Origin of the sequence: Nocardiopsis sp. FR4, assembly GCF_009830945.1 — a bacterium.
Classification (GTDB): domain Bacteria; phylum Actinomycetota; class Actinomycetes; order Streptosporangiales; family Streptosporangiaceae; genus Nocardiopsis.
In genome coordinates, this window is sequence record NZ_VWVV01000027.1 from 1 (window position 1) to 56075 (window position 56075).

The following is a 56075-nucleotide window of genomic DNA, read 5'->3' on the forward strand; positions in this document are numbered from 1 at the left end:
TACTACGACGAAACCCACCTGGCCATCGCCGGCCTGGTCTCCGACCGCACAGCTATGCGGTAATCACCCACCAGCCGACTCGCTGGGCCAGCACGCCCCAACCTCAATCGCGCACCACGTCGTAACCGCGCCCCCACTCCCCGGGGGGCGCCGGCCGGCCGCGCTTCACCCCGCCCCGGCAGGAGCGGCCTCCCCACGGCCCCCGCCGACGTAGGACGCCAGGTGCTCCCCGGTCAGGGTGGAACGGGCCGCGACCAGATCCGCCGGAGTGCCCTCGAAGACGACCCGCCCACCGTCGTGCCCCGCACCCGGACCCAGGTCGATGACCCAGTCGGCGCGCGCGATGACCGCCTGGTGGTGCTCCACCACGATGACCGACTTCCCCGAGTCCACGAGCCGATCCAGCAGGCCGAGCAACTGCTCCACGTCGGCCGGGTGCAGGCCGCTGGTCGGCTCGTCCAACACGTAGACACCGCCCTTCTCACCCATGTGCGTGGCCAGCTTGAGACGCTGGCGCTCACCACCGGACAGCGTGGTGAGCGGCTGGCCCAGGCTCAGATAGCCCAGCCCGACCTCCTCCAGCCGACGCAGGATGGTGTGCGCGGCCGGAACACGCGCCTCCCCGTCCCCGAAGAACTCCCCCGCCTCGGCCACCGGCATCGCGAGAACCTCGCTGATGTCGCGCCCGCCCAGGCGGTACTCCAGCACCGACGCCTGGAACCGCCGCCCCCGGCACTCCTCACACGTGACGGCCACCCCGGCCACCATCCCCAGGTCGGTGTAGAGGACACCGGCACCGTTGCAGTTCGGGCAGGCCCCCCGGGAGTTGGCGCTGAACAGCGCCGGCTTGACCCCGTTCGCCTTGGCGAACGCCTTACGGACCGGGTCCAGCAACCCGGTGTAGGTCGCGGGGTTGCTCCTGCGCGAGCCGCGGATCGGCCCCTGGTCCACGGAGACCACCCCCGCACCCGCCGGAACCGACCCGTGCACGAGCGAACTCTTCCCCGAACCGGCGACCCCGGTGACGGCGGTGAGCACCCCCAGCGGGATGTCCACGTCCACGTTCCTCAGGTTGTGCGCGCAGGCACCGCGCACCCGCAGCGCCCCGGCGGGCGTGCGCACCGACTCCTTCACCGCGGCCCGGTCGTCGAGATGGCGGCCGGTGATGGTCCCGCTGGCCCGCAGGCCCTCCACCCCTCCCTCGAAACACACGGTGCCCCCGGCCGTACCGGCCCCGGGCCCCAGGTCCACGACGTGGTCGGCGATCGCAATCGTCTCCGGTTCGTGCTCCACCACCAGCACCGTGTTGCCCTTGTCCCGCAACCGCAGCAGCAGGCTGTTCATCCGCTGGATGTCATGGGGGTGCAGCCCCGTGGTGGGCTCGTCGAAGACGTAGGTGGCGTCGGTGAGCGAGGAGCCCAGGTGGCGCACCATCTTGACCCGCTGCGCCTCACCGCCCGAAAGCGTGCCCGCCGCCCGGTCCAGCGACAGGTAGCCCAACCCGATCTCCACGAAGGAGTCCACCGTGCGCTGGAGCGTGGCCAGCAGCGGAGCCACCGACGGCTCCCGCAGCTCGCGTATCCACACCGCCAGGTCGCTGATCTGCATCGCGCACACCTGGGCGATGTTGGCCCCGTTGATCCGCGAGGACCGGGCCGCCTCGTTGAGCCGGGTGCCCTCGCACCCGGGGCAGGTGGTGAAGGTGACCGCCCGCTCCACGAAGGCCCGCACGTGCGACTGCAGGGAGTCCACGTCCTTGGACAGCATCGACTTGCGGATCTTGGGGACCAGCCCCTCATAGGTCAGGTTGACCCCGTCCACCCTGATCTTGGTGGGCTCCTTGTACAGCAGGTCGTGCAGCTGCCTCTCGGTGAACTCGCGGATCGGCCTGTCGGCGTCGAAGAACCCGCAGCCGTTGAAGATCCGCCCGTACCAGCCGTCCATGCTGTAACCGGGAATGGTCAGCGCGCCCTCGTTCAGCGACTTGGTCTCGTCGTAGAGCTGGGACAGGTCGATGTCGTTGACCGATCCCCGCCCCTCACAGCGCGGGCACATGCCCCCTGTGACACTGAAGCTGCGCCGCTCCTTGACGGCGCCGCGCCCGGCGCGCTCCACGGTGACCGCGCCCGCGCCGCTGATCGAGGCGACGTTGAAGGAGAAGGCCTGGGGCGAACCGATGTGGGGCCGCCCCAGGCGGCTGAAGAGGATGCGCAGAACCGCGTGGGCGTCGGTGACGGTGCCCACCGTGGAGCGGGGGTCGGCGCCCAGACGCTGCTGGTCCACCACGATCGCGGTCGTCAGCCCCTCCAGCGCGTCGACCTCGGGCCGCGCCAGCGTCGGCATGAACCCCTGCACGAACGCGCTGTAGGTCTCGTTGATCAGCCGCTGGGACTCCGCGGCGATCGTGCCGAACACCAGCGAGCTCTTGCCCGACCCCGAGACGCCGGTGAACACCGTCAGCCGGCGTTTGGGGATCTGGACGCTGACGTCCTTGAGGTTGTTCTCGCGTGCGCCCTGCACCCGGATCAGGTCGTGGCTGTCGGCGGCGTGGCGGGCAGGCGGCTGCGGCTTCGGATCCATCCCTTGTCTTCCTCGCTGAAGGACGTGGCGTCGTGGGGACCACGTTAGGAGCCCGCCCCGAAGCAGCGCTTCTTCGATCCTGACCGCTGGGCCCGTGGGCGGGAGGCCGGCGCGGACGCTCCGGGAGCGCCCGGTTCCCCGGCCGGAAAACCAGGAGACCCTGTCGGGGCGCCGCTGTAGGTTACGCGGAGCACACACCCCACGGGGGCCGACCAATGTCGAGGAACCGAGAGGCAGGAGAGCCGGAGATGATTCGCAGACTTCAGGCCGTCGCGCTGGACTGTCCGGACCCGGTGCGGCTCGCGGAGTTCTACGCGCGGCTGCTCGGCGGGCGGGTCGTGGTCGACGCCGAGGACCCGGACTGGGTGGAGGTGCACGGGTTCGAGGGCACACCGCTGGCCTTCCAGCGGGTGCGGGACTACCGCCCGCCCCGGTGGCCCGGACAGGGCGCCCCCCAGCAGGCGCACCTGGACTTCGACGTGGACGACCTCGAGGCGGATGAGCAACGGGTGCTGGAGCTGGGCGCGACCGTCCTGGAGCGCACCGACCGACTGCGCCCGGGGGCCAACTGGCGGGTCTACGCGGACCCGGCGGGCCACCCCTTCTGCCTCTGCCTCCACTGAGACGGCCCCGGCCGCGAGTGCGGCGAGCGTCCGGAGGCGGTGTCCACCGGCGCCGCCTCCCACCCCCGTCGGCGGGCCTGCCCGAACAGGAGCCCCGGCGCATCGGCAGCAGGGCCGGAGCTCATGCGGCGGAGGACGCCCCGGCCGGCGCGGGCCGGTAGCACAGGCGGACCACGCCCGAGGGGAGGGTCGTGGTGGCGGTGAGCTCCAGCCGGACGGGGCCGATGCCTTCGAACAGGTAGGGGCTGACGGTGAACCAGAACTCGTCAACCAGATCGTGGGCGATGAGGTCGCGGGCCAGTTCACCGGCGCAGGGGACGACCAGGTTGCCGTCGTGTACGTCCTTGAGCGCCCGCACGGCCTCGGCGGTCTCCGTCGAGCAGGGTGGCGTTCCACTCCAGCGGTGCGCTCAGCGTCCGGGAGGCGACGTACTTGGGCATGCCGTTCATGCGGGCCGCGTACGCCTCGAATGACGGTCATGCCGGTGTTGATGATCAGTCGTCCCACGAGACGCTCCTGTCGGTGCTGTTGGGGTCGTGTGCCTGTGCGGCGAGAGCCGCCGCGAGCCTGTCGAGGCTCTGTTCGAAGCCGATCTCGATACCCGCGATGAAGTCCGCGCCCTCGACCGCGTTGTCGGTGATCCGGTACCGGGCGTCGAGATCCGTGCCGGTGCCGCCGGGCCGGAGGTCGAGGTCGACGTGGGCGGTGAAGGCGGGGCCGCCGCCGAGCACGGGGCGGAGCCGGTAGGCGAGGCGCTCGCCCGGGCGCACCTCGTCGACGACCCCCTCCGCGTGTCCGACGACCGGGTCGGAGCCGTCGGTGTCCTCGGCGTCGCGGTACTCGAGGACGATCCGCCCGCCCGGCCGCGCCTCGAAGAGGAGGTCGCAGACGCGCCGGTCCCGGGGTGCCCACCACCGGGTGAGCAGGAAGCCCTTGGTCAGGTGGTCCCATACCAGTTCGGGGCTGGCGGGCAGCGACCGCCGGAACCCGAAGGAGCGACCGTCGGCCCACCCCGGCTCCGTGGCGGCGAGCCGTTCCGTATGGAGGCTGAGCCCGTAGCGGGCGTAGGTCGCGTGCGAGCCCTCGGTCCGGTCCGCGGTGTCGGCGAGCCGGTTGAGTTCGGCGGCCAGGTCCCGCAAGGCGGCGGACCGGAGCGCGTAGACGCGGCGCTGTCCGGAGCGCTGGCAGGTGAGGAGGCCGGCGCGCTCGAGGGTTCGCAGGTGCTTGCTCGTCTGTGGTTGGCGCGCTCCGGTGAGCTGGGCGAGGACGCCGACCGGGCGGGGCCGCTCGGCCAGCAGGCGCACGAGACGCCAGCGGGCCGGAACGGCCAGTGCGGAGAGGAGTACGTCCATGGACACGAATATTCTCTATGAGGAATATTCGTGTCAAAGGATATTCTGCCCCGCCTCCTCGGGGCCGGAGGCGGCCGACCACACGGCGGTCCAGCCCCCGTCCCGCCGGGCAGCGCCTCGTCCGGCGGACCGGACGCCCAGCGCGGCCCCGCCCCGGAGGGTTACTGGGCCCCACCGGCACCAGGCCGGGCGGCCGCTTCCGACGCGGTCCCCTGCGGCGCCCGTCCGAGCAGACGAACGGCCGGGAGCCATCATGTCCACCACGACCACGACCCACCTGAACCTGCGCGGCGACGCCCGCGCGGCGCTCGACTTCTACCACTCCGTCTTCGGCGGGGACGTCGTCGCCGCCACAAGGACGCGGGTAACGTCACCCGCCCGGACGAGGCGGACTGGGTGATGTGGGGCCAGGTCGTCGCGGACAACGGGTTCCGCGTCATGGCCTACGACGTGCCCTCGCAGATGCCGTGGAACCACGGCGAGAACGCCGTCTTCGTCTCCGTGCGCGGTGACAGCGCCGACGAGATCACCGCCTTCCGGGAGAAGCTGGTCGTCGGTTCGACCGTCGTGCAGCCGCTGGAGCCCGCACAGCGGGCGCCGCTCTACAGGATGCTCAAGGACCGCTTCGGCGTGGTCTGGGTCTTGGAGGTGGCGGCCCCGTACAGCGGTTGACCTGACGCGGAGGGCGAGGGGGCACTACACGGCCCCGGGACCGTGTCGGCGACAGGCACTGCGGCCGGGAGGTCCTCAGAGTGCCGGTCCGGTGACTTCCTGGGTGCCGAGGACGGCGAGCAGGTCAAGGAGGTCGGCGCTGTCGGTGCCGACAGCGGGGGTGAACCAGAGCAGCCGCTGTCGGCCGTCCTCGCTGAACAGGTGGAGGCAGTTGACCTCGATCAGGCCGAGCGCGGGGTGGTTGAGGCGTTTGCGGTCGTCGCGCCGGAACGCCACGTCGTGTTCAGCCCACAGGGCGGCGAATTCGGGGGAGGCGTCGATCAGCGAGCTGATCATCGAGCGGGCTTCGGTGTCCTTGGCGTCTCGTCTGGCGGCGGCTGCCCGCAGGTCGGCGACGAAGGCCCGGGACTGGCCCTCGTGGTCGGCTTCGGGATACATCTGCCGGGCGCCGGGGTCGGTGAACCACCGGTGGACGAAGCTGGCCCGAGCACCACGGAGGCCGGAGTGGTCCCCCAGCAGCGCCACCGCCAGCGGGTTCTGTACGAGGGTGACGTGCAGGTCGGTGATGACCTGTGCGGGTGTCGACGTCAGACGGGTGAGCAGGTCGAGCATGCCGGGGTGGACGTGCGAGGCCGGTCCGCCGTGCGCGGGCACCGGGCGGTCGGCCAGGTGGTAGAGGTAGTCGCGCTCGTCAGCGGTCAGGCGCAGAGCCCTCGCCAGCGCGGCGATCATCTGCTCGGAGGGCTGGGATCCGGCGCCGCGTTCGAGTTCGTTGTAGTAGTCCACCGATGCGCCGGCGAGCTGGGCGACCTCGTCGCGGCGCAGCCCGGGCACCCGGCGGCGGAGCCCGTGGGGAAGCCCCACATCGGCTGGGCGGATGCGTTCACGCCGCGAGCGCAGGAAAGCTCCCAGCTCGGTGTATCTCACAGAACCCATGCCGTCCATTCTGCGTCCGGCCGGGCCGTCGACACAGGGGATGGGATCCCCTGGTTCCTCCGGTCGGCACCGTGCACCGTGGAGGACATGACTACGGACCACCCCACGAGCACCCTTTCGTCGGACATGCGCGTTGCCGTCGTTACCAGCGGATCACGCGGCATCGGCCGGGCGGTCTCCCTCTCCTTTGCCGACGCAACCGTTGACGCACGCATCGACCCAGCCGCGAGGGCGGCGAGGTGGGGCCGCTCATGTGCGACCGGATCCAGGCGCGGTCCCGCCAAAGGCTCGGCACCGACGAACTGCTGACCTCCGCTTCGGCATCCGCCAACGCCTGCACCAGCCGAGAACGGCACCGTGGCCACACATTCTCGGACGCATGCTTCCGCATCACGGGAGAACCCATCCAAGGAGGAACACCCATGCCTTTCGCCAACTTCAAGGTCCCCGCGGGCACCATCACCGCCGAGGACAAGAAGAAGCTCGTCGAGCGCACCACCGACCTGTACGCGGAGATCTACGGTGAGCGGGCCCGACCCACCACCGTCGTGCTGATCGACGAGGTCGCCGACGGCGGCTGGGGTGTCGCCGGCGGCGTCCTGACCGCCGCCATGCTCAACGGCGGCGCCTGACCCCCTTCCTGTGCGGGGTCCGGCGCCGGACCCCGCACAGGAAAGGACGACCACGGCAAGCGCGTCAACGCCCCGCCCCCAGTACGTGGCCTCCCGGACGCTGGCTGAGGCCGGGTGGAACGCCACGGTCACCGAGGGCGGCGCCGCGGAGGAGACCGCCAGCGGCGTCACGGCGATGGTCTTCAGCCCGAAACAGGCCCGCTCCCCAGGGCGTGGCAGCCCCCGGCGGCCGCCGGGGGCTGCTGACCGCAGAACTCTGGCGGGTTCGCTCTCCAGCACGGTTTAATAACGTTTCGTTTGTTACGTTATTAATAAACGTAAATCACTTCAGTTCACGTAACGCAAGCCCGAACAACCCCGCATCCTCACCTCCGATAAGTGAACCTTATCGGAGGTGAGGCCAGGGAGGGCGGTCCGCGCCGCCCGCAGCGCCGCAGGGGCGCCCGCAACGTTATTCAGGGCAGGTCAGCGCCCCCGAAAACGAGACGGATACAGCCTGCGCTGTATAACCGTCGGTGCCCGCATCGCCGCCGGACCCCTCCCACACCTGTCCCGTCCCACTCGATGGGCGCAGGTCCCACTCAAAGCACGCGGCCACGCCCCCTGCCCCCCACCCCGGACGGCGGGGGAGTCGGCGCCCCACTCACAACGGTCGCCGGGTGGCCTCCTCCCACTCCATCCGGGCGGTGGCCGCCGACTAGCCGGTTGAGCCGGCGGGCGACGACGGTGCCTCGAGGACGAAGAAGAGGAAACCGATCTGGGTCGACAGGCTCTGGAAGTCGTCGGGGAACAACTCACGGGCGGCCGGGTCGGGCTGCGGCTCGCTGATGACGGAAAGGCGGAAGCCGGCGCCGGTGAAGGCATCGGTCATCGCGTGCAACGGCCGGCGCCAGAACCTCAGCTGGACGGACTGCCCATTGAAAGTGAACTCGTCGGCATAGCTGGTGGTCGCGAAATAGTCGGGCCGAGGGTTCTGCATCGCGTAGTCCGTGAACGGGTGCTGCACCGACACGATCAGTCGGCCGCCGGGCCTGAGCACGCGCCGGATCTCGGCCAGCGTCGGCCCCCAGTCCTGCAGGTAGTGCAGCACCAGCGACGCGACCACGTCGTCGAACACACCGTCGGCGAAGGGGAGGGGGTCGCTCAGGTCGACCACGTGCAGGTCCGCGTCGTCCCCGAGCCGCCGCCTGGCCAGCGCCAGCATCCCGGCGCTGGCGTCGAGACCGGTGACGTTGGCACCGCGGTCGCGCAGAGCAGCGAACAGGGGGCCCGCGCCGCAGCCGGCGTCCAGGATCCGGCGACCGGTCACGTCTCCGGCGAGGGCCACCATCGCGGGCCGTTCATAGTAGGCGTTCTGGATGTTGTTCTCGTTGTCCGCCGCGTACGCCTCGGCGAACCTGTCATAGTCGTTCGCCCGGACCGGATCTGCAGGCTGGGGGAGACTCTCGGGCATATCGGTTACTCGGTCCATCGCCGTAGCCTAGTGTCCACACGATCCGCCGGGCAGGCCACGGTTTGAGTGGGACACGAAGAACCGCCGCGCCGATTTCTCGGACGCGACGGTCGCGTTCGCCGTTCATCTGGCGATCTCCCCGCACGGGGCCGTCCCCGCGGTCACCGAGAGCGGAAGGGTCAGACCCGGCCGCTGACCAGGCGCGTGAGGTGCGCGGTGCGCTCGCGGCGCGCCCAGGCGAGCAGGGCCATGGGCACGAGGTAGGCGAGCGGGACCAGCGCGGTGACGGGCTCGGCCACCAGCAGCTGAGTCAGAGCCGCCCCCACCAGCAGGGACGACAGGCCCAGTGCGGCCGGGCCGCTCAGCGCCGGGACGAGCAGGGCGAGCGCGCCCAGCAGCTCGATGAGGCCGATGGCGTACATCAGCCACAGGCCCAGACCGATCTGCTCGAATCCCGCGATCGCCTGGGGTGTGGCGGCGAGCTTGGTGCAGGCCGCCAGCAGGAAGGCCCCGGCCATCAGGACCTGCAGAACCCACAGGCCGGCGTTCGCCACGGAGGAGGGGGTGTTCGTCTTCGCAGTGGCGGTGGTCCTCATGTTCCTGCCCTTCGTTCGTGCCGTTCTCTCACCCTGAGGTCGAACGGGCCCGGCCGGGATCGACACATCCGGAAGGGGCTTTTCGAATTCCGGTTCCGCCCTTCCAACCCCCAGGCCATAGCACCCCGCGAGACAGCGCATCGACATACTGCCCGTCAGCGCCATCCCACCGCCCGGGGGCGCCGACGCCCCCGCCACCACCCCACCCGGACCAGGGCTGGCCTGTGGCAGGATCACCCCATGTCGGTACGCGAACTGGTCGTCCTGGGCACCTCCAGCGCGGTGCCCACCCGCCGCCGCAACCACAACGGCTACTTCCTGCGCTGGGACACCCACGGCATCCTCTTCGACCCCGGCGAGGGCACCCAACGGCAGATGAGCCTGGCCGACCTGGCCGCCACCGACATCACCCGCATCTGCCTCACCCACTTCCACGGCGACCACTGCCTGGGCCTACCCGGCACCATCCAACGCATCGCCCGCGACCAGGTCCCCCACCCCGTACGCGCCGCCTACCCCGCCGACGGCCAGCACTACTGGGACCGGCTCCGCCACGCCACCGCCTTCCGCGACACCGACGCCATCGTCCCCCAACCCGTGGGCGGCGCCGGCTCCTGCCTGCTGGGCGAACAGGACCTGCGCATCACCGCCCTACCCCTGCGCCACTCCACCACCGCCTACGGGTACCGCGTCGCCGAACCCGACGGATGGCGCATGCTCCCCGACCGACTCGCCGCCCACGGCGTCCACGGCCCCCTCATCAGCCGCCTGCAACGCGAGGGCACCGTCACCGCCCCCGACGGACACCGGGTGGACCTGGCCGACTGCGCCCGCCCCCGCCGCGGCCAGGTCATGGCCTTCGTCATGGACACCGCCGAGTGCCCCCAGGCCATCGAACTGGCCCAAGGAGCCGACATGCTCGTCATCGAGTCCACCTACCTCGACTCCGAGGAACACCTGGCCCGCGACTACGGACACCTCACCGCCCGACAGGCCGGGCGCGTCGCCGCCCGCGCCGGGGCGCACACCCTGGTCCTGACCCACATCTCCGAACGCTACGACGCCGACCAGGACCCCCGCTTCATCGAACAGGCCGCAACCGAGTTCGACGGCCACCTCCACCTGGCCCGGGACCTGCAACGCCTCCCCCTCCCGCCCCGCCGCCCCTGACCGGTATAGGGTGGCGGCCAGCGCACGCACCAGCCCAAGGAGGTGAGAACGATCCCCCACACCACCGCTCGGGCGTTCCCACCCCCACGGCACACGCACTAGCCACCGGCGCCCGACACCTGACCGTGAAAGGGCTCCCCGTGGCACCCTCCACCCTTCCCCTCCTCACCGCGCGCCTGCGCTCGGCCGGCTGCGTCTTCGCCGAGGAGGAGGCCGCGCTCATCCTGGCCACCGCGCGCACCGCCGCCGAACGCACCGCGATGACCGAACAGCGCAGCGCCGGCCTCCCCCTGGAACACGTCCTGGGCTGGGCCGAGTTCTGCGGCCTGCGCCTGCACCTGGCCCCGGGCGTGTTCGTCCCCCGCCCCCGCACCGCCCTCCTGGCCCGCCGCGCCGCCGCCCTGCTCACCCCCGCCTCCGTGGCCGTGGACCTGTGCTGCGGCTCCGGCGCCCTGGGCGCAGTCCTGGCCCGCACCCACCCCGGCCTGACCCTGCACGCCGCCGACATCGACCCCGCCAGCGTCGCCTGCGCCCGACGCAACCTGCCCGCACACCACGTCCACCGCGGCGACCTCTACGACGCCCTGCCCGCCACCCTGCGCGGCCGCGTCCACGTCCTGGTCGCCAACGTCCCCTACGTGCCCACCGACCAGATCCCCCTGCTGCCCGCCGAAGCCCGCCTCCACGAACACCCCCGCGCCCTGGACGGCGGCACCGACGGACTGGACCTGGTACGCCGCCTGGCCGCCCACGCCACCGACTGGCTCACCCCCGGCGGCCACCTGCTCACCGAGGTCAACCCCCGCCAACTCCCCGCCGCCGAAGACGCCCTCACCCGCGGCGGCCTGACCTGCACCACCCACACCAGCCCCGACCAGGACACCGCCGTGCTCACCGGCACCCGGCCCGCCAGCACACTGCGCTGACCACCGCACCCTCAGCCCCCTAGCGTGAAGCCATGACCTCCTCCCGCCCCCAGTCCTGGCCCGCCCTGCTCGCCGCCGGCCTGACCACCCTGCTGTGGGCCTCGGCCTTCGTCTCCATCCGCAGCGCGGGCGAGTCCTACTCCCCCGGCGCCCTGGCCTTGGGCCGACTCCTCACCGGATCCCTCCTCCTCCTGGGCCTGCTGGCCCTCACCCGCACCGGCTGGCCGCCCCGCGCGGCCTGGCCCGGCATCGCCTGCGCGGGCGTGCTGTCTGCGGCGCCGCGGTCGTGGGCGCCTCCACAGCCGAGGCCGGACGCGCCTCCCTCCTGGGCGTGGTGCTGTGCCTGGTGGCGGCCCTGACCTACGCGCTGGGGGTGGTCGCGCAAAAGCCCGCACTGCGCCACGCCAACGCACTCCAGGTCGCGGCGTTCGGATGCCTGGTGGGAGCCCTGGCCTGCCTGCCCTTCACCGCGACCCTGGTCAGGGAGATCGCCCAGGCCCCACCCGCCGCCACACTCAACCTGCTCTACCTGGGCGCCTTCCCCACCGCGATCGCCTTCACCACCTGGGGCTACGCCCTGGCCCGCATGCCCGCGGGCCGCCTGGGCGCCACCACCTACCTCGTGCCGGTGCTGGTGGCCCTGCTCTCCTGGGCCCTGCTGGGGGAGGTGCCGCACCCGCTCGCACTGGCGGGCGGAGCACTGTGCCTGGCCGGAGTGGCCATCTCCCGGCGCCACACCACCACCCCTCCCGCGCCCGCCCCAGCCCAACCCAGCACCCGCTGGCCCCGGGCCCGCCCAGTCCCCCAAGCGACCCCACAGGGCGCACCCGCTCCACCTCCCACCCCACCGACCCGCTCCAACGCGCACCGCCCCCGACCGCGCCTGAACCACCCCGAAAATCCCGGGCCCGACCCCGGGCGGCTGTGACATGATGCCCACCGCCCCACCACAGCCACCTTCGGGAACCACCATGGACACACCCACCGCCCTCGCCCACACCGTCCCCCGCCTCCTGGGCCAGGACCACCCCGCCACGGCCGTCCAACGCCTGCGCGGCGGCTCCAAGAAGGGCGTCTACCGCCTCACCCTGGCCGACACCACCGTCATCGCCTACCTGTGGCACCCCGACGAGGACTACTGGCCCGCCACCCCCCGCACCGCCCCCGAAACCGACCCCTTCTCCCACGCCTCAGGCCCCGACCTGTTCACCACCGCCCACCGCACCCTCACCGACCTGGGCGTACGCGTCCCCCGCCTCCTGGCCCTGGGCACCACCGCACCCCACCACCCCGGCCCCCTCGCCGTCCTGGAGGACGTGCCCGGCCCCACCCTCGAAGAACGACTCCACCACGACCCCCGCACCACCGCCCCCGTCCTGGACCACCTGGCCACCGCCCTGCGCGCCATGCACGACCACACCCGCCCCGCCTTCGGCAAGGTCGCCCACCTGGACCGGGGCCACACCCCCGCCGCCCCCACCTGCCACCACCTCGTCCTCCAACGCGCCCTGGCCGACCTGGACGAGACCGCCGACCGCGACCCCCGCGCCCGCCCCCACCACACCCGCCTGACCCACACCCTGCACACCCTGGCCCAGCGCATCACCCCCCGCACCGAACACAGCCTCATCCACGGCGAACTCGGCCCCGACCACGTCCTGGTCGACACCCACGGCCACCCCGTCCTCATCGACATCGAAGGACTCATGTTCTTCGACCACGAATGGGAACACGCCTTCCTGCGCCTGCGCTTCGGCCCCCGCCACCCCCGCCTGACCACCCGCCCCCTCGACGGCGCCCGCACCGACCTGTACTCCCTGGCCATGCACCTGTCCCTGGTCGCCGGTCCCCTACGCCTGCTCGACGGCCCCTTCCCCGACCGCGACACCATGCGCGCCATCGCCGAACACAACCTCCACGCCGCCCTGGCCACCACCCTCTGAGAGCATCAACACCATGGACACCATCCCTGGCCTGTGGGACACCGACACCGTCTGGCTCAACACCGCCCAGTACGGCATCCCACCCGCACCCGCCCACCAAGCCCTCACCCGGGCCCTGGACCACTGGCGCTCGGCCACCGGCGACCCCCGCGACTGGGGCCGGGAACTGGAACGTGCCCGCACCCACCTCGCCGCCCTGGTCAACGCACCCGTCGACGACCTCGCCCTGGGCTCGGGCACCGCCCAGATCGCGGGCACCATCGCCGCCAGCCTGCCCGAGGGCGCCCGTGTCCTGGTCCCCGAAGGCGACTTCGCCTCCATCGTCTTCCCCTGGCACGCCCAGGCCGACCGCGGCGTCACCGTGCACACCGCCCCCCTGCACCGCCTCGCCGAAGCCATCGACACACGCACGGACCTGGTGGCCTTCAGCCCCGTCCAATCCGCCGACGGAACACTCGCCCCCACCGACGACATCCTGGCCGCCGCCCGCGCCCACGACGCCCTGGTCGTGGCCGACGCCACCCAGGCCGTCGGATGGACACCCGTGCGCGCCACCGACTTCGACGCCCTGATCGCCTCCGCCTACAAGTGGCTGATGGCCCCGCGCGGCCTGGCCCTGGCCTACCTCTCACCCGCCCTGCGCCCGCGGCTGCGCCCCCACAACGCCGGCCCCTCCGCCGCCCAGGACCCGCCCTCGGCCATGTACGCCACCCGCATGGACCTGGCCACCACCGCACGGGCCTTCGACCTGTCCCCCAACTGGTTCGCCGGAGTGGCCGCGGCCGCCTCCACCCGGGTCCTGCTCGACACCGGCCTGGAACGGGTGCGCGCCCACAACGTGGCCCTGACCGACCACTTCCGCGCCCTCCTGGGCCAGGAACCCGCCGGATCGGCCATCACCTGCGTGGACCTGCCCCACGCCGCCGCCCGCCTGGCTGACGCCGGCATCACCACCACCCAGCGAGCGGGCCGCACCCGCCTGTCCTTCCACCTGTACAACACCCACGACGACGCCGAGCGCGCCGCCAAGACCCTGCTGCGCACCTGACGCCCGGGTGGGCCGGCGCGCGCCGGCCCACCCGGAGGAACCGACACCCTCCCCGCCCGGCCACCGTCGCACCGGCCCGGTGGCCCACACCCCCTACGGCCGCCCCGGCCCACCCCCGCCGAAGGGGGTCCCCACGTTGCCCATCACCCGGCTCACCGCGATCTCGACCACCACCCGGTCGGGGTTGGGGCGCGGGGCACGGTACCGCTCGGCATAGCGGCGCTCGGCCTCGGCCACCGCCTCCTCCTCACCGCGCACCGTCGCCGTCCCCTCCACGGTGCACCACCGGCGCCCCTCGACCTGGGACACCGACACCCGCACCCCCGGACGCGCCCCCAGGTTGCGGGCCTTGTAGCTGGAGGCCGAGCAGATCACCCGCACCAGGTGGCGCTCGACGTCATAGGTGGCCCCCACCGGCACCTGGTGGATACTGCCGTCCGGCCGGGGACTGGCCAGCGTGCACAGGCGCCGCTCACGCCAGAACTCCACGAAGGTGCCGGTGTCGGCCCCGTCCACACAACCCCTGGTGTTCGCATCCATCCCACCAGCATCCCAGAACACCCCGCGCCCACACGCGCACCACCACCCTTGCCACCCCGGGCAGCGGCGTGCCATGCTCGGAATTGGGCACACGCCCAAGGCAAGCGACCAAGGCACACGACCACAAGGCGGCACGGTGCACCACACGACACAACGCGGCGCACAGGTACGCCAACGGCTCCTGAACGCCGCGACCGACCTGATCGCCCAACGCGGCTGGAACGCCGTCACCACCCGCACCCTCGCCCACCACGCCGGCGTGGGCCCCGGCCTGGTCCACTACCACTTCGACTCCCTCCAGGCCCTGCTCACCGAAGCCGCCACCCAGACCCTGCGCACCCTCGCCGACGAGGTCACCCAACACCTCCAAGGCACCACACCCGCCCAGGGACTGGACCTGATCCTGCGCGACCTGGACCGCTACCCCGGCGACGACCCCGCCTCACGCCTGGTCGCCGAGACCTACCTGGCCGCCACCCGCGACCCCGCCCTGCGCCACGCCGTCACCGACGTCCTCCTCGACCTGCGCCACCACCTGACCGACTGGCTCCAGACCACCGACATCCCCGACCCCCGCACCACCGCCACCGCCCTGGCCGCCGCACTGGACGGCGTCATGCTGCACCGCGCACTGACCCCCGAACCGACCGGCACCCAGCTCGCCCCCGTCCTGCGCCGCCTACTCACCCACCACGAAGGAACCCCCGCGTGAAAGCGATCATCTGCGGAGCCGGCATCGCCGGCCTGGCCGCCGCCCACCAACTCCACGCCCACGGCTGGCAGGTCACCGTGTGCGAGAAGTCCCCCGCACCGCGCACCCAGGGCTACATGATCGACTTCTTCGGCCCCGGCTACCAGGCCGCCCACCGCATGGGACTCCTCCCCCAGCTGCACCAGGCCGGCTACGACATCTCCCAGGCCACCTTCGTCGACACCCACGGCACCCCCCGCGCCCGACTCACCCTGCCCCGCATCGCCAGCGGCGGCCTGGTCTCCCTCATGCGCCCCGACCTCGAACGGATCCTGCGCGAGAACCTGCACCCCGACGTGCGCCTGCGCTACGGCTCCGCCCTGACCGGCTTCCACGACCACGACCACGGCGTGGACGCCACCCTCGCCGACGGCCGCACCCTCACCGCCGACCTCCTCATCGGCGCCGACGGACTGCACTCCACCGTGCGCCGCCAGGTCTTCGGCCCCCACACCGACCACCTGCGCTACCTGGGCATGCACACCGCCGCCTTCACCTTCGACGATCCCCGCATCCACGCCCAGGTCCACGACGGCTTCTACCTCACCGACACCATCGGCGCCCAGATGGGCCTGTACGGGCTGCGCGACGGCCGCGTGGCCGCCTTCACCGTGCACCGCCACCCCACCCCCGGCACGCCCCCCGACCCCCGCGCCGCCCTGCGCCACGCCCTGGCCGACCTGGGATGGCTCGTCCCCCAAGCCCTGCACCACTGCCCCCCGGCCCCCGACCTGTACTACGACCAGGTCGCCCAGAGCACCGTCCCCCGCTGGAGCCGAGGACGCACCGTCCTGCTGGGCGACGCCGGCGGCGCGGTGTCCCTGCTGGCCGGACAGGGCGCCTCACTGGCGATGGGCGGAGCCTTCGCCCTGGCCCACCACCTGGGCACGGGCACCGACCTCCACCAGGGACTGCGACGCTTCGAGGAACACTGGCGGCCCCTGGTCCACCAGCGCCAGCGCGCCGCCCGACGCACCGCCCACTGGTTCCTGCCCACCCGCCCCGCCCACATCCTCATCCGACGCGCCGCCCTGCGCCTGACCGCCCTCCCCGGCGCCCACCGCCTCCTGGCGGGCGCGCTCACCGGCAAACCCGCACCCCTGACCGGGACGCACACCCCCTGACCGCACCGGACCCCCTCACAGGTCCACCCACCCCTCCAACCCCGACGGCGAACGGCACCACACCCGCCCCCGGACGCAACCGCCCATCACACCGGTACCACCGGGCCAACCCCCGCTCAGCCCCCGCGTCCCCACCGTCCGCGGCCACCAACAAGGTCGAGTCCTACAGCGCCTTCTCGGCCTGGTTGCGGTTCGGCAACGGCGGGGTGCTCGCCGACAACGACCCCGTCGAGCAGGAGAAGCTCATCAAGCTCATCCCGCGTACCGGGCGCCATCAGGAAGGTGCGGATCGAGACCGCGAACAACGCGCCCGGGACCGGATCTGCGCCCTTCAGGGGACCAGCCCGTGCAGGGGCAGCAGGCCAGCTCTGGGGGCGGAGGTGCTGTTGCCCTCCAGGTAGGAGACCACCGCGCCGGGCACCGCCAGGGCGTGGTGGGCGGAGGAGCCCGACCACGGCTCCTCGGACGGGTCAGGCCACCCCTCGCCCACACTGACCGGTGTCCACTCGCCCTCTTCCTGTCCTGCACCGGTCCAGGGCAGGACCGCCAGCGCACGCACCTCCCGGTCCAGGGCGTCGTCGTAGGCGATGTGGGGCACGACCAGGGAGGCCCCGGCACGGAGGACCGTTCCAAGTTCCACCACAGGTCCAGGTCCCGCTCCACCCGCGTGCTCCGCGCGGTCTCGCCCGCGGCGGCGGCCAGGACGTGGGCGGGTTCGTCGGCCTCCCACTCGCGCACCACCACCGCGCCAGCGGTGTCCAGGGCCAGGGCGCGGTCCCGGGCTTCTCCGGGCGTTGCGGGCAGTGCCCGCACGGGTTCGCCGTCGGCCAGGGCGAATACGTTATCGTCGGCCCCCACCACCGGCGCGCCCTCACCCGTCTCCCGGGGTGGGTACACGCCGGGCAGGCCGATGCGCAGGTCCTGGGGGTCCAGTCCCGGCACCACACCTGTTCTCCCGTGGCGGCGGCGAGGGCGATGACGCTCCACCGCGCCAGCGGGCACGTCCATGTGCAACAGGGCGTCTGTGAGGTCGTACTCCACCTGCGGGTCCTCCAGGCACAGGCGGTTCACCAGGACCCGGTCGCCGTAGCGCTGGTCCCACCGTCCTCGCCCCACAGGCACACCTGGCCTTGGGGGCCTCCTCCCACGCGAACTCCCAGAGCCGTTCGGCCGAGTCGGTGGCGTAGGCCAGCACACGGCTGGCGCCGTCCTCATCGGCGCGCACCACACGCACCTCGGGGGTCAGGTAGCGCACCGGGGCCGGGTCCTCCCCGTCCGTGACCGGCGGCGGGGGCAGGGGCGCGTCACGCACCACGTCCCCGGTGGTGGTGTCCAGCACGACCATCGTCTGCGTCGCGGAGCCGGGTTCGCTCACGTGCAGCAGCGCGGGCGGGATGCCCCACTCCCTGCCCTGTGGGTGTTTCCGCGCCCTCGGGGCGGGGTGTCCTCCCAGTTCAGGGCTGCGCGGGGCCCTCCTTTACGCTACAGTCTTCGTACGACAGTTCGAATGCGGTGTCTTCCTCCCCGGCCGCGCGGCCACAGGGAGGGGTGTTTGGTGTTCGCGCACCTGCGGGTCGCCTCCTCCTACTCGTTGCGGCACGGCACCGCCGCCCCGGCCGAGCTCGTGGCCCGCGCCGCGGCCGACGGCCAGCCGGTGGCGGCGCTGACCGACCGCGACGGTCTCTTCGGCGCCGTCGAGCACGCCCGCGCCTGCCGCGAGGCCGGGCTCCGGCCCGCGCTCGGCGTGGACCTGGCCCTGGCCACCCCCGGCGGCGGCCGGGTGGTGGTGCTCGCGCGCGGCACGGCCGGATGGGCCTCCCTGTGCCGCCTGGTCACGACCGCCCACCACCGCCCCGGTCCGACCGCCGCCACCCCCGAGGATGTGGCCGAGCACGCCGACGGACTCGTGGCGCTGCTGGGGCCGGATTCCGACGTGGGCCGGGCCCTGGCCGGACGCCAGGCCGCCCAGGCCCGCACGCTCCTGAACGCCTGGCGCTCCACCGGCGCCGAGATCGCCCTGGCCCCGCACGACCACGGCGCACCGGGCCAGCGCCGGGTGGCCCGGGCGCTGGTGCGCCTGGCCGACGAGGAACGCCTTCTGGCCGTGCTGACCAACGCGGTACGCTACCCGACCCCGGCCGACGCGCCCCTGGCGCGGGCCCTGGACCGCATCCGCCAGTGGGCGCCGGGCGGCTACACCCCCGAGGCGCCCACCGACCGGGCCCACCTGGCCGCCGGCGCCGACATGCTCGCCGTGGCCGAGGGGGTGTGCGCGGGTGACCGCTCCCGGGCCCGGCGGCTGCTCGCGCACACGAACGCGCTGGCCGCCTCCTGCGCCCTGGACCCGGACGCCGACCTGGGCATGGGCCGGTTGCACCTGCCCGAGCGGCCCGGCGCGTCCGCCGAGCTGCGCGCCCGGTGCGCCGCCGGTGCGGCCCGGCGGGGCCTGGACCGCGACCGGCGCGCGCTGGCCCGCCTGGAGACCGAGCTGGCCGTGGTGGACCGGATGGGGTTGTGGTCCTACTTCCTGACCGTGGCCGACGCCGCGGCCGCCATCGGCGGCAAGGGCATCCGGGTCTCGGTGCGCGGGTCGGCCGCCGGGAGCCTGATCGTGCACCTGCTGGGCATCAGCGCCATCAACCCGCTGGAGCACGGCCTGCTGATGGAGCGCTTCCTCACCCCCAGCCGGGCCGGGCAGCCCGACATCGACCTGGACGTGGAGTCCGCCCGCCGCCTGGAGGCCTACGACGCGGTGATCGCCCACCACCCCGGGGCCGCCGCGGCGGTGGCGATGGTCGACACCTACCGGGCCCGGTCCGCACTGCGCGACGCCGGGGCCGCCCTGTCCCTGCCCGCGGCGGACGTGGAGCGGATCGCTGCCGCCTTCCCCCGGGTGCGGGCCTCGCGCATCCGCGAGGCGGCCCGGGAACTGCCGGAGCTGAGCCGGGTGGGCGGCGCCCCCCTGACCGGCGACCACGTCGAGCGCCTGTTCACGCTGGCCGAGCGGTTGGACGCTCTGCCCCGGCACGTGGCCATGCACCCGTGCGGGCTCGTGCTCACCGACCACGCCCTGACCGAGCGGATCCCCACCCAGCCCTCCGGCGCCGGGTACGCGATGGTCCAAGCCGACAAGACGGGGGTGGAAGATCTCGGCCTGCTGAAGTTGGACATCCTGGGTGTGCGGATGCAGTCCGCGCTCGCCCACGCCCAAGCCGAGATCGAGCGCACCACCCACACCAGGCTGGACCTGGAAACCCTGCCCGACGGCGACGCGGCCACCGCCCACCTGATCGCCACCGGCCACACCCTGGGGTGCTTCCAGATCGAGTCCCCCGGCCAGCGGTCCCTGGTCACCCGGCTGCGCCCTCGCGATCTGGCCGACCTGGTCGCCGACATCAGCCTGTTCCGCCCCGGCCCCATGGGCGTGGACATGGTCTCCGCCTACCTCAACGGCCGCGACGGCACCCCCGCCCCGGCCCCGCACCCGGATCTGGACCCGATCCTGGCCGAGACCGGCGGCGCCCTGCTCTGGCACGAACAGCTCCTCCACGTCCTGGACGCCTTCACCGGGTGCGGCCTGGACCGCGCCGAGGCGATGCGCCGCGCCCTGGCCAGCGACCAGGGCCGCGCCCAGGTCGAGACACAGGTGCGCGCGCTGGCCGCCGAGCGCGGCCACCCCGCCCCGGTCACCGACCAGGTGTGGGCCATGGTGGCGGCGTTCGGCGCGTTCGGGTTCTGCAAGGCGCACGGGGTGGCCTTCGCCCTGCCCACCTACCAGTCGGCCTACCTCAAACGCCACCACCCGGCCGCCTTCTTCGCCGGGCTCATGGCCCACGATCCGGGCATGTACCCGCGCCGCCTCCTGCTCCAGGACGCCCGGCGTATGGGCGTGCCCGTCCTGGGCCTGGACGTCAACGCCTCCCACACCACCTGGCGGGTAGAACAGATCCGGGGCGCGGGCCCGCCCCGGTGGGGGGTGCGCCCCCCGCTGGCCGACGTCACCCGCCTGGCCGAACACCACCTCGACCAGATCCTCACCGGCCGCCCCTTCGCCGACCTGCCCGACCTGCTGGCCCGCACCGACCTGGACGGAGAGGCCCTGGACGATGTGATCCTGGCCGGAGGCCTGGACTCCCTCACCGGCGGCCGCGCCCGCCGGCGCGATGTCCTCCTGCACGCCCACGCCCTGCGACGCCACCGCACCGCCCCTGCTGGGCCCGACCAGCTCACCCTGACGCCCGACCCGAGCAGGCGGCGCCCCGCCTCACCGGTGGCCATGACGCGCACCGACGCCATCGCCGAGGAGATGCGGGTGCTGGGCTATGAGCTGTCCGGGCACCTGCTGGACGCCCACGCCCCCGATCTGGCCCGCCTGGCAGCCCATCATCGGCTCACCCTGGCCCAGAACCTGCACCGGTTGGAGGAGGGCGCCCCGGTGACCGTGGCGGGGCTGCGGGTGAGCGTGCAGACCCCGCCCACCCGCTCCGGGACCCGGGTGGTGTTCGCGACCCTGGAAGACCGCACCGGCCTGGTCGACCTGGCCCTGTCGGCCCGCGCACAGCGGCACTCGGCCGCCGCGGTGTTCAACGGCGGGGTGCTCCTGGCGCGCGGGCGCATCCGCCGGGCCGCCCCGGGAGCGCTGCCCACCGTGGACGCCACCCAGGTGCGCCCCCTGGCCTGAGAGTGGGGATTCAGGTCCGGATCGGGGCGCGGGAACCGCCAGGCGCCGCCAGCCCTCTCACCTACCGCACCCGCCCGTCCTCGGAAAGGATCCCTTGGTGTCTAGTCTGCTCACGCTGATCTTCCTGATGATGATCGTGGCGATCATCGGAGCCGTCGTGATCCTGATCAATCCGGAGGTGGCCTGGCACCTGCGGTCCTGGCAGTACCGCGATCCCGAGGCCAACTACCCCTCCGACGCCTGGTTCGCCATGCAACGGGTCGCCGCCGGCGTGATGCTCGTGGTCTGTCTCGTGGTCCTGTCCCAGCTATGGGAATCCCCTTCCCCGTCCTCCGAGGAGCGCACCGCGGCCTCCCCGGCCCAGGAAGCCTCACCCACGCCCACGTCCGAGCGCCGCACGCTCACCACCATGCTCACCCTGGACGGCCGTATCTACGGCTACACCCCCACCGACCACGGCATCCTGCTCTACGTCGACACCGGCCACTGCGCCAGCGACCCCCTGGTGGAGGCCACCGAGGAAGCCGACGCCATCCGCCTGCAGGTGCAGGTCGACGTCGGTGAGCTGTGGTGCAGCAGCGAGAACGACGTCCTGTCCCGACACCCCGTGGACCTGGAGGAGCCGCTGGGCGATCGCCGGGTGCGCGACAGTGAGGGCTCGGCCGTGCGCCTGTGCCGGGAAGGGTGCGACAGCACCGCAGGCGCGGAGGACACCCCTCCTCAGGAGTGAGAGCGCCGCCCCCCGGCTAGGCCGGTTCCAGGTTGGTGGAGATGTCGGTGGCTCCGAACGCGGCCAGGACCAGGAGCAGGAGCAGCGCCCCCACGATCCGGGCGAGCAGGCGGGCGCGGGGCCCCACCCACACCAGCACCAGGTGCAGCAGCGACACCGGCAGCGCGGCGTAGAGCAGGTACAGGGCGATGGACAGCAACGGGCCGCTCCAGGGGTGCGCGCCGTTGGCCGTGGCCATGTACGACCCCATGAGCAGGAAGAGGCCGCCGCCTCCCACCACGACCACCCCCACCAGCCACAGCGGGACCATCACCCAGCGGTGACGGTAGAGGAAGTCCTCGCAGATCCGCACGATGTTCGCCATACACCCAGGCTGGCGCACCCTGCGGCCGCGCACATGAGTACGCGTACTCGGCCACCCGGCACGGGCGTTCCCCTGCGCCCCAAAGCCGGGGGTGGCCGTGTTCGGCCAGTTGTCCCGAACCGCCCACACGCCTGGGCGCCGCGTGTTATCTGTGCGCACATGCTCACCGAGGATCGACGCCGGGCACGCGACGCCGCCACCGTCACCAACGCGAAGTCACGGCAACACCCCACCAGGGGCGGCTCCCGGCCCCCAGACCACGACCCCGCACAGCGCGCCTGGTCGGTGGCCGCATCCCCTCATAGTGGGTGAGGGCCCCGCGCACCGCACGCCCGATCCCCGCCACGCCCGCTCGCCCTCCAGGTCCACCACCTCGGCCAACCACAGCCGGGGGCATCCCCGCCTGACGCAGCAGACGAATCAGACGCGCCCGCTCCACCTGCTCCACCCGATAGGTGCGATACCCGTCCGCACCCACCCGGTCGGGCACCAACAACCCCGACCGCTCGTACAACCGCAGCGCCTTGGCCGACAACCCACTGCGCCGGACGGGGCTCAAGAGTACTCATGGCCCGAGTCTGGACCCTGCCCCAGGGGCACAGCCAACCCCCAGGGCCGCCCCCGCCCCGCCCTGGTCCCGCACGCGGGCCGGCCCCGGTGGGGCCCTCAGCGCTCCCGGAGCAGGCGCACCAACGTGTCGACCTCCTCCTCGGTGTTGTAGTAGTGCACCGAGGCCCGCACCGCCTCCCCCACGGCCCGCTCGCGCTCCCACACCTGGTTGTCCAGGCGCGACACACTCACGTGCACCCCCGCCTCACGCAACCCCCGCCGCACCCGCTCAGCCTCCACACCCTCCACCGTGAACGTCACGATCCCCGACCGCACCCGCCCCCGGTCCAACACCCGCACCCCCGCCAGCCGCCCCAACCGCTCCCGGGCGTAGGCGGCCAGGGAAACCACCCGCTCCTGGATCGCCGCCATCCCCACCCCGAGGGCGTAGGAGGCGGCGACCCCCAACCCGATCTGACCGGCCACACTGCGCTCGAAGCTCTCGAACCGGCGCGCGTCCCCCCGCACCCGGTACCCCTGCCCCTCCCACGACGCCGAGGACACGTCCACCGAAGGCGGCTCCCCCAGGTCCGCACCCGAGCGGGCGTAGACGAACCCCGTCCCACGCGGCCCCCGCAGGAACTTACGACCCGTGGCGGTCAACACGTCACACCCCCACCGGTCCACGTCCACCTCCCACTGGCCCACCGACTGGCACGCGTCCACCACGAACAACGCCCCGTAGCGGCGGCACAGCGCCCCGATCTCCTCGACCGGGTTGACCAGCCCGTTGTGGGTGGGCATGTGGTTGATCGCCACCGCCCGCACCCCACCGCGCCCCAACTCCTCCTCCAACGCCCCCAGGTCCATCACCCCCCAGGCGTCGTCACCCACCACCTGCACGCGCACCCCACGCTCACGGGAGGCCTTGACCAACCCCATCGCGTTGCTGGGGTACTCACTGGAGGTGGTCAGCACACGGTCCCCCGGAGCGAACGCCACCGACCCGAACGCCACCTCCCACGCGCGGGTCGCACTCTCCACGAACCCGATCTCCCCCGGGGAGGCCCCCACCAGCTCCGCGACCGCGGTGTAGAACCCCTCCACCGCCTCCGCCGCGTACTCGGCGGCCTCGTACCCGCCCACGCGCGCCTCCAGGCGCACATGGTCCACCACCGCCTCCACCACCGGCTCCGGGGCCAGCGAGGACCCCGCGTTGTTCAGGTGCACCACCTCGGCCACCGCCGGGGTCTGCGCCCGCACCGCCGCCACGTCGATTCCCACACCAACCTCCGCTCGCCCACGACAACGCCGACGAACCTACCCCGCCCCGCACCACCGCGCCCCGGCCGGCCGCCTCACCCGCGGCGGCCGACAGCGGAGGAACCCATGGAACGCGCCAGCGCCCCGAACCGGCCCTGTCGCCAAAACCCCGACCGCACCCGACGCGGCCGACCCGTGGCACCCCCACACCCCCACCATCAGCCACAATGGCCACACACCACATCCCCCGGGAAAGGTCACCACCACCGACATGCCCATCCCCAAGGCCGAACTGCACCTGCACATCGAAGGCACCCTCGAACCCGAACTCGCCTTCACCCTGGCCCGCCGCAACGGCCTCACCCTGCCCTACACCACCGTGGACGAGCTACGCGCCGCCTACTCCTTCACCGACCTGCAGTCCTTCCTGGACCTGTACTACGCCCTCATGGACGTCCTGCGCACCGAAGCCGACTTCACCGACCTGGCCAACGCCTACCTGACCCGCGCCGCCCACCAAGGCGTACGCCACGCCGAGATCTTCTTCGACCCCCAGGCCCACACCAACCGCGGCATCCCCCTGGACACCGTCATCAACGGCCTGGCCGCCGCCCTGGACACCAGCGAACGCACCCACAACATCAGCACCAGCCTGATCCTGTGCTTCCTGCGCGACCGCCCCGCCGCCGAAGCCCTCCACACCCTGCACCAGGCCCGCCCCCACCTGGACCGCATCAGCGCCGTGGGCCTGGACTCCGCCGAGGTCGGCAACCCCCCCGAGAAGTTCACCGAGGTCTTCGCCGCCGCCCGCGACCTGGGCCTGCGCCGCGTCGCCCACGCCGGCGAGGAGGGCCCCGCCTCCTACGTCTGGCAGGCCCTCAACCTCCTGGGCGTCGAACGCCTCGACCACGGCATCCGCAGCCTGCAGGACCCCGACCTGATCGCCCACCTGGCCGCCACCCAGATCCCGCTCACCGTGTGCCCGCTCTCCAACGTGCGCCTGCGCGCCGTCCCCACCCTGGCCGAACACCCCCTGCCCGCCCTCATGGACGCCGGCCTCCTGGTCACCGTCAACTCCGACGACCCCTCCTACTTCGGCGGCTACGTCCACGACAACTACCAGGCCCTGCACACCGACCTGGGACTGAACGCCGACCAGCTGCGCCAACTGGCCCGCAACTCCTTCACCGCCGCCTTCCTGCCCCCCGAGCGCAAGGCCCAGCTCATCGCCGAGGTCGACGCCTACCCCCACCCCTGGTGAACACACCGCGGGGGCGGACCCCAGGGCCCGCCCCCGCACCAGACTCACCCCACCCAGGTCAACCGCTGGCCGTGCCCACCCGAGAAACCCACCACACGCCCGTCCAGACCCACCACGAACCCCGACGCCGACTCCGGACGCGGCCCCACCAACTCCGGCACCACCCGCACCCCCTCGTTGGACACCCAGTGCACCGGCAGCTCACGCACCGCCTCAACGAACGCCTCCCGCCGCTCACCGGGCACATACGCCAGCACCGCACTATGAAAGACCACCACCCGCGCCCCGGCCGGAGCCCGCTCCACCACCTCACCCAACCGCTCCACCAGGTCACCGGCCACCACCTGCGGCGGATCGGCCGCGGCCACCGACGCCGCCGCGCGCAACCGCTCCCGCCGCGCCACCTCATGCGGCCCCGGCCAGACCAGCGCCTCCAACCACCGCAGGTCATCCTCTGAGCGCACGTCCAACGGGTTCAGGTCGATCCCCGTCCGCCAGACCACCTCGGGCACCCGGTCGGGCACCGGCACCGGCCCCGACGTCTCGCACTCCAACAGCACCGGACTCTCAGCCGGGCCGATCACCGGACCGCCGTCGAAGGAGTACCGGTACCGGTCCGGGTACAGGCACAACCCCGCCGACGTCCCCACCTCCACCAACGCCAGCGGCCCCTCCACACGGGCCAGGACCGGCAGCAGGGTCGCGCACCGGCGGACCTCGTTGGTCTGGGTGTGGCGCTCCATCACCACCGCCCGCACCCGCTCCCAGTGCTCCACCACCCAGGCGCGAAACTCCGGCCACGACCCCACCGGCCCGCCCAGGAACCGCACCGCGCCCAACAGCAGGTTGGGCTGGCGCTTGTTGCCCGGCGGCAGCGAGGCCACCAACGCCAGCACCCGCTCGTCCCCCGCCACACCCCGCGCGATCTCCGCATAAGCAGGGGAATCACCGAACGCGTAGTGCTCCACGAAGGACAGGTAATGCTTCACGATGCGTTCGGTGTCCGCACCGACCTCAGCCACGTGCTCCACGGGCCCACACTCCTCAACCACCGGGGGGAGACGACGTGCCCTGGTCCTACCCCGCCGCACCCCGAGCGGAGCGGTGACCCCCCTCACCCGCCCCGCCGCCCAACGACGCCGTCCGCACCCGGTACCGTGACCCCGGTGCCCGCGCGGCCCCCGCGAAGACCTCCAACGGCCCCAGGACGTCCGGACTCCGCACACCGTCGAAGACGACGATCACCACCTCGCGCCCCATGCCCCATCCCACCCGCCCCGTCCCCGGGCCGCAAGGCCGCACACCCCACCCTTCCCGCCACCCCGCGGGAACCCCCCGACCCCACCGGGCGTTCCACCCACCGAGACACCAGACCCGAGCAGATCACGAGAACTCTCACCCGCGCCGGACGATCCCAGGCAGGTGACGACCACACCACACGAACGGACACCCGTGAGGCTCTCCCACCGAGGCAAGCTCCGCCGCAGCTCCGCCACCGCCACCGCGCCCGCCCCACCCCTGGTGGAACTGCACGACGTGTCCCTGGTCCGGGCCCGCGCCCGCCTGCTCGACCACCTGGACCTGGCCGTCCACCCCGGCGAACACGTGGCCCTGGTCGGCCTGGACCCGGACGCCACCACCGCCCTGACCCATGTGCTCACCGGCCGCACCACCCCCACCTACGGCCGCCTGGCCGCCCACACCGGAACCCGCCTGCTCACCCCCCACCCCCGCCCCACCCTGGGCCACGCCCTCACCGGCCAGATGAGACCCGACCCCGCCGACCCGCACCTGACCCCCGCCCTGGCCGCCGCCGGCCTGGATCCCGCCCACCTGCGCACCCCCCTGGCCGACCTCGACCCCGACCTGCGCCCCCGGCTGGAACGCGCCCGCGACCTGTACGCCACACGCACCGACACCCGCCTGCTGCTGCTCACCGACCCCCCGCCCGAACAGCCCGCACCCGCCCCCACCCCCGGCACCGGCCTGCTCCTGACCACCCGCCACCCCGCCCGGGCCCGCACCGCCGACCGGGTCCTGCTGCTCTGCAAGGGCCGCGTCACCGAGACCGGAACCCACCACCAGCTCCTGGTGCGCGGCGGCGCCTACGCACGCCTGTACGCCCTCACCGGCACCCACCGCACCACGCGGGGCACCCTAGGATGAGGGTGTGGCACCCATCGTCAAGGAACTCACCGTCGGCCAGGTCGCCGAACGCGCCGGAGTCACCGTCTCGGCCCTGCACTTCTACGAACGCCAGGGCCTGATCCACAGCCGCCGCACGGCGGGCAACCAGCGCCGCTACCAGCGCGACACCCTGCGCCGGGTCTCCTTCATCCGCATCTCCCAACGCGTGGGCATGCCACTGGCCCGCATCCGCCAGGCCCTGGACACCCTCCCCGACGGGCGCACCCCCACCCGCGAGGACTGGGCGCGCCTGTCCGAGCAGTGGCGCGCCGAACTCAACACGCGCATCGACCAGCTCATCCGCCTGCGCGACGACCTGACCAGCTGCATCGGCTGCGGCTGCCTGTCCCTGGGCACCTGCACCCTGTCCAACCCCGACGACGAGCTCGCCGCCGCGGGCCCCGGCCCGCGCCGTCTCATGGTCGACGCCCTCAAACAGGACACCGCCCCCTAACCCGCTCGGCGGACCCGCCCCGGCCCGTCCGGGAGCGGCACGGCCGCCGCCATTCCCGCCACCGCGCCCGAACCCACCGCGACCGCCCGCCCGCCGCCCGCGGCAGGGCGCACACCACGAACAGCGCCACCGCCGCCGCCCCAGCCCCGCCGCTGACCCCCAACCGCCACCGCAGGGCGTAGACCACCTTCGAGACCGCGTACAGCGACGACCACCCCGCCGCCGCGACCGCCCACCACACACGCCGACGGGGGCGGTGCGAGGCTCCGGGAACCGTCACGGCCCCCATCCTGCCCGCACCGCCCCCACTCCGCCTCCCCCCACCGGGGGAGAACAGGGCAAGCGGCCCCTACACCAGACCCGCGGCCTCGTCACGCCCGCGCCGGGCCAGCTCATCGGCCCGCTCGTTGCCCTCGTCGCCGCTGTGCCCGCGCACCCACCGCCACTCGACCTCATAGCGCGAGGCCACCTCGTCCAGGCGCTGCCACAGGTCCACGTTCTTGACCGGCTTCTTGTCGGCCGTACGCCACCCGCGCCGCTTCCAGTTCGCCACCCAGGAGGTGATGCCGTTGCGCACGTAGGAGGAGTCGGTGTGCACCAGCACCGGCACGGGCTTGGTCAGGCTCTCCAGCGCCCGGATCGCCGCCATCAGTTCCATCCGGTTGTTGGTGGTCTGCGGCTCACCCCCGTACAGCTCCTTCTCGTGCCCGCCGTAGCGCAGCCACACCCCCCACCCTCCCGGGCCCGGGTTGCCGCTGCACGCCCCGTCGGTGTAGATGACCACTCGCCGCGTCGGCTCGCCGCCGACCTCGTCCCCGTTACGCATGCCGGGCAATCTACCGCCCCCGCCGGTCACGAAAAGGCCACAGCCACCCTCAAGAGGGCCACAAACAGGGCCAGATGCCTCCAATGGAGCTTTTCACCCTGCCAAGGCGGACGGCCGACCGGTCCAAAGGCACCCCCGCCCCCGCCCCCGCCGACCACCGCGCCCCGCCCTCACTCCCGCCCCCGGGGACGGGCCCGCAGGTGCGCCCGCTCCCCCTGACGGCCGAACAGGCTCAGGATCTCCACCGACTCCGCCCCCGCCGCACCGAACCAGTGCGGCACCCGGGTGTCGAACTCCGCCGCCTCACCCGGCACCAACACCAGATCGTGCTCCCCCAACACCAGCCGCAACCGCCCGCTGAGCACGTAGAGCCATTCATACCCCTCGTGCGTCTGAGGATCCGGTTCCCCCCGCGCACCGCTCTCCAGCACCAGCTTGTAGGCCTGGATACCCCCCGGACGACGGGTCAGCGGCAGCATCGTCATCCCGTGCCCGGCGACCGGCCGCAGATGGACCCGCGGATCCCCCGTGGGCGGAGCGTCCACCAACGCGTCCAACGTCACCCCGTGCGCCCGCGCCAACGGCAGCAACAGCTCCAGGGTGGGCCTGCGCGCCCCCGACTCCAGCCGCGACAGGGTACTCACCGAGATTCCCGTCGCCCGCGACAACTCCGCCAGGGTGCTCCGACGCCGCTGGCGCAACGCCCGCAAGCGCCCGCCCACCCCCTCCAACGCCCGGCCCAGTTCCTCGTCCATCCCCCCATTTTGCCATATCAGCAACAAGCTTTGCCAGAATGGGGGAGTGGCGCGCACAGTACACCCATGACCAACACACCGCACCCCACCACCTACGACGCCCTCGTCATCGGCGGCGGAGCCGCCGGACTCAGCGGCGCCCTCACCCTGGCCCGCTCACGGCGCTCCGTCGCCGTCATCGACGCCGGCACCCCCCGCAACGCCCCCGCCCAGGGTGTCCACGCCCTCCTGGGCCACGACGGCATCCCACCCGCCGAACTCCTCAGCCGCGGCCGCGACGAGGTCCGCCGCCACGGAGGCCGCGTCATCACCGGCCACGTCCGCACCGCCACCCGCCATGAGGACCACTTCACCCTCACCCTGGCCGACACCACCACCCTGCGCGCCCGCCGCCTGCTCGTGGCCACCGGTCTGAGCGACATCCTTCCCGACATCCCCGGACTGGCCCGCCGCTGGGGACGCGACGTCGTCCACTGCCCCTACTGCCACGGATGGGAGGTCCGCGACCAACCCATCGGCGTCCTGGCCACCGGCCCCCTGTCCGTCCACCAGACCCTGCTCTTCCGCCAGCTCAGCGCGGACACCACCCTGTTCACCCACACCCACGGCCCGCTCACCGACGAACAGGCCGAACAACTGGCCGCCCGCGGCGTCGACGTCGTCCACGGCACCGTCACCGCCCTGGAGACCGACCAGGACCGCATCACCGGCCTGCGCATGGACGACGGCCGCCTCATCCCACGCCGCGTCATCGCCGTGGCCACCCGCATGAGGGCCAACACCGACCCGCTCACACCCCTGGGCCTGCGCCCCGTCCCCCACCCCTCGGGAATGGGCGAACACCTGCCCGCCGACCCCACCGGCCGCACCGACGTGCCCGGGGTCTGGGTCGCGGGCAACGCCACCGACCTGTCCGCCCAGGTCGGCTCCGCCGCCGCCGCGGGCGCCCTCGCCGGAGCCCACATCAACGCCGACCTCGTCCAGGAGGACACCCGACGGGCCCTGGCCGCCCACCGCGCGCCCCTCTCCCCCGCCGCCGAGGCCGGCCTGCACGAGCGGACGGCCGACCCCGGCCGCCGCCACGGCCTGTAACCCCCGCACACACCGGTGGGGCCGCCCCCGCACGGGGACGGCCCCACCCTGGCCGCGGGCCGCGGGCCCGACCGGGCCCGCGGCCCTCAGGCCGACAACTCCTGCTCCAACCGCTCCGCCCGCTCCTTGCGGCGCGCGAAGACGTCGTTGGCCATCTCGTTCATCTTCTTCAGCACCCGCTTGCGCTCGCGCGCGCTCAACCGGTCCACGTAGACCCGCCCCAGGGTGTGGTCGGTCTCGTGCTGCAGGCACCGGGCGAAGTACCCGCTGCCGCTGACCACCACCGGCTGCCCGTCCCGGTCCAGACCCCGCACCGTGGCGTGCTCGGCCCGGCCCAGGTCCGCGTGCGGACCCGGCACCGACAAACACCCCTCCGGCTCCACCACCACCGGATCGTCCAGGTCACGCTCGTCCAACACCGGGTTGACCACGTGCCCCACGTGCCGCACACCCTCATCGTCGGGGCAGTCGTAGACGAACACCCGCAGGTCCACACCCACCTGGTTGGCGGCCAACCCCACACCCTCGGCGGCGTACATCGTCACGAACATGTCGTCGATCAGCCCGGCCAGCTCCGCACCGCCCAGCATGTGCTCGGGCACCTCGGCGTTACGCCGGTGCAGCACCTCCTCACCCGTCACGGTGACGCGCCGCACCCGCCCCCGGGCGGCCTCCGGCGCGAACTCGGGAAAGTCCGCGACCTCACGGCCCTGAACGACGGCACCCACGGGCCTGGACTGCTCCGACATGCTCCCACTCTCACCACACGACACCGGCGACCACCGGTGACGCGCCGCCACCGGCATCCCCGAAAAATAGCACGGCCCACCAGGCCCCCGACGACTCAGCGGAACCAGGAGTTGCCCTGGATCAGGCACCGCGCCAGATAGTCGCGCAACGACACCACCACCAGGCGCCGCCGATCGGTCTCATGGTCCCACACCACGATCCCCGGACCGTAGTCGGTGTGCACGTAGGCGAACTGCGGCCCCATGTCGGAGTCACCGAAGAAGATCATCTCGTCGAAGGGCGCGTACAACTCCAGGTAGTCCGGCTCCCGGCGCATCGCCAGGTTGTCCTCCACCAGGCGCCGCGCACTCCACACCACCGCGTCCCCGTACTCGTTGGTCACCCCGTCGGTCTCACGCAGCAGCGAGGCCAACTCGAAGGGCAGGGGCAGCATCAGGTGCTTCTCGACCTCGGCCAGGGTCACCTCGTCGGCCGGATCACTCAGATCGGCCTCGGGATACATCTCCAGGATCAGTTCACGCCACACACTCCTGATCATCACAGGTCGTGGCAAGACACGGGAAATCGTTGACGGCGAGTTGCGCCAAAAACCCAGCCGCCACGCCCCCGCACCACCGCAAACCCCCACCAGACCCCCAGCGCCCGAAAAACACCCGACACGCCACATCCGTCACCATGCGTGCACAACAAAGTACCCTTAGTCACAATATTCCCATGGCTACCACCACACAGCGCCTCCTGGCCGCCACCGCACTCACCACGGCCCTGGCCCTGCCCACACCGGTACACGCCACCACCTACCCCGGCCACACCACCAGCCGCTACGTCCCCCTCACCGACACCACCCCCACCCAAGCCCACGAACACGGCTGCGCCGAAGGCCGCACCGGCATCACCGGCCCCCGCATCCTCTTCTTCGGCACCCAGGAAGCCGACGACCGCCTCCGCGAACCCGGCCGCACCGCCAGCTCCACCACACCCCGCTCCCCCTACAGCAAAGCCGCCCAGTACGCCCACCACTGGGCCCAGGGCTTCACCGAGTGCCGCACCAACCAGGCCACCACCCACCTGGCCCTGGGCGTCAACAACAAGGAGGACAGCGGCCTCACCGGCACCCACGCCGGACAACGCTGGGCCCACCTCGTCACCCAGGTCCGCAAGGACTCCACCACCGACGCCGTCACCATCACCACCGCCCTGGACGCCGAACCCTCCTGGTCCACCCCCGCCTGGGCCCGCGACTGGCTCGCCGCCTACACCAAAGCCACCACCATCCCCCTCTACGCCGCCAACTCCGCCGACTCCTGCCCCACCACCACCTCCAGCGACTGCGCCAACGGCTGGAGCCTGGCCGACGTCCACCACATGGCAGGCGGAGGCAACCCCCGCATCCACGTCATCCCGCAGATCTACCGCACCGACGGCATCCAAGCCCGCCAATGGGCCAACATCAGCCGCTGGGGCCACACCAACACCCGCGACCCCCTCCGCTTCGCCGGAGCCATGTCCCAGCACACCGCCTGCCAACAGCGCAGCTGCACCAAGACCGACAACACCCCACAACAGGCCTGGACCCAACTCAAGGAAGCCCTCGACGCCCACGAGAGCACCCGCGTCAACACCCTGGGCCCGGCCACCGACATGCGCTGGCCCTGAACCCCCCACCACACCCCCGCGCACGGCGGGCCCCGCCACCCCGGGCCCGCCACACCCAGACGGCCGCCAACCCCTCCCCAGGCCACCCCGGCCACCAACCGCACCGGCACAACCCCCACCCCGCGCCCGCCCACAGGGGAGCCACCACCACCGCGCCCGACCCCCGAACACGACACAATGGACCCCACCACACCCGCAGGAACGGAAGAAGCTACCCACCATGGCCACCGCACCCCACCACCGCGCAGGCCGCCTCACCACCCTGGCCTACCTCTTCCTCCTGCTCTCCCAGAACATCGCAGCCCTCCTCCTGCTCCCCCTCGTCATCGCCTCCGCCGTCCTCACCCTCCTGTGGATCGGCCTGCCCTTCGTCATCCTCACCGGCACCCTCCTACGCACCCTCGCCCACAGCCAACGCCGCACCCTCACCCACCTCAACCCCAAACACCCCCTCCCCTTCGCCTACCGCCCCATCCCCCCAGCAGGCATCACCCGCCGCGGCGCCACCATCATCACCGACCCCGCCACCTGGAAAGACCTCCTCTGGCTCATCTCCGGCGCCGCCAACATCACCCTCATCGCCCTCCCCCTCACCCTCCTCGCCCACGGCACCCTCCTACTCCTCTTCGCCCTCGGCCTCACCGGCCCCACCCTCTACGACACCTACACACCCACCACCCCCCTCCAACACCTCCTCCTCCTGGCCCCCGCACTCCTCCTCCTCGCCCTGGGCTACCTCCTCCTCCCCCTCACCACCGACCTCTACCTCCGCTTCAACCGCCTCCTCCTCTCCCCCTCCGAAAAAGCCCGCCTCACCGCCCGCGTCGCCCACCTGGCCACCAGCCGCGCCAACACCATCGACACCCAGGCCGCCGAAATCCGCCGCATCGAACGCGACCTCCACGACGGCGCCCAAGCCCGCCTCGTCGCCCTCGGCATGAACCTCGGCATGGCCGAACAAATCGTCGAACACGACCCCCACACCGCCCGCGCCCTCCTCACCGAAGCCCGCGAAACCACCCGCCACGCCCTCACCGAACTCCGCGACCTCGTCCGCGGCATCCACCCACCCGTCCTCGTCGAACGCGGACTGCACGGCGCCGTCCACGCCCTGGCCCTGACCCACCACCTCCCCATCACCGTCACCATCGACCTCAACGGCCGCCCCGCCGACCCCGTCGAGTCCGCCGCCTACTTCGCCATCGCCGAACTCCTCACCAACACCGCCAAACACGCCCACGCCACCCATGCCTGGGTCCACATCAACCACGGCCGCAACCGCCTCGTCATCACCGTCGCCGACAACGGCACCGGCGGCGCCAACACCACCGGCAGCGGCCTGACAGGCATCCGCAGACGCCTGGACGCCTTTGATGGCACGATGAACCTCACCAGCCCCCCAGGCGGCCCCACCATCGTGACCCTGGAGATCCCGTGCGCGTTGTCATCGCCGAAGACCTTGCCCTCCTCCGAGACGGCCTGATCCGCCTCCTCCAGGCACACGACTGCACCGTCGTCGCCGCCGTCGACAACGGACCCGACCTCCACACCGCCCTGACCGACCACAAACCCGACGTCGCCGTCGTCGACGTCCGCCTGCCCCCCACCTTCACCGACGAAGGCCTCCAGGCCGCCATCGCCGCCCGCACCCACATCCCCGGCCTGCCCATCCTCGTGCTCTCCCAGCACGTCGAACAGCTCTACGCCCGCGAACTCCTCTCCGACGACACCGGCGGCGTCGGCTACCTCCTCAAGGACCGCGTCTTCGACATCGGCCAGTTCATCGAGGCCGTCCGCCGCGTCGCCGCCGGGGGCACCGCCATGGACCCCGCCGTCATCTCCCAACTCCTCGCCCGCCAGGACTCCACCGGGCCCCTGGCCCAACTCACCCCCCGCGAACGCGAAGTCCTCTCCGAAATGGCCGAAGGCCGCTCCAACTCCGCCATCGCCGCCCGCCTCTACATCACCGAAAAAGCCGTCAGCAAGCACATCAACAACATCTTCACCAAACTCGACCTCCCACCCTCCTCCGACGACAGCCGCCGCGTCCTGGCCGTCCTGGCCTACCTCAACGGCCAATAACCCCACCCCGCACACGACGAAGGCCGCGGCCCCGACCACACCGGCCAGGACCACGGCCCCCAACACCACCCAGGCGCTACCTACACACCCCCGCTACTGCTGCTCACGACGCACCCGGTACAACCCGTCGATCTCCTCCGAGAACGCCCGCAACACCGCCTCACGCCGCAACTCCCCCGACGGCTGCACCAACCCCGACTGCACCGTGAACTCATCAGCCAACACATGGAACGACCGCACCGCCAGATGCCGCGGCACACTCCGGTTGGCCTCATACACCAACCCCTGCACCTCGCGCAGCAGATCCCGATCCCCCGCGATCTCCTCCGGCGCCATCGACAACGGCCGACCGTTCACCAAACGCCAGTACTCCAACTGGTCACGCACCAACGTCACCAGCGCACTCGCGAACGGCCGCCCCTCCACGATCACCAACACCTGACTGATCAGCGGATGAGCACGCAACCGCGCCTCGAACTCCGCTACCAACTCCGCGTCCGTACGCTCCCGCGACTCACCCGCACCCGCCGCCGCACCACCCTCACCCTCGGGCTCGGCCACCGCCTCCAACGCCGCCACCGCCGGCTTCCGAGCCACGAAACGCCCCGGCAACGGCGCCGTCGCCGCCTGCGGCCGCACCCGCCCCACCACACTCACCCAACCGTCCGCGTCCACCTCCACCGCGAACCCCGTGGCCAACCACCCCTCACGGAACGAACCACGGTAGACCTCGCCATCGGTGTCCCCCGCATACCCCAGGAACACCGCACCGCCGCGCACATGCGCCTCACCCTCACGCGAGACCCACAACTCCCGCCCGCCCAGGACACGCCCCACCGTCCCCGGCACACGATCCCCCACCGCGCCGGCCGCGAAGACCCCCGCCGTCTCCGCCGTACCGAACACCTGCACCACCGGCACCCCCACACCCCCGAAGAAGGAGTCCAACCGGTCCGACAGGCCACCACCCCAACACACCGCCAGATGCACCCGGCCACCCAGCATCTCCCGCACCCGCGCGAACTGCCAGTCATACATCGACCGCGACAACCGCTGCCAGGCACCCTTCTTCGGCGACCGGTCGAACTGCACCGCCGTGTCCACCGCCGAGTTGAACGTCCCCAACGAGTCCCACCCCGTCGAACGCGCACTCCCCCGCTCGATCTCGAACACCGTCTCCAGATCCCGCGGCGAACACACCAGCACCGTCGGCTTGAACGCCTCCACCTGCCGCAACAACCCGGACGCACCGGCCAGCCCCACCCGCACCCGGGCCACCATGCACGCCACCAACGACGCCAACCCCGGAATCTGCGACAACGGCAGATCCAACAGCGTGCTCGCCCGTCCCGCGGGCAACTCCGACACCCGCGGCCACATCCGATCCACCAGATCCGCCGCCGAGGACAACAACGCCCCGTGCGAGAGCACCACACCCCGCGTCAACCGCGACACCGTCGTGAACGGGTACAGCACCACCGCCACGTCCTCGGCCATCGCCGAGTCCCGCCGAAACCGCACCGACGAGGCGTCCATGTACGCGCCCAGACGCACCACGTCGTCCAACCCCGTGTCCAACGGCCACACCCGGCCCAGGTCCGGCAGCTCCCGCTGCAGACCCTGCACCACGTTCAGCAGCCGCTCCCCCTGGACCACCGCCACCGCCGGACGGGTCTGCCGCACCACGTGCGCCACACGCTCCGCCGACGCCGACCTCGGCAACGGGACCAGCACCGCCCGCACCGACCACACCGCGAACGCCAGCCGCACCCACTCCTGGTGCGACCCCGACACCACCAGAACCCGGTCGCCCTCACCCACACCAGCCGCGACCAGCCCCTTGGCGAGCGACGTCACCTCCGTCGCGAACCCACCGGACGTCACCCGCTCCCAGCGGCCCCGCTCCCCGCGCACCGAGAACACCTCGGTGTGCGGATCCTCGGTCGCCACCTCATAGACCAGGTCACTCAACCCGGAAAGACCCCGAGCCCACGTACCAGGAGTGAAACTCGGCTCGCCCATACCCACTCATCCTCTGCCACATCGGAAGGCGGTCCACCGGACCACCTCAATCGGGGAATTGCGACCTACTGTGCCCATTTCCCCAAGACACGGCAACCCGGAACGGCGAACCACAAACCCCAGGCCGCGGTGGGGTCATCCCACCTTCGAACGCACAGACCACACGAAAGCCAGCAACGACAGCCCCGCCGCCGACGCCATCACCACCGACATACTCACCAACGACGGCTCCCCCGTCGCCGTCATCCCCGCCAACACCGCCACACCGCCGCCCAACGCGAACTGCAACGCACCCATCAACGCCGAGGCCGTACCCGCCACCGACGCCGGCTGGCCATCCAACGCCGTCACCGTCGCGTTCGGCATGATGAACCCGACGCTGAACATCATCAGCGCCAACAACGCCACGACCATCCACAGAGCGGCCACACCCAACAGCGCCACCGCCACCAGCACCACCACCGAGACCAGAGCCAACCCCAGCCCCAGACCCAACCGCCGCAACGTCTCCACACGGCCCACCAACAGCCCGTTCACCTGCGTACCCGCCATCATCCCCAGCGCGTTCACCGCGAACAGACCCGCGTACGCCTGCGGCGAAGCCCCGAACTCCGTCTGCGACACGAACGAGAACGCCGACACGTACGTGAACAGCATCCCGAAACTCAATCCCAACGTCAGCACCGGCCCCACGAACCGCGGCTGACGCAGCAACCCGGCCACCGTCCCCGCCAGCGCACGCGGACCCTGACGACGACGCTCACCCGCGGGCAGACTCTCCGGCAGCCACCCCCACACCAACACCAGGCTCAACGCCGACATCCCCGCCAGCACCCAAAAACTCAACTGCCACGGACCCACCAGCAACAACTGCGCCCCCAGCAACGGAGCCAACAGCGGAGCCAGCATCATCACCAACGCCAGACGCGAGAAGAACCGCACCGCGTCATCGCCCTTGAACAGGTCACGCACCACCGCACGCGAGATCACCGCACCCGCGGCACCCGCCACACCCTGCACGAACCGCAACACGATGAACACCGTCACGTCGGGCACGAACACACACAGCACCGACGCCACCGTGAACACCGCCACGCCCACCAGCAACGGCCCACGACGCCCCCAGGCGTCACTCATCGGACCGATCACCAACTGCCCCAGGGCCAACCCCAGCATCATCGCGGTCAGCGTCAGCTGCACCCGCGCCTCACTCGTCCCCAGGTCACCCGTGATCTGCGGAAAAGCCGGAAGATACATGTCGGTCGCCAACGGCCCGGTCGCCGCCAGCACACCCAACACCAGCACCAACAACGCGACCGCACCACGCGAGGGAGACCAGGAACGCGCCGGAACCGACTCGACCTCCCCCTGCTCAGGGGCCGTGGCGGGGGAATTCACAGACTGCACAGGCACTCCAGTACGCGAACGGGAAAGGGCCGCCCGGGAGAGCTCCCAGACGGTGGGGACCACTTCATACCAACACCCCCGCCCCGCCCTTCGCCTCCCCTTTAACCGACCCAATGCCTGTGATGTCCGTTACGACCCACAGTGTTACCGCACGAGCCGGTCCAGCAACCGCCCGACCTCCGCCTCCGGATCCTCCGTCAACCCGCCATGGATGGGCCCCGGCTGCACGATCGTGCTCCGCGGCGCCGTCAGCCACCGGAACCGCTGCCCCGGCCGCTCACGACCGGCCGCACCCGCCCCCGCACCACCACGACAGGTCACCTCCACCGCCTCCAGCGCACGCCGCACACCCGCCACGTCCACCCCCGGATCCACAGCCAGCAGACGGCCCTCGTCCAACGCCACCCGCGCCGCCAAAAACCCGCGCTCCTGGCAGTACACGATCACCCCGGCGTTCACACACTCACCGCGCTCCAACCGCGGCACCACCCGCAACAACGCGTACTCGAACACCGCACGCTCGCGCACCTCACCCACACGCCCGGTCCGCACCGCCTCGCTGTAACGCCTCACGCCGCCACCTCCGGCAGCCAGGAACGGTCGGCCGCCCGGCGCAGCAGGTAGTCCACATAGGCCTCGCGGACCTGCTCGGCTGAGTCGAACCCCGGCTCGTCCACCAACCACTCATCGGGTACCAGGCCCACCACCCGACGCAGCAGGCCCTCCTCCACCAGCGGCGCCAGAGCGGCGTCCGCAGCCGCCAGGTCCGGGGAGGCGGCCGAGAGCACGTGGTCGGAGGCGTCGTAGGCACGGTGCACGAACCGGTCGGCGTTGGCCCAGTTGTGGTGGAAGATCAGGGTGGCACCGTGGTCGATCAGGTAGGGCTCACCGTGCCACACCAGCATGTTCGGGTTGCGCCAGGAGCGGTCCACGTTGCCGGTCAGTGCGTCGAACCACAGCACCCGCCCGGCGAAGTCCGCGTCCACCCCGAAGGCCAGCGGGTCGAAACCGAGCGAGCCCGGCAGGAAGTCCATGCCCAGGTTGAGCCCGCCGCTGGCCCGCAGCAGCTCCTGCACCTCCTGGTCGGGCTCGCTGCGGCCGATCACCGCGTCGAACTCGGCCAGGACCAGCTCGGGCACCGGCAGCCCCAGGGCCCGGCCCAGCTCACCGGAGACCACCTCGGCCACGAGCGTCTTGCGCCCCTGGCCCGCCCCGACGAACTTGACCACGTACATCCCCAGGTCATCGGCCTCGACCAACCCCGGGAGCGAACCTCCTTCGCGCAACGGCAGCACGTACCGCGTCGCGACAACCTTTCTCAGCACGCCGACCAGCATAGGCACCGCCGAGACCACGCCCCCGCCGCCCCGGCCGCCACCCTCTGAACCGCACGCAGCCGCGCGCGTCCACCCCGTCCACCCCGGAACCCCCTTCCGCCCTCACACGCCCGCTAACGAACGCTGAACACGTTTCAGCCCCCTGCCCCCATCAGCGCGACACGCCGACTGCCCCACGACCCCTGAATCCTGAAATGCGGGCGGCGTAGCCGCACCTCTTATTATTTTTCTTTCTTCTCTTTTTAAAAAAGAGAACAGACACCTTTACGACGTAGATTTCTAGATGACGAAGAAGGGGCCCGGCCGGAACGACCGGGCCCGCACACACAAAACCGCGCTAGAGGTTGTCCTCCGGACGGTCCCCCCACTCCCCATCGCCCTCACCCGGCGTGGGCACCACGGGCGTGGAGGGACTCCCCTCCCCGTCCTCCTCCTGCGGGCTCGTCCCCTCCCCCGGCTGCCCCTCCGGGCCCTCCTGCGACTCCGAGGAGGGCGCGCTCCCCGGCATCTCCGGCGGCGGGAACTGCAACATCCACCAGTACAGCAGCGACACCAACAGCAGGAGCAGTACCAGCACCAGGCCCAACCCGCCGATGAGCCACCAGTTCCCCCGCCCCGCGGCCACCGCGCTCTCCCGGCGCTCCGCCCAGGGCGCCCAGCGCACCGCAGCCGCCCCACGCGACCCCGCCCAGTGCGGCATCACCACCGGGCCGCGCGCGGCCACCCGGCCCTCCCGGGCCGCCGCCGACAGGAACTCCTCCACCCGCGCCGGACCCCCGTGCGGCACCGCCACCCACAGCGCCGAACGCCCGTGGGTGCGGGCCGCCACCACCTCCGGGCTCTCCCGCACCGCCTCGGCGAAACGCTCGCGAGCCGCGCCGTCACCGGTCGCCCCCGAGTCCAGGACCGCCACGCTCACCTCGTTGCCCGCACCGTCCCGGCCCAGGTAGACCACCCCCAGGGAGGAGTCGCGCAGCCGCCCCACCAGACGGTAGCCGCCCAGCTGGCGCGGGTCGCCCTCGTTCAACCCCATCGTGGGAACCGCCATGTTCCTCCCTCTCTCCCCGTCCCAACCGCCCGCTTCGCCGCGTTGTGTACCGGACCGGCGCCCGCGAAGCGGGTAGTGTCACCACAGGTGAGTGATCCACAACCTATCCGGTGCCCCGAGGCGGGGTCCCCGGTCAGGAAGGCGGGACATGGCAGGGACCGGCAACGACTCCGCGGCCTCCCCGGGCCGCGAGAGCACCCCGGGCGAGCCGACCAGGCTGCTGCGCGCGGCACTGCACGAGGTGTCCACGGTCATCGTGGGACAGGAACGCATGGTGGAGCGCTCCCTGATCGCCCTGGTGGCCCAGGGCCACTGCCTGATCGAGGGAGTACCCGGCATCGCCAAGACCCTGGCCGTCTCCACCCTGGCCCAGGTCACCGGCGGCTCCTTCGCCCGGGTGCAGTTCACCCCGGACCTGGTGCCCTCCGACATCGTCGGCACGCGCATCTACCATCCCTCCACCGAGAAGTTCGACGTGGAGCTGGGCCCGGTCTTCGCCAACTTCGTGCTCGCCGACGAGATCAACCGCGCCCCCGCCAAGGTGCAGTCGGCCCTGCTGGAGGTCATGGCCGAACGGCAGGTGTCCCTAGGTGGAAACACCTACCCACTCCCCTCCCCGTTCATCGTCATCGCCACACAGAACCCCGTGGAGTCCGAGGGCGTCTACCCGCTGCCCGAGGCCCAGCGCGACCGGTTCCTGATGAAGGTCAACGTCGGCCACCCCCGCGCGCACGAGGAGATGGAGATCCTGCGCCGGATGTCGACCACCCCGCCCACCGCCCACCAGGTCCTGGATCCGGTCACCCTGGGCGAACTGCAGTCCGACGCCCAGCGCGTCCACGTGCACCAGCTCATCGCCGACTACGTGGTGCGCCTGGTCATGGCCACCCGCGAACCGGAGAACTACCAGATGCCGGACCTGCGCCAGGTCCTGGAGATAGGGGCCAGCCCCCGCGCCACCCTGGGCCTGGTCTCCGCGGCCCGCGCCCTGGCCCTGCTGCGCGGACGCGACTACGTGCTGCCCGACGACGTGCGGGTCCTGGCCCACGACGTCATCGCCCACCGCCTGGTGCTCACCTTCGACGCCCTGGCCGACGGGATCACCGCCGAGCAGGTGGTCGACCGCATCCTGTCGACCGTGCTGGCCCCCCGGGTGATCTGGGACGAGCCGCCCAGCGGGGAGACCGCCTCCTTCGCCTCCCCGAGGTGAGCGGCGTGAGCACACCCGCGATCGGCACCGACCCGCGCCTGCGCGCCGCGCTGCGCCGCCTGGACCTACGCATCGTGCACCGCCTGGAGGGGCTGCTGCACGGCGAACACCTGGGGCTGCGCCTGGGCCCGGGCTCGGAGGCCGCCGAGGCCCGCGTGTACCAGCCGGGCGAGGACGACGTGCGCCGGATGGACTGGTCGGTCACCGCCCGCACCACCGTCCCGCACGTACGCGATCTGGTCGCCGACCGCGAACTGGAGAGCTGGACCCTGCTGGACCTGTCGCCCAGCATGGACTTCGGCACCGGGCTGCGCTCCAAACGCGAGGTGGCCGTCGGCGCCATGGTGGCGGCCAACCTGCTCACCCAGCGGGTCGGCGACCGCTTCGGCGCCCACTTCCTGCACCGGGGCACCATCCGCCGCTGGCCCGCCCGCTCGGGCAAGGAGGCCCTGCTGGCCCTGCTGGCCACGGTGGCCGCGGCGCCCACGGGTGACGAACGCGACCCCTCCCCCCACCGGGCCACCCTGGCCGACGCCGTGGAGGACCTGGTCCGCACCCGTCGCCGACGGGGACTGCGGGTGGTCGTCTCCGACTTCCTGGACACCCCCGCCTTCGGCGGCGAGGTCACCTGGGAGCGCCCACTGCGCCAGCTCGCCTCCCGCCACCAGGTGCTCGTGGTGGAGGTGCTCGACCCCCTCGAACTCGACGTGCCCGAGGTGGGCGACGTGCCCCTGCGCGACCCGCGCACCGGCCGGGTGCGCGACGTGCGGCTCACCCGGACCGTACGCGAGCGCTACCGCAGGGCCGCGGCCGACCAGAGGGCCGCGGTGCGCGACGCGCTGCGCCGCTGCGGGGTCCACCACCTCCTGCTACGAACCGACCGGGACTGGGTAGTGGACACGGCACGGTTCGTCGTCCACCAGAGGCGCACCGCACACCATCTGGCCCGCCCCACACCGGCGACGCCCCGGTGAGCGGCCGGGGCACCACACCGACGAACGAGGGCGCGGGGGCCGACCCGCGGGACAGAGCCGAGGCGACAGGGGACTGAGCGATGACCTTCCTGGAACCCCAGCGGCTGTGGTGGCTGCTCCTGGTCGTGCTGCTGGTCGGCGCGTACGTGTTCGCCCAGACACGGCGGCGCGAGTACACGGTGCGCTTCACCAACCTGGCGCTGCTGGACCAGGTGGTACCGCACCGTCCGGACGTGCGCAGGCACGTCCCCGCGGCGCTGTTCACCCTGACCGTGGGCGTGCTCATCGCCGCCATGGCGCTGCCCGCGATGCCGGTGGAGCAACCGCGTGAGCGGGCCACGATCATGGTGGCGGTCGACGTGTCCCTGTCCATGGCGGCCACCGACATCGACCCCGACCGCCTGCACGCCGCCAAGGAGTCGGCGCAGGGGTTCGTGGGGACACTGCCCGAACGCTTCAACGTGGGGCTGGTGGCCTTCTCCTCCACCGCCACGGTGGTCTCCTCGCCCTCCCAGGACCACCAGGCGGTGATCAACTCCATCGAGCACCTGCAGATGGGCCCGGGAACCGCGATCGGCGAGGGGGTCTTCGCCTCGCTGGAGGCGATCCGCGGCTTCGACGAGGACTCCCGGGAAGACCCGCCCCCCTCGGCGATCGTGCTGCTCTCGGACGGGGAGAACACCAGCGGGCGCGACATCACCCAGGCCGCGGTCGCGGCCGCCGAACAGGACGTGCCGGTCTCCACGATCGCCTTCGGCACGGGCGCGGCGATGATCGAGATCGACGGGTACCAGGTGCCCGCCAACATCGACAAGGACGCGCTGCGCGGCCTGGCCCAGGAGACGGGCGGCCACTTCTACGAGGCCGAGAGCGAGACGGAGCTGAACGAGGTCTACGAGGACATCGGCTCCTCCCTGGGCACCGAGCTGGTGCACGAGGAGATTGTCACACGTTTCGTCCTGGTGGCGATCCTGCTGGCCCTGGCCACGGCGCTGACGTCGCTGCTGTGGTTCCAACGGCTTCCGTGAGGCCCTCAGCGGCCACCGGACCCAACCCCGCGCTCCCACTAGTGGCCTGGGTCACATCCCTTTCGCAGGGGTTTACGACTTTTACGTCATCTTCACGGGTTAGCGTTGGCATGTTTTGTCATGCCCATCCACTTGAGGAACGATGCCGAACACACCCGCAGCGCCGACGGCGATCTGCTTCGATCTGGACGACACCCTCATCGACGACCTCGCCGCGTCGTCCGCGGGGCTCCGCGCGGTCATGGAGCGGCTCGGCCACCCCGACTTCGGTGCCGCTCGCTGCCTGTGGGACGTGCAGACCGAGATCTCCTTCGGCGCCTACCTGCGCGGCCGCCTGAGCCTCGACCAGCAGCGCCGTGAGCGCATCCGCGCCCTGGCCGTCCAGGCCGGCCACGCCGACATCGCCGACCAGCACTGCGACGACCTGTACCGCCTGTACCTGGACGCGCACCGCTCGGCCTGGCAGGTCTTCCCCGACGCCGTCCCCGCCCTGAACGCCCTGGCCTCGGCCGGCTACCGCCTGGCCGTGGTCACCAACGGCATCGAGAGCCTGCAGCACGCCAAGCTGCAGGCCCTGGAGTTGACCCCCTACTTCCACGCGGTGGTGTGCTCCGACACCGCCGGGGCCGGCAAGCCCGACCCCCGGATCTTCCACACCGCCGCCCAGCGGCTGGGCGTGGACCCCGCCGCCTGCTGGCACGTGGGCGACCAGATCCAGGCCGACGGCGTGGGCGCCGTGGCCGCGCGCATGCACCCCGTCATGATCGACCGCCGCGGCCACCAGCGCTTCGAGGCCGTACCCACCATCACCGGCCTGGACGACCTCCTGCGCATGGTGGGCCTGCACAGCCCCGCCCCCACCGCCGGAACGCTGTGACCACGACCCCTGGCCCGCAACCGGGACGGCGCGTGACCGCACACCTGGTCACCGCCTCCGGGGTACGGGGAACCCGCGTGGCCTTCGGACAGGATCCGGCCCACGCGGCGCGCGCCCTGGGCGGCCTGGCGCCCCACACCCCCCTGCGCGCACTGGACGTGCTCACCGAGCTGACCCGAGCACCGGACGGCACACCCCTGCACATCGACCGGGTCGTCTTCGCCCCGCCCGAGAGCGCCGGTTACTGGCCCTCGGCGGCGGCCGGAACCGGACTGCGCCCCTCAGCCGCCGAACTGGCCGAGGAGGAGGCGCTCCCGGCCGCCGACCCGCCCCCGCTGCGCCGTTTCGCCTCCTACGGCGTCGTCAGCGACCCGCGGGGCCGCGTCCTGCTCAGCCTCATCGCCCCCGGCTTCCCCGGCGCCGACACCTGGCACCTGCCGGGCGGCGGCGTGGACGCGGGCGAGGACGTGCGCGCCGCCCTGCGCCGCGAGGTGGTCGAGGAGACCGGCCAGCACGGGGTGATCGGCGACCTGCTCACCGTCTCCAGCCACCGCAGGCGGCGACCCGGCGGCCGCGAGGTCTACGCGGTGTGGGTGTTCTTCCACGTGTTCGTGGCCGACCCCACCCCCGCCCGGGTCCTGGAGGCGGACGGCTCGACCGCCGACTGCGCCTGGTTCGCCCCCGAGGAACTGGTCCGGCTGCGGCTGTCCGCCACCGCCCTGCGCGGCCTGGAGTACCTGACCGGCCACCGAGGCCGCTGAGAACCGAGCCCGCCGGCCGCCCCGAGGGGCGGCGGGGGTTCGGGTACGGCTCAGAAACGCAGCCCCAAGCGCTCACGCAGCCACCACAGGCCCGCGCCCGCGGCCAGGACCGCCATCCCGGTGATGACCGCCGGCAACGGCAGGCTGCACGCCAGCACCACACACCCCGCCAGACCGGTCAGGGGCACCACCAGGGGCGGACGGGGCTCGTCCGGCCCCAGCCTCAGCGCCGAGGCGTTGGTGATCGCGTAGTACACCAGCACGCCGAAGGCCGAGAAGGCGATCGCCCCGCGCAGGTCGGTGAACACCACCAGGGCCACGACCAGCACCGCGATCAGTACCTCGGCGCGGTGGGGCACCCCGAAGCGCCCGTGCACCACCGCCAGGGAACGGGGCAGGTGCCCGTCGGCGGCCATCGCGGCCGCCGTCCGCGACACCCCCAGCACCAGGGAGAGCAGGGCGCCCAGACTGGCCAGGGCCGCCCCCGCCACCACCACCGGGGCCAACCAGGGATACCCGGCCACCTGGACCGCGTCGACCATGGGGGTGTCGGTGGTGGACAGGCGCTCACGGCCCAGCACGATCAGCAGGCCCGTGCCCAGCACCAGGTAGACCAGCAGCACCCCGCCCAGGGCCAGGTTGATCGCCCGCGGGATGGTGGTGCGCGGATCACGCACCTCACCGCCCAGCGTGGCCACCCGCGCGTACCCCGCGAAGGCGAAGAAGACCATCCCGGCCGCGCCGAGCACACCGAAGGAGCCCGGCCAGGGCCCCAACCCCTCCACCTGCGCGACCGCGGCCAGGCGCCCGCTGAGCACCATCGTCACCGCCACCCCGGCCAGGACCGCCAGGACGCACACCACCAGCACCTTGACCACCAGCGTGGAGCGCTGGACCCCCCGGTAGTTGAGCGCGGTCAGGGCCAGCACCGCCGCCACCGCCAGCGGCTTCTCCCACCCGGGCAGGACGTAGGCGCCGAAGGTCAGCGCCATGGCCGCGCAGGAGGCGGTCTTGCCCACCACGAAGGACCAGCCCGCCAGGTAGCCCCACAGCTCGCCCAGGCGCTCGCGCCCGTAGACGTAGGTGCCCCCCGACTCGGGGTGGCTGACCGCGAGCCGGGCCGAGGAGACGGCGTTGCAGTAGGCGACCAGGCCCGCGATGAGGATGGCCACGGGCAGCCATGCGCCCGCGCCCAGCGCGGCGGGGGCGAAGACGGTGAACACTCCGGCGCCGAGCATGGCGCCCGCGCCGATGGCGACGGCGTCCGCGGTGCCGAGGACGCGGGCGGGTCTGGCCTGGGGTCCGGACGAGGTGGGCAACGGGTCTCCTTGCGTGGGTGCTCCCGGCTCCGGCCGGGCGGGGACGTACCCGACTTCCGAGTGTGCCCGATGCCGGTGACCACCGGGCGCAAAGAGGCCGTGCCCGCAGTGGCCGGTTCCGGTCCGTGCGGTGTCCTCCGGCCGCCCGGCCCCGCACACACGCACCCCGTCCGGGGCCGGGTCAGCCCCCGCCCGCCCGGCGCCAACCCGACCACGGCACCCGCGCACACGCCGCGGGCCCGGACCGGCATCGGTCCGGGCCCGCGGCCGCGCGCGTCGGCCCCCCGCCCGGGGCGGGCCACCGCGGTGCGCGCACGCTCAGGTGGGGTGCCACGGGGAGCCGGTGTTCTCGTTGATGTCCTCCGCGGCGACCTGGCGGAGCTGGCGCGAGAGGTCGGACAGGGCCCGCGAGACCGCGAGCTCCTCCCCGATCTCGGGTACGTCCAGATCCGTGGGGTGCTTGCGGGCCATCCCGTGCCCCCGCAGCGCCGTACCGTCGTCGGCGACCAGGCCCACCTCGGCCCAGGTCCGCGCGCTGTCGCCCTCGGTCTCCTCGGCGACGACGACGTCGACGGTCCAACGCTTCATCGTCTGCATGGCATCGGCCCCCTCTGCGCTGGCGCCCTTACCGTCGGGCGGATGTTCGATGTGCGCGTCCGGCCCCGGGTAGACCAGGGAGTCGTGTCCCCGGTCGGCGTCGGACCAGTGCACCTGGTACGGGGGCGATCCCTCGGGCCCCCTGACCCCGGTGACGACACCCGTCCTGCGGTGGGTGTGATCGCTCGGGCTCTCCACGACCAGCCGGTCTCCTACCTGTGCTCGCATGGGTTCCCCCACAAACCTCGGGTACCTCCATCTTCGGCACTCCCGGCGTCCCGGTCCGAGGGGTTGGCGATTTCGTTCCCGCGGGCAGGACAGGTTTTTGCCCGGTACGGGGTGCCGCGCGGGGGCTGGTAGCGTCACGGCGTGGCCCAGCACTACTTCGACTCCGATCCGGGCGCCGCCAGCCGCCCCTCCGCCGCCGACCTGGTCCTGCCCGACCTGCACCTGCGGCTGCACACCGACCGGGGCGTGTTCTCCCCCGACAAGGTCGACCTGGGCACGCGCGTACTGCTGGAGACCGTCCCGGCGCCGCCCGCCCGGGGGCGCCTGCTCGACCTGGGCTGCGGCTACGGACCCATCGCCCTGACCCTGGCCTCGCGCGCACCGGGCGCGCGCGTGCTCGGCGTGGACGTCAACGCCCGCGCGGTGGGCCTGGCCCGGCGCAACGCCGCCGAGCACGCCCTGGCCCACGCCCGCTTCGCCGTGGTCGAACCCGACGGCGCACCGGCCGCGGGCGACGCCGACGCGCCCGAACCCGCCGAGCTGCTCGGCCCCTTCGACGCGATCTGGTCCAACCCGCCCATCAGGGTCGGCAAGGGGGTACTGCACGCCATGCTGCGCACCTGGCTGGGGCGGCTGACCCCCCAGGGCACAGCCCACCTGGTGGTCCAGCGCCACCTGGGCGCGGACTCCCTGCACACCTGGCTCGACTCCCAGGGTCTGCCCACCGAGCGCGTGGCCTCCCGGTCGGGCTTCCGGGTCCTGGCGGTACGGCGTTCCACGGCTTGAAACGGCTTTTGCCAGGATGTGTCCCGGCTCATGCGTGCGAGCACACGCGGTGACCGGTACTCTGTGGCGAACAACCGACCCCGGGCACCGGCCCGGACACACCCGTCGAGGAACACACCGCAGTTGAGCACGCAGTTGCGTCCCACGGACGTCAAACGCCTGAACCGCCAGTGGCGCAGGCGCACCGAGGGCAGACTCGCCCTCCTGGTGGAATCGGTCACCCAGCCCTTCAACCTGGGGTCCATCCTGCGCACCTGCGCGACCTTCGGCGTGGACCAGCTCTGGCTCACCGGCAACAGCGCCGACCCCGGCGACCCCAAGGTCGGCAAGACCGCCCTGGGCACCGCCGCCAAGGTCGAGCACACCCGGCTGGCCTCCACACCCGAGGCCCTGGCCGCCGCCCGCGACGCGGGCTACAAGGTCGTCGCGGTCGAGCTGGCCAGCGGCGCCGTGCCGCTGCACGCCGCCCCGCTGGAGGCCGACGTGTGCCTGGCGGTGGGCGCCGAGGACCACGGCTGCTCCCCCGCGCTGCTCGCCGGCGCGGACGCCCTCACCTACATTCCGCAGATCGGGCGGGTGGGATCGCTGAACGTGGCCGTGGCCACCGCGATCGCGCTCGCCGAGGCCCGCCGCCGTGAGTGGGCCTCCCTCGGCGGAGAGGCCGACGCCCCGGTGGGCACCTGAGCGGGAACATTCCCCGCGCCCGGGTCGTCCTTATCTTCGCACCCTCACAACAGGACCACTCCTGTCACATCGTCAACGCGCACCACGCGCAGAGAGAGGAACAGTGGACCCGTCCCGAAGTACCGGCAGCATCCTTCGAGGATGCTGTGACGCAGACGACGAGCCCCCTTCTACGAAGGGCGCGCACCTTCGTGGTAACCAGTCCGCGAGGCGGAACCAGGCGGTGCGTGCCCGATGACGAGCACCGTTCTGAGCATCGGCTTCGGTGCGCTGGTGGTCTTCCTGATCACCGTGGCGACGGGATACTTCGTCGCCCAGGAATTCGGCTACATGGCCGTGGACCGCTCGCGCCTGCGGGCGCGGGCCGCCGCCGGTGACAGCGGGGCCGCACGGGCCCTGGACATCACCGGCCGCACCTCCTTCATGCTCTCCGGCGCCCAGCTGGGCATCACCGTGACCGGTCTGCTGGTCGGTTACGTGGCCGAGCCCATGATCGGCCGGGGCGTGGGAGAGCTTCTCGGCGGCGTCGGGGTCCCCACCGGGACCGGCGTGGCCGTGGGCACCGTTCTGGCCCTGCTGTTCTCGACCGTCGTACAGATGGTCTTCGGCGAGCTCTTCCCCAAGAACCTGGCCATCGCCCGGCCCGAGCCTGTGGCGCGCTGGCTGGCCCTGTCCACCCGGCTCTACCTGCGCCTGTTCGGCCCGGTGATCTGGCTGTTCGACCAGGCGGCGATCCTGCTGCTCAAGGCGGTGCGCATCGAGCCGGTCGAGGACGTCCAGCACGCGGCCACCCCGCGCGACCTGGAGAGCATCATCGCCGAGTCCCGGGAGAGCGGGGACCTGCCCGCCGAGCTGTCCGCCCTGCTGGACCGCACCCTGGACTTCCACGACCGCACCGCCGGGCACGCGATGATCCCGCGCCCGGAGGTGACCACCGTGGAGGAGGGCGAACCGGTCAGCCGGGTCGTGGAGCTGATGGCCTCCGACCACTCCCGCTTCCCCGTCCTGGGCGAGGGCGTGGACGACATCGTGGGCGTCATCTGCCTGCGCGACGTGCTCGCGCTGGGCGACCGCGACCTGTCCGGCATACGGGTCAGCGAGGTGGCCCGGGAGACCGTGATGGTACCCGCGTCGCTGCCGCTGCCGGTGCTGCTGGACCGGCTGCGCGAGGCGGGCGAGGAGTTCGCCTGTGTCGTGGACGAGTACGGCGGCCTGGCCGGGGTGGTCACCACCGAGGACCTGGCCGAGGAACTGGTCGGTGAGATCGCCGACGAGCACACCCCGGAGGAGGAGTCGCCGGCCCTTCTGGAGGGTGAGGGCTCCTACCTGGTCCCGGGCGCGCTGCACATCGACGAGGTGGAGCGCCTGATCGGCCACGACCTGCCCGAGGGCGACTACGAGACCGTGGGAGGCCTGGTCATCCACGAACTGCACCGTCTGCCCGAGGTCGGCGACCGGACCGAGATCCGCCTGCCGCGCCCGGCCAGCGCGCACGAGGACGACCCGGACATGGCGCTGACCATGACCGTCAACGCCGTGCAGCGGCACGTTCCGCACACCGTGGAACTGCACCTGCGCGAGGCGGCCGAGAACGAGGCGGAGGTGCGGGCATGAGCGACATGAACGTGTGGCTGGCCCTGGTGCTGACCGTGGTCATCATCGCTCTGAGCGCGTTCTTCGTGGCCATCGAGTTCGCGCTGGTGGCGGCCCGCCGCTACCGGCTGGAGGAGGCCGCCGAGACGAGTGCGGCGGCGCGCGCGGCCCTGCGCAGCGCACGCGACCTGTCACTGCTGCTGGCGGGCTCGCAGCTGGGCATCACCCTGTGCACGCTGGCGCTGGGCGCGATCTCCAAACCGGCCGTCCACCACCTGCTGGAGCCCCTGTTCTCGGGTCTGCCGCACGCGGTGTCGTCGGTGGTCTCCTTCGTGCTCTCCCTGGTGCTGGTGACCTTCCTGCACCTGGTGGTGGGTGAGATGGCGCCAAAGTCCTGGGCGATCTCGCACCCGGAGAAGTCGGCGACCCTGCTGGCGATTCCGATGCGGGCCTTCATGTGGCTCACCCGGCCGCTGCTGCTCATGCTCAACGGGATGGCCAACTGGTGCCTGCACCGGGTGGGCGTGGACGCGGTGGACGAGCTCTCCGCCGGGCACGGCCCCGAGGACGTGCGGGAGCTGGTGGAGCACTCGGCCAAGGCCGGTGCCCTGGACGCCGAGCGGCGCGACCAGCTGGCCACCGCGCTGGAGGTCAACTCCCGCCCGTTGGACGAGATCGTCACCCCGCGCGAGGAGATCGCGTCGGTGGCCCCGGAGTCGGGTGTGGAGGAGATCAAGCGGGTTTCGCGCGAGTCCACCCACCTGCGCCTGGTGGTGATGGACGGCCAGGAGCCGGTGGGCGTGCTGCACGTGCGCGAGGCGCTGACGAGCCCGGAGGGCACGACCGCCGCCGACCTGATGCGTCCGGTGCTCACCCTGCCCTCGCAGACGCCGATGTACGCGGCGATGAGCATCATGCGCGAGAGCCGCAGCCACCTGTCGCTGGTGGAGTCCGAGGGCCGGGTGATCGGCCTGGTGACCCTGCAGGACGTCCTGGACCGGTTGCTGCTGCTGGAGGCGGCCGCCTGACCGGGGCCGCCGCACACGCGCGGGGGGAGGGCACGGGATACGTGCCCTCCCCCTTCGTCGTCGCCCGGTGCCCGGGGCGGGACCGCCCCGGGCACCGGGCGGTGCGCTAGGCGGTCTTGGCCACCAGGGTCACCTCGATGTTGCCGCGGGTGGCGCGGGAGTAGGGGCACATCTGGTGGGCGCCCTCGACCAGCTCCTCGGCCTTGGCCTGGTCCACGCCGGGGATGGTGACGGTGAGGGTGACGGCCAGGTCCAGCCCCTCCTCGGACTTGCCGATGCTGACCTGGGAGTCGATGGAGGAGTCGCCGACGTCGGTCTTGGACTTGCGGGCCACGGCCTTGAGGGCGCCGTGGAAGCAGGCCGCGTAGCCCACGGCGAAGAGCTGCTCGGGGTTGGTGCCCACGCCGTCGTCGCCGCCCATGCCCTTGGGCACGGACAGGTCGACCTCCAGGCGGCCGTCGTCGGTGCGCCCGGTGCCCTTGCGGCCCTCACCGGTGACGGTGGCGTTGGCGGTGTACATCACGTCGTATGCCATGGTTGCCTTTCTCGTTGACCACACAGGGGAGTGGTCGTCGGGTGTTCCGTCCGGAGGAAGGCGGGTCAGCACCGCGTGTGCCTGCTGACCGCGGTCTCCACCGCACGGGTGAGCTGGCCGAGGGCCTGCCGCAGCACCTCGGCCTGGTCCGGGGACAGGTCGGCGGCGCACAGCACGCGCTGGGGGATCGCCTCGGCGCGTGCGCGCAGCTCCTCCCCCCGGGGCGTGGCCGAGACCTCCACGACGCGCTCGTCCATGGTGCCGCGCCGGCGGGTGAGCAGCCCGGCGCACTCCAGGCGGCGCAGCAGCGGCGAGAGCGTACCCGAGTCCAGGTGCAGGGCCCGGCTGAGCTCCTTGACGGTGAGCGTCCCGCGCTCCCAGAGCGCGAGCATGACCAGGTACTGCGGGTAGGTCAGGCCCAAGCCGCCCAGGAACTCCCGGTACAGGCCGGTCATGGCCCGCGAGGCCGCGTAGAGGGAGAAGCACAGCTGGCTGTCCAGGGCCAGGGGGTTGTCCCCCGTTGCGTCGGACACGGTGTTCTCCTCCTGCACGTACGGAACCGTCGGCCGGGCACCACCGTAGCAGGATTCGTTTGTGCGCAACATGATTGCGCCCAACTTTTTTTCGACGGGTCCGCCCGGTGCCCGCCCGCGCGGGCACCGGGACCACCGCTCAGAGGAAGCGCACCCCCTGGGCCAGCGGCAGCTCACCGCCGTAGTTCACCGTGTTGGTCGCCCGGCGCATGTAGGCCTTCCACGCGTCCGAACCCGACTCGCGCCCGCCGCCGGTGTCCTTCTCCCCGCCGAAGGCGCCGCCGATCTCCGCCCCGGAGGTACCGATGTTGACGTTGACGATCCCGCAGTCCGAACCCGCCGAGGACAGGAACCGCTCCGCCTCGGCCTGGTCCCGGGTGAAGATCGCCGACGACAACCCCTGCGGGACCCCGTTGTGCAGCTCCACGGCCTCCTCCAGGGTGCGGTAGGGCATCACGTACAGCACCGGCGCGAAGGTCTCCTCCCGCACCACCTCCGTCTGGGAGGGCATCCGCACCACGCAGGGCTCGACGTAGTAGGCCCGCGGGGCCTCCTCGGCCAGTCGGCGCTCCCCGCCCACCAGCACCCGGCCGCCGTCGGCCCCGGCCCGCTCCAGCGCCGCGCGCATCGCCGCGTACCCGGCCTCCCCGATCAGCGGGCCCACCAGGGTGGACTCCGCGAAGGGGTCGCCGATCCGGTCGCGGAGCTGCTTGTAGGCGTCCACGATCCGACCGGTGAGGTCCTCCACCACGTCCTCGTGCACGATGAGGCGGCGCAGCGTCGTGCAGCGCTGGCCCGCGGTGCCCGCCGCGGCGAACACGCTGCCGCGCACCACCAGGTCCAGGTCGGCGGAGGGGGCGACCACCGCCGCGTTGTTGCCGCCCAGCTCCAGCAGGGAACGGCCCAGCCGGGCCGCCACACGGGGCGCGACCGCACGGCCCATCGCGGTCGACCCGGTCGCCGACACCAGCGCCACCCGGACGTCGTCCACCAGCGCCTCACCGACCTCCCGGCCGCCCAGCACCACGCGGTGCACGCCCTCGGGCGCGCCGGTGTCGGCCGCCGCCCGCATGAGCAGCCCGTGGCAGGCCAGCGCGGTGAGCGGGGTCTGCTCCGCGGGCTTCCACACCACGGTGTCACCGCACACCAGGGCCACGCACGTGTTCCACGACCACACGGCCACCGGGAAGTTGAACGCGCTGATCACCCCGACCACGCCCAGCGGGTGCCAGGTCTCCATGAGCCGGTGCCCGGGCCGCTCCGAGGGCATGGTGCGCCCGTACAGCTGCCGGGACATCCCCACCGCCAGCTCGCAGATGTCGATCATCTCCTGGACCTCGCCCAGGGCCTCGGAGCCGATCTTGCCCGCCTCGATCGTCACCAGCTCGGCCAGGTCCTCCTTGTGCTCGCGCAGGAGCTCCCCCAACCGGCCCACGAGCCGCCCCCGCACCGGGGCGGGGGTGTCGCGCCACTCGGACAGGAAGGCCTCCCGCGCCCGCGTGACCGCCCGCCCGACCGAGTCGGGCGTGTCGTGGTCCAGCGCGAACAGGTCCGCCCCGGTGATGGGCGTCCTCGCCGCGCCCGCGGCGCCGGGCGAAGCCGCGGGCGGTTCGAGGCGGCACCGCCGCAGGGCGGCCCGGGCGCGCTCGGCGAGGTCCTCGGTCTGGGGAAGGGCACGAGTGGACATGTGTGTCTCTCTCCGTTGAGAGGGGCTGCGGTCACTGACCACACTGCCAAGTCCGACCCGGCCGGTCCAGCCCCGGTGTCCGCTCCCGCCCCCGCGCCGCCCTGGCCGCCGCGGCCCGGACCGGGCGGCGCTAGACTCGGCTGGCCCCGCCCCCGGGCGGGTACCGAAGACCCCTTGAGACAGACAGCGACGCAGTGCACCACCACACCACCCCCGAAGAGGACCGCGCCGGCCTGGACGAGCCGCGCGCGATCCTGTCCCGTTCCGGGTTCGGCGCCGCCGAACCCCTCTTCACCGCCGGCCTGCGGGCCAGCGGTGACCTCGCCGGGGCGCGGGGGGTGGTCGCCGCGCACGCCTCCCGGCTGTGGAGCGAGGCCGCCCGCGTCGGCGACGACCGCCCCCTGTACTGGGCCCGCCTGGTGCTGTCCGCCCGGCTGCGGACCTGGCGACCGGGCTTCGCCCTCTCCGACGCCGAGCGCGCCGGGCTGCTGCACCTGCTGGAGACCGGCTCACGCGGTATCGCCGACCTGGTCTTCCCCCCGGGTGACCGGTGGATCCGCGTGGTCGTGACCGGTTTCGACCCCTTCCACCTGGACACCGACCCCGCCTGCTCCAACCCCTCGGGCGCGGCGGCCCTGGACCTGAACGGGGCCACCTTCGCCGCGGGCGAGCGCACGGCGGTGGTGCGCGCCGCCGTCTTCCCCGTGCGCTGGGCCGACTTCGACGCGGGGCTGGTGGAGGAGGCGCTGGCCGCCCAGCACGAGCGCGCGGACGCGGTCGTCACGCTCAGCCGGGGACGGCCCGACCGCTTCGACCTGGAGGTGTGGAACGGCGCCTGGCGCGGCGGGGGCGAGGACAACCTGCGCGTGTCGCGCACCGGACCGATCCCGGTGGAGGGGGGACCGCAGTGGACCCGCTCCTCCCTGCCGCACGAGCGGATCACGGCGGCCGCCGGGGACGGCCCCTGGCCGGTGGTGGTCAACACCGAGGTGAGCGAGGTCCCCGCGGGCGCCGCGGAGACGGTGGTGCGCCCCGACGGGCCCACACCGGGCTCGGCCGCGCGGTGCGGTGGCGGCGGCGACTACCTGTCCAACGAGATCGCCTACCGCAACACGCTGCTGCGCGACCGGTCGGGGCGCCCGGTCCTGGCCGGGCACGTACACCTGCCCAGGACCGCCCGGGCCGCCCAGGCCGACGTCCTGGCCCAGGTGCGCCGGATCGTGACGGCGGTGGCCCGGACGGCCGCGGGCGACGCGGGGCGCGGCTGAGGCCGCCGCCGCGCCCCACCCGTCAGTAGGTGTGGGTGTTCGACTCCATGACGGAGAAGAAGCCCATCGCTCCGTAGAGGAAGAAGAGCACCGCGTAGACCAGGATGCCGGCGCCGAAGAGCACCCAGGAGATGATGGTGCACACCCTGGCCGCCTG

Annotated in this window: 58 protein-coding genes (1 of these 58 running past the window's edge); 31 read left to right on the forward strand and 27 right to left on the reverse strand. The window is 72.4% G+C overall.

Features of this window, described 5'->3' with window-relative positions; all coding sequences use genetic code 11:
• Nucleotides 1–165 precede the first annotated feature (165 nt).
• Nucleotides 166–2580: an ATP-binding cassette domain-containing protein gene (locus FYW95_RS21320; protein WP_160050689.1), complete on the reverse strand. Its 2415-nt coding sequence runs from the start codon at nt 2578–2580 to the stop codon at nt 166–168.
• Between the two features lie 248 nt (nt 2581–2828).
• On the opposite strand from FYW95_RS21320, the gene FYW95_RS21325 reads away from it, so the two are divergent.
• Complete coding sequence (locus tag FYW95_RS21325) at nt 2829–3203, forward strand: VOC family protein (protein ID WP_159943494.1); 375 nt, start codon at nt 2829–2831, stop codon at nt 3201–3203.
• A 121-nt stretch (nt 3204–3324) separates the two neighbouring features.
• Here the strand turns inward: FYW95_RS21325 and FYW95_RS21330 are convergent, their stop codons facing one another.
• Nucleotides 3325–3561, reverse strand: a complete 237-nt coding sequence (locus tag FYW95_RS21330; protein WP_201294973.1) for a dihydrofolate reductase family protein — start codon at nt 3559–3561, stop codon at nt 3325–3327.
• Nucleotides 3562–3697: 136 nt separating this feature from the next.
• On the reverse strand, nt 3698–4555 hold the full coding sequence (locus FYW95_RS21335) for a metalloregulator ArsR/SmtB family transcription factor (RefSeq protein ID WP_159943493.1): 858 nt from the start codon (nt 4553–4555) through the stop codon (nt 3698–3700).
• 253 nt (nt 4556–4808) lie between these two features.
• On the opposite strand from FYW95_RS21335, the gene FYW95_RS28425 reads away from it, so the two are divergent.
• Both FYW95_RS28425 and FYW95_RS21340 read left to right on the forward strand, forming a co-directional pair.
• On the forward strand, nt 4809–4955 hold the full coding sequence (locus tag FYW95_RS28425; RefSeq protein ID WP_236567877.1) for a VOC family protein: 147 nt from the start codon (nt 4809–4811) through the stop codon (nt 4953–4955).
• Entirely contained in the window at nt 4952–5227 is a 276-nt protein-coding gene (locus tag FYW95_RS21340) for a VOC family protein (protein WP_236567876.1), read from the forward strand. Before FYW95_RS28425 ends, FYW95_RS21340 begins: the two co-directional genes overlap by 4 nt.
• A 75-nt stretch (nt 5228–5302) precedes the next feature.
• Here the strand turns inward: FYW95_RS21340 and FYW95_RS21345 are convergent, their stop codons facing one another.
• The gene (locus tag FYW95_RS21345) at nt 5303–6163 is read right to left on the reverse strand and encodes a helix-turn-helix transcriptional regulator (RefSeq protein ID WP_236567875.1); all 861 of its coding nucleotides are present in this window, start codon (nt 6161–6163) and stop codon (nt 5303–5305) included.
• Between the two features lie 422 nt (nt 6164–6585).
• Between FYW95_RS21345 and FYW95_RS21350 the strand changes: the two genes are divergently transcribed.
• Nucleotides 6586–6795, forward strand: a complete 210-nt coding sequence (locus tag FYW95_RS21350; RefSeq protein WP_159943492.1) for a 4-oxalocrotonate tautomerase family protein — start codon at nt 6586–6588, stop codon at nt 6793–6795.
• A 697-nt stretch (nt 6796–7492) separates the two neighbouring features.
• Here the strand turns inward: FYW95_RS21350 and FYW95_RS21355 are convergent.
• Nucleotides 7493–8266, reverse strand: a complete 774-nt coding sequence (locus tag FYW95_RS21355; protein WP_159943491.1) for a class I SAM-dependent methyltransferase — start codon at nt 8264–8266, stop codon at nt 7493–7495.
• Between the two features lie 161 nt (nt 8267–8427).
• The gene (locus tag FYW95_RS21360) at nt 8428–8844 is read right to left on the reverse strand and encodes a DoxX family protein (RefSeq protein ID WP_160050690.1); all 417 of its coding nucleotides are present in this window, start codon (nt 8842–8844) and stop codon (nt 8428–8430) included.
• 240 nt (nt 8845–9084) lie between these two features.
• On the opposite strand from FYW95_RS21360, the gene FYW95_RS21365 reads away from it, so the two are divergent.
• The 6 genes from FYW95_RS21365 to FYW95_RS21385 all read left to right on the forward strand — a co-directional run bounded on the left by FYW95_RS21365 (nt 9085) and on the right by FYW95_RS21385 (nt 13931).
• The gene (locus FYW95_RS21365; protein WP_160050691.1) at nt 9085–10014 is read left to right on the forward strand and encodes a ribonuclease Z; all 930 of its coding nucleotides are present in this window, start codon (nt 9085–9087) and stop codon (nt 10012–10014) included.
• A 140-nt stretch (nt 10015–10154) separates the two neighbouring features.
• A complete protein-coding gene (locus tag FYW95_RS21370) occupies nt 10155–10940 on the forward strand; it encodes a putative protein N(5)-glutamine methyltransferase (protein WP_236567874.1) in 786 nt (261 codons plus the stop codon).
• Nucleotides 10941–10972: 32 nt separating this feature from the next.
• Nucleotides 10973–11299 (forward strand): EamA family transporter, encoded by a 327-nt coding sequence (locus tag FYW95_RS28430; RefSeq protein ID WP_236572268.1) that lies wholly within the window; start codon nt 10973–10975, stop codon nt 11297–11299.
• The gene (locus FYW95_RS28435; protein WP_236572270.1) at nt 11227–11868 is read left to right on the forward strand and encodes a DMT family transporter; all 642 of its coding nucleotides are present in this window, start codon (nt 11227–11229) and stop codon (nt 11866–11868) included. Before FYW95_RS28430 ends, FYW95_RS28435 begins: the two co-directional genes overlap by 73 nt.
• A 43-nt stretch (nt 11869–11911) precedes the next feature.
• Nucleotides 11912–12883 carry a phosphotransferase family protein gene (locus FYW95_RS21380; protein ID WP_159943488.1) on the forward strand — a complete coding sequence of 324 codons (972 nt, stop codon included), beginning with the start codon at nt 11912–11914 and terminating at the stop codon, nt 12881–12883.
• A gap of 13 nt (nt 12884–12896) precedes the next feature.
• Nucleotides 12897–13931 carry an aminotransferase class V-fold PLP-dependent enzyme gene (locus FYW95_RS21385; protein WP_159943487.1) on the forward strand — a complete coding sequence of 345 codons (1035 nt, stop codon included), beginning with the start codon at nt 12897–12899 and terminating at the stop codon, nt 13929–13931.
• A 93-nt stretch (nt 13932–14024) separates the two neighbouring features.
• Here FYW95_RS21385 and FYW95_RS21390 read toward each other — a convergent pair whose 3' ends face one another.
• Nucleotides 14025–14471: a pyridoxamine 5'-phosphate oxidase family protein gene (locus FYW95_RS21390; RefSeq protein ID WP_159943486.1), complete on the reverse strand. Its 447-nt coding sequence runs from the start codon at nt 14469–14471 to the stop codon at nt 14025–14027.
• Between the two features lie 136 nt (nt 14472–14607).
• Here FYW95_RS21390 and FYW95_RS21395 point away from each other — a divergent pair, with 136 nt between their 5' ends.
• Together FYW95_RS21395 and FYW95_RS21400 are read left to right on the forward strand one after the other, a co-directional pair.
• A complete protein-coding gene (locus FYW95_RS21395) occupies nt 14608–15183 on the forward strand; it encodes a TetR/AcrR family transcriptional regulator (protein WP_236567871.1) in 576 nt (191 codons plus the stop codon).
• A complete protein-coding gene (locus FYW95_RS21400) occupies nt 15180–16346 on the forward strand; it encodes an FAD-dependent oxidoreductase (RefSeq protein ID WP_159943484.1) in 1167 nt (388 codons plus the stop codon). Before FYW95_RS21395 ends, FYW95_RS21400 begins: the two co-directional genes overlap by 4 nt.
• A 331-nt stretch (nt 16347–16677) precedes the next feature.
• On the opposite strand, the gene FYW95_RS21405 is transcribed toward FYW95_RS21400, so the two are convergent.
• Nucleotides 16678–16986, reverse strand: coding sequence for a hypothetical protein (locus FYW95_RS21405; protein WP_159943483.1), 309 nt, complete (start codon nt 16984–16986; stop codon nt 16678–16680).
• 915 nt (nt 16987–17901) lie between these two features.
• Here FYW95_RS21405 and dnaE point away from each other — a divergent pair.
• Both dnaE and FYW95_RS21415 read left to right on the forward strand, forming a co-directional pair.
• The gene (gene dnaE / locus FYW95_RS21410) at nt 17902–21027 is read left to right on the forward strand and encodes a DNA polymerase III subunit alpha (protein ID WP_159943522.1); all 3126 of its coding nucleotides are present in this window, start codon (nt 17902–17904) and stop codon (nt 21025–21027) included.
• A gap of 97 nt (nt 21028–21124) precedes the next feature.
• Nucleotides 21125–21757 carry a DUF6199 family natural product biosynthesis protein gene (locus FYW95_RS21415; RefSeq protein WP_159943482.1) on the forward strand — a complete coding sequence of 211 codons (633 nt, stop codon included), beginning with the start codon at nt 21125–21127 and terminating at the stop codon, nt 21755–21757.
• A 16-nt stretch (nt 21758–21773) separates the two neighbouring features.
• Here FYW95_RS21415 and FYW95_RS21420 read toward each other — a convergent pair whose 3' ends face one another.
• The 3 genes from FYW95_RS21420 to FYW95_RS21430 all read right to left on the reverse strand — a co-directional run bounded on the left by FYW95_RS21420 (nt 21774) and on the right by FYW95_RS21430 (nt 23954).
• Nucleotides 21774–22121 carry a hypothetical protein gene (locus FYW95_RS21420; RefSeq protein ID WP_159943481.1) on the reverse strand — a complete coding sequence of 116 codons (348 nt, stop codon included), beginning with the start codon at nt 22119–22121 and terminating at the stop codon, nt 21774–21776.
• Between the two features lie 202 nt (nt 22122–22323).
• Nucleotides 22324–22680 carry a MerR family transcriptional regulator gene (locus FYW95_RS28440; protein ID WP_370463246.1) on the reverse strand — a complete coding sequence of 119 codons (357 nt, stop codon included), beginning with the start codon at nt 22678–22680 and terminating at the stop codon, nt 22324–22326.
• A 107-nt stretch (nt 22681–22787) separates the two neighbouring features.
• Nucleotides 22788–23954 carry an aminotransferase class V-fold PLP-dependent enzyme gene (locus tag FYW95_RS21430; protein ID WP_159943480.1) on the reverse strand — a complete coding sequence of 389 codons (1167 nt, stop codon included), beginning with the start codon at nt 23952–23954 and terminating at the stop codon, nt 22788–22790.
• A 250-nt stretch (nt 23955–24204) separates the two neighbouring features.
• Here FYW95_RS21430 and FYW95_RS21435 point away from each other — a divergent pair, with 250 nt between their 5' ends.
• On the forward strand, nt 24205–25194 hold the full coding sequence (locus FYW95_RS21435) for an adenosine deaminase (protein ID WP_159943479.1): 990 nt from the start codon (nt 24205–24207) through the stop codon (nt 25192–25194).
• 44 nt (nt 25195–25238) lie between these two features.
• On the opposite strand, the gene FYW95_RS21440 is transcribed toward FYW95_RS21435, so the two are convergent.
• Entirely contained in the window at nt 25239–26225 is a 987-nt protein-coding gene (locus FYW95_RS21440; RefSeq protein WP_159943478.1) for a DUF2332 domain-containing protein, read from the reverse strand.
• Between the two features lie 421 nt (nt 26226–26646).
• Here FYW95_RS21440 and FYW95_RS28665 point away from each other — a divergent pair, with 421 nt between their 5' ends.
• Nucleotides 26647–27360: a P-loop NTPase family protein gene (locus FYW95_RS28665; RefSeq protein ID WP_159943477.1), complete on the forward strand. Its 714-nt coding sequence runs from the start codon at nt 26647–26649 to the stop codon at nt 27358–27360.
• 4 nt (nt 27361–27364) lie between these two features.
• On the forward strand, nt 27365–27835 hold the full coding sequence (gene soxR, locus FYW95_RS21450) for a redox-sensitive transcriptional activator SoxR (protein WP_159943476.1): 471 nt from the start codon (nt 27365–27367) through the stop codon (nt 27833–27835).
• Between the two features lie 349 nt (nt 27836–28184).
• On the opposite strand, the gene rnhA is transcribed toward soxR, so the two are convergent.
• Together rnhA and FYW95_RS21460 are read right to left on the reverse strand one after the other, a co-directional pair.
• Complete coding sequence (gene rnhA, locus FYW95_RS21455; protein ID WP_159943475.1) at nt 28185–28661, reverse strand: ribonuclease HI; 477 nt, start codon at nt 28659–28661, stop codon at nt 28185–28187.
• 170 nt (nt 28662–28831) lie between these two features.
• The gene (locus FYW95_RS21460; RefSeq protein ID WP_159943474.1) at nt 28832–29416 is read right to left on the reverse strand and encodes a helix-turn-helix domain-containing protein; all 585 of its coding nucleotides are present in this window, start codon (nt 29414–29416) and stop codon (nt 28832–28834) included.
• Nucleotides 29417–29482: 66 nt separating this feature from the next.
• Between FYW95_RS21460 and FYW95_RS21465 the strand changes: the two genes are divergently transcribed.
• On the forward strand, nt 29483–30508 hold the full coding sequence (locus FYW95_RS21465; RefSeq protein WP_159943473.1) for an NAD(P)/FAD-dependent oxidoreductase: 1026 nt from the start codon (nt 29483–29485) through the stop codon (nt 30506–30508).
• A gap of 86 nt (nt 30509–30594) precedes the next feature.
• On the opposite strand, the gene def is transcribed toward FYW95_RS21465, so the two are convergent.
• Nucleotides 30595–31257 carry a peptide deformylase gene (def, locus tag FYW95_RS21470; protein WP_159943472.1) on the reverse strand — a complete coding sequence of 221 codons (663 nt, stop codon included), beginning with the start codon at nt 31255–31257 and terminating at the stop codon, nt 30595–30597.
• Nucleotides 31258–31352: 95 nt separating this feature from the next.
• Complete coding sequence (locus FYW95_RS21475; protein WP_159943471.1) at nt 31353–31796, reverse strand: SMI1/KNR4 family protein; 444 nt, start codon at nt 31794–31796, stop codon at nt 31353–31355.
• Nucleotides 31797–31972: 176 nt separating this feature from the next.
• Between FYW95_RS21475 and FYW95_RS21480 the strand changes: the two genes are divergently transcribed.
• From FYW95_RS21480 to FYW95_RS21490, 3 genes are all read left to right on the forward strand, one after another.
• Nucleotides 31973–32914, forward strand: a complete 942-nt coding sequence (locus tag FYW95_RS21480; protein WP_159943470.1) for a hypothetical protein — start codon at nt 31973–31975, stop codon at nt 32912–32914.
• Between the two features lie 220 nt (nt 32915–33134).
• Nucleotides 33135–34397: a sensor histidine kinase gene (locus FYW95_RS21485; RefSeq protein WP_159943469.1), complete on the forward strand. Its 1263-nt coding sequence runs from the start codon at nt 33135–33137 to the stop codon at nt 34395–34397.
• Entirely contained in the window at nt 34349–34996 is a 648-nt protein-coding gene (locus tag FYW95_RS21490) for a LuxR C-terminal-related transcriptional regulator (protein WP_159943468.1), read from the forward strand. Before FYW95_RS21485 ends, FYW95_RS21490 begins: the two co-directional genes overlap by 49 nt.
• Nucleotides 34997–35089: 93 nt before the next feature.
• On the opposite strand, the gene FYW95_RS21495 is transcribed toward FYW95_RS21490, so the two are convergent.
• The 5 genes from FYW95_RS21495 to FYW95_RS21515 form a co-directional block, all read right to left on the reverse strand.
• A complete protein-coding gene (locus FYW95_RS21495; RefSeq protein WP_159943467.1) occupies nt 35090–37018 on the reverse strand; it encodes an AMP-binding protein in 1929 nt (642 codons plus the stop codon).
• 135 nt (nt 37019–37153) lie between these two features.
• Complete coding sequence (locus FYW95_RS21500) at nt 37154–38425, reverse strand: multidrug effflux MFS transporter (protein ID WP_159943466.1); 1272 nt, start codon at nt 38423–38425, stop codon at nt 37154–37156.
• A 144-nt stretch (nt 38426–38569) separates the two neighbouring features.
• Nucleotides 38570–38998 carry a DUF3037 domain-containing protein gene (locus FYW95_RS21505; RefSeq protein ID WP_159943465.1) on the reverse strand — a complete coding sequence of 143 codons (429 nt, stop codon included), beginning with the start codon at nt 38996–38998 and terminating at the stop codon, nt 38570–38572.
• Nucleotides 38995–39762, reverse strand: a complete 768-nt coding sequence (locus FYW95_RS21510) for a HipA family kinase (RefSeq protein WP_159943521.1) — start codon at nt 39760–39762, stop codon at nt 38995–38997. Before FYW95_RS21510 ends, FYW95_RS21505 begins: the two co-directional genes overlap by 4 nt.
• A 337-nt stretch (nt 39763–40099) precedes the next feature.
• Nucleotides 40100–40810 carry a hypothetical protein gene (locus FYW95_RS21515; RefSeq protein WP_159943464.1) on the reverse strand — a complete coding sequence of 237 codons (711 nt, stop codon included), beginning with the start codon at nt 40808–40810 and terminating at the stop codon, nt 40100–40102.
• 148 nt (nt 40811–40958) lie between these two features.
• On the opposite strand from FYW95_RS21515, the gene FYW95_RS21520 reads away from it, so the two are divergent.
• From FYW95_RS21520 to FYW95_RS21540, 5 genes are all read left to right on the forward strand, one after another.
• Entirely contained in the window at nt 40959–42020 is a 1062-nt protein-coding gene (locus FYW95_RS21520; protein ID WP_159943463.1) for an AAA family ATPase, read from the forward strand.
• Between the two features lie 5 nt (nt 42021–42025).
• Nucleotides 42026–42994, forward strand: coding sequence for a DUF58 domain-containing protein (locus tag FYW95_RS21525; protein ID WP_159943462.1), 969 nt, complete (start codon nt 42026–42028; stop codon nt 42992–42994).
• A gap of 80 nt (nt 42995–43074) precedes the next feature.
• Nucleotides 43075–44022, forward strand: coding sequence for a VWA domain-containing protein (locus FYW95_RS21530; RefSeq protein WP_159943461.1), 948 nt, complete (start codon nt 43075–43077; stop codon nt 44020–44022).
• A gap of 142 nt (nt 44023–44164) precedes the next feature.
• Nucleotides 44165–44899 (forward strand): HAD family hydrolase, encoded by a 735-nt coding sequence (locus FYW95_RS21535; RefSeq protein ID WP_159943460.1) that lies wholly within the window; start codon nt 44165–44167, stop codon nt 44897–44899.
• Nucleotides 44896–45660, forward strand: a complete 765-nt coding sequence (locus FYW95_RS21540; protein WP_159943459.1) for an NUDIX hydrolase — start codon at nt 44896–44898, stop codon at nt 45658–45660. The genes FYW95_RS21535 and FYW95_RS21540 overlap by 4 nt, the downstream gene beginning before the upstream one ends.
• A gap of 50 nt (nt 45661–45710) precedes the next feature.
• Here FYW95_RS21540 and FYW95_RS21545 read toward each other — a convergent pair whose 3' ends face one another.
• Complete coding sequence (locus tag FYW95_RS21545) at nt 45711–46979, reverse strand: APC family permease (RefSeq protein WP_159943458.1); 1269 nt, start codon at nt 46977–46979, stop codon at nt 45711–45713.
• A 318-nt stretch (nt 46980–47297) separates the two neighbouring features.
• Entirely contained in the window at nt 47298–47804 is a 507-nt protein-coding gene (locus FYW95_RS21550; protein ID WP_159943457.1) for a dsRBD fold-containing protein, read from the reverse strand.
• 141 nt (nt 47805–47945) lie between these two features.
• On the opposite strand from FYW95_RS21550, the gene FYW95_RS21555 reads away from it, so the two are divergent.
• The 4 genes from FYW95_RS21555 to FYW95_RS21570 all read left to right on the forward strand — a co-directional run bounded on the left by FYW95_RS21555 (nt 47946) and on the right by FYW95_RS21570 (nt 51895).
• A complete protein-coding gene (locus FYW95_RS21555; protein ID WP_159943456.1) occupies nt 47946–48590 on the forward strand; it encodes a class I SAM-dependent methyltransferase in 645 nt (214 codons plus the stop codon).
• A 123-nt stretch (nt 48591–48713) separates the two neighbouring features.
• A complete protein-coding gene (locus FYW95_RS21560) occupies nt 48714–49274 on the forward strand; it encodes a TrmH family RNA methyltransferase (RefSeq protein WP_159943455.1) in 561 nt (186 codons plus the stop codon).
• Between the two features lie 234 nt (nt 49275–49508).
• Nucleotides 49509–50888, forward strand: coding sequence for a hemolysin family protein (locus tag FYW95_RS21565; protein ID WP_159943454.1), 1380 nt, complete (start codon nt 49509–49511; stop codon nt 50886–50888).
• Nucleotides 50885–51895, forward strand: a complete 1011-nt coding sequence (locus FYW95_RS21570; protein ID WP_159943453.1) for a hemolysin family protein — start codon at nt 50885–50887, stop codon at nt 51893–51895. The genes FYW95_RS21565 and FYW95_RS21570 overlap by 4 nt, the downstream gene beginning before the upstream one ends.
• A gap of 106 nt (nt 51896–52001) precedes the next feature.
• On the opposite strand, the gene FYW95_RS21575 is transcribed toward FYW95_RS21570, so the two are convergent.
• From FYW95_RS21575 to FYW95_RS21585, 3 genes are all read right to left on the reverse strand, one after another.
• A complete protein-coding gene (locus FYW95_RS21575) occupies nt 52002–52430 on the reverse strand; it encodes an organic hydroperoxide resistance protein (protein ID WP_159943452.1) in 429 nt (142 codons plus the stop codon).
• 65 nt (nt 52431–52495) lie between these two features.
• Nucleotides 52496–52963 carry a MarR family winged helix-turn-helix transcriptional regulator gene (locus FYW95_RS21580; protein WP_201294976.1) on the reverse strand — a complete coding sequence of 156 codons (468 nt, stop codon included), beginning with the start codon at nt 52961–52963 and terminating at the stop codon, nt 52496–52498.
• A 139-nt stretch (nt 52964–53102) separates the two neighbouring features.
• Entirely contained in the window at nt 53103–54650 is a 1548-nt protein-coding gene (locus FYW95_RS21585; RefSeq protein ID WP_159943450.1) for an L-piperidine-6-carboxylate dehydrogenase, read from the reverse strand.
• Nucleotides 54651–54844: 194 nt separating this feature from the next.
• Here FYW95_RS21585 and FYW95_RS21590 point away from each other — a divergent pair, with 194 nt between their 5' ends.
• Nucleotides 54845–55918, forward strand: a complete 1074-nt coding sequence (locus tag FYW95_RS21590; RefSeq protein WP_159943449.1) for a pyroglutamyl peptidase — start codon at nt 54845–54847, stop codon at nt 55916–55918.
• 22 nt (nt 55919–55940) lie between these two features.
• On the opposite strand, the gene FYW95_RS27820 is transcribed toward FYW95_RS21590, so the two are convergent.
• Nucleotides 55941–56075 carry the 3' portion of a hypothetical protein gene (locus FYW95_RS27820; protein WP_201294977.1) on the reverse strand. Its footprint extends 291 nt past the window's final position, so the window shows 135 of its 426 coding nt (coding positions 292–426); its start codon lies off the right edge, out of view; the stop codon is at nt 55941–55943.

Excerpts from the sequence above, each read along its gene's own strand:
- FYW95_RS21320 (WP_160050689.1), bottom strand. The coding sequence starts at position 2,580 with ATGGATCCGAAGCCGCAGCCGCCTGCCCGCCACGCCGCCGACAGCCAC.
- FYW95_RS21325 (WP_159943494.1), top strand. The coding sequence starts at position 2,829 with ATGATTCGCAGACTTCAGGCCGTCGCGCTGGACTGTCCGGACCCGGTG.
- FYW95_RS21335 (WP_159943493.1), bottom strand. The coding sequence starts at position 4,555 with ATGGACGTACTCCTCTCCGCACTGGCCGTTCCGGCCCGCTGGCGTCTC.
- FYW95_RS28425 (WP_236567877.1), top strand. The coding sequence starts at position 4,809 with ATGTCCACCACGACCACGACCCACCTGAACCTGCGCGGCGACGCCCGC.
- FYW95_RS21345 (WP_236567875.1), bottom strand. The coding sequence starts at position 6,163 with ATGGGTTCTGTGAGATACACCGAGCTGGGAGCTTTCCTGCGCTCGCGG.
- FYW95_RS21350 (WP_159943492.1), top strand. The coding sequence starts at position 6,586 with ATGCCTTTCGCCAACTTCAAGGTCCCCGCGGGCACCATCACCGCCGAG.
- FYW95_RS21355 (WP_159943491.1), bottom strand. The coding sequence starts at position 8,266 with ATGGACCGAGTAACCGATATGCCCGAGAGTCTCCCCCAGCCTGCAGAT.
- FYW95_RS21360 (WP_160050690.1), bottom strand. The coding sequence starts at position 8,844 with ATGAGGACCACCGCCACTGCGAAGACGAACACCCCCTCCTCCGTGGCG.
- FYW95_RS21365 (WP_160050691.1), top strand. The coding sequence starts at position 9,085 with ATGTCGGTACGCGAACTGGTCGTCCTGGGCACCTCCAGCGCGGTGCCC.
- FYW95_RS28430 (WP_236572268.1), top strand. The coding sequence starts at position 10,973 with ATGACCTCCTCCCGCCCCCAGTCCTGGCCCGCCCTGCTCGCCGCCGGC.
- FYW95_RS21380 (WP_159943488.1), top strand. The coding sequence starts at position 11,912 with ATGGACACACCCACCGCCCTCGCCCACACCGTCCCCCGCCTCCTGGGC.
- FYW95_RS21385 (WP_159943487.1), top strand. The coding sequence starts at position 12,897 with ATGGACACCATCCCTGGCCTGTGGGACACCGACACCGTCTGGCTCAAC.
- FYW95_RS21390 (WP_159943486.1), bottom strand. The coding sequence starts at position 14,471 with ATGGATGCGAACACCAGGGGTTGTGTGGACGGGGCCGACACCGGCACC.
- FYW95_RS21420 (WP_159943481.1), bottom strand. The coding sequence starts at position 22,121 with ATGGCGAACATCGTGCGGATCTGCGAGGACTTCCTCTACCGTCACCGC.
- FYW95_RS21435 (WP_159943479.1), top strand. The coding sequence starts at position 24,205 with ATGCCCATCCCCAAGGCCGAACTGCACCTGCACATCGAAGGCACCCTC.
- rnhA (WP_159943475.1), bottom strand. The coding sequence starts at position 28,661 with ATGCGTAACGGGGACGAGGTCGGCGGCGAGCCGACGCGGCGAGTGGTC.
- FYW95_RS21460 (WP_159943474.1), bottom strand. The coding sequence starts at position 29,416 with ATGGACGAGGAACTGGGCCGGGCGTTGGAGGGGGTGGGCGGGCGCTTG.
- FYW95_RS21465 (WP_159943473.1), top strand. The coding sequence starts at position 29,483 with ATGACCAACACACCGCACCCCACCACCTACGACGCCCTCGTCATCGGC.
- def (WP_159943472.1), bottom strand. The coding sequence starts at position 31,257 with ATGTCGGAGCAGTCCAGGCCCGTGGGTGCCGTCGTTCAGGGCCGTGAG.
- FYW95_RS21475 (WP_159943471.1), bottom strand. The coding sequence starts at position 31,796 with ATGATCAGGAGTGTGTGGCGTGAACTGATCCTGGAGATGTATCCCGAG.
- FYW95_RS21480 (WP_159943470.1), top strand. The coding sequence starts at position 31,973 with ATGGCTACCACCACACAGCGCCTCCTGGCCGCCACCGCACTCACCACG.
- FYW95_RS21485 (WP_159943469.1), top strand. The coding sequence starts at position 33,135 with ATGGCCACCGCACCCCACCACCGCGCAGGCCGCCTCACCACCCTGGCC.
- FYW95_RS21495 (WP_159943467.1), bottom strand. The coding sequence starts at position 37,018 with ATGGGCGAGCCGAGTTTCACTCCTGGTACGTGGGCTCGGGGTCTTTCC.
- FYW95_RS21510 (WP_159943521.1), bottom strand. The coding sequence starts at position 39,762 with ATGCTGGTCGGCGTGCTGAGAAAGGTTGTCGCGACGCGGTACGTGCTG.
- FYW95_RS21515 (WP_159943464.1), bottom strand. The coding sequence starts at position 40,810 with ATGGCGGTTCCCACGATGGGGTTGAACGAGGGCGACCCGCGCCAGCTG.
- FYW95_RS21520 (WP_159943463.1), top strand. The coding sequence starts at position 40,959 with ATGGCAGGGACCGGCAACGACTCCGCGGCCTCCCCGGGCCGCGAGAGC.
- FYW95_RS21530 (WP_159943461.1), top strand. The coding sequence starts at position 43,075 with ATGACCTTCCTGGAACCCCAGCGGCTGTGGTGGCTGCTCCTGGTCGTG.
- FYW95_RS21535 (WP_159943460.1), top strand. The coding sequence starts at position 44,165 with ATGCCGAACACACCCGCAGCGCCGACGGCGATCTGCTTCGATCTGGAC.
- FYW95_RS21550 (WP_159943457.1), bottom strand. The coding sequence starts at position 47,804 with ATGCGAGCACAGGTAGGAGACCGGCTGGTCGTGGAGAGCCCGAGCGAT.
- FYW95_RS21565 (WP_159943454.1), top strand. The coding sequence starts at position 49,509 with ATGACGAGCACCGTTCTGAGCATCGGCTTCGGTGCGCTGGTGGTCTTC.
- FYW95_RS21570 (WP_159943453.1), top strand. The coding sequence starts at position 50,885 with ATGAGCGACATGAACGTGTGGCTGGCCCTGGTGCTGACCGTGGTCATC.
- FYW95_RS21575 (WP_159943452.1), bottom strand. The coding sequence starts at position 52,430 with ATGGCATACGACGTGATGTACACCGCCAACGCCACCGTCACCGGTGAG.
- FYW95_RS21585 (WP_159943450.1), bottom strand. The coding sequence starts at position 54,650 with ATGTCCACTCGTGCCCTTCCCCAGACCGAGGACCTCGCCGAGCGCGCC.